Here is a 41,914-nt window from a genome sequence, read left to right on the forward strand (position 1 = left end):
GCAGGGGGTGTTGGGGATGTTGGGGGTGTTGGGGGTGTTGTGCAGTTGGGAATTTCACCTCGATGTTGAGTTAGCTCCGGCACTTGATTTAATTCTTTGGTTTGAGGCGCCTTTGGTGATGTTGAAGTAATTACAGCACTGTATGCAGGTTCGGAAGTTCCGTAGCGCTGGTCAGTTGCGATAGCACTAAGATAAGTTCCTGGTTGCAAGTTTTTTGATGTTGCTTCTAATGTTGTCTCAAAGTTTCCTTTACTATTCGTTTTAATGCTCGTTATGGCTTGACTTAAGGCGCCGTCTTCTCCAACGCGATAAATTTGAACTTCTGAACCTGGGTCCGCTGTTCCTGCGATACTAACTTTATTATTGATGAGCAAGAATTCTTTGGATATAAACTCAGGAGCGTTTATTGCAGCGTTTCCTGTATCTAAACGACGGTTGGAAGAAGTCCTAACTGGGTTTTTCCCATCTCCACGCTGAAAGTCTGAAACATCTGTATTAGCTCTGGTATTTAAATCAATGCTGAGTCCTTCCAAGTCAGCGAAGCGGTTATTTTGGATTACATTACGAACTGCGGCGCCGTTGAGGAATGAACCACCGTTCGGAAAAGCTGTAACAACAACACCTGGGCCAGCTTGGTTAGTAATTTCGTTATTGGTAACTTTATTGTCGCTTCCCATCAAGTAAACTGCCGCGCGTCGCAAACGGCGCCCATTATATTTGATTTTGTTGTTGGAAATTTGAACGCTTCCAGATGGTTTGAACAGAAAAGCACCACTACCATCGTTCGCGCATATCAAGTTTTCTGTAATTTTCGAGTCATCGATAGAACCTTCCAAGCGTATAGCATCGGGCATTCCCGCTAAACCGTTACCAACGATAATATTGGATTTTATCTGTGTAGCTTTTGCGGTCGCTCCGGTAATTATCGCGCTACCGTCATGATACGAAATTCGGTTACGCTGAATCGTGGCGCCGACTGCATTAAATACCGACACACCAAACGCGCTTGTCGTGGCAGGTATTTTTTCATTATTGTCTATGCCCAACCAGTTATTTTCAATGACAACATCTTTAGGCTTTATATTCCCACCTGGTATTTCAGAAATAAAAATATCTGCTGGAGGAATACTAGCAGTGCGTTGATGCTCACTCGTAAATCCGTATATACTCAAACCGCGTATTGTGATTCTATCTGCTGCCACCGTAAATCCACGTACAATATTACGTGTTGATTCTGATGTAATTGAAACAATAGGAACTGGTATATGAATTTCCGCAGTCGCCGACTTATTCGCGTTGTACCCTTGTTGAGTGGTGCCATCAATTATTAAACCTGGCGCCGTCAATGGTGGCAAAATATCTTGTAGAGCAATAGTCGTTTGTTGTGAAGGTAGATTGAAATCAATTCTGGGTGTATTACTTTGTGAAACTTGCGCTTTTTCGGTTGGAGATAGCTTTTCAATGGGTAAGGCGCCGTTGACAATTTGAATAGCTTCGCGTAGTGTCACCGTATCATCTGGTTGTACGGCGCCATCTTTATTACTGTTGACTACTACCCTTACTGATGTGGGTTTCTGTGCTGTCGCGACATTCCCCAAAGTAGAAAGCACCAAGCATGAACACAACGATACAGCACAATACTTGTTTTTACTTGGTTGCAGAAAAAAACGAAAAAGAATAACTTTAGGTATAATTAAATTCATGTTATTTTTGACACTTCTTTTTTATGTGTTCTTTTTTTTACTAATATTCTCCGGATAAATTTGTCAGTTACTATACCCGACAATTTTTGTCGGATATGTTTGACGGGTATTTTTACTCGTGATAACATCGAACAAAATCGATGCAAGAACAGGGAGAAGCTTTCATGACACAGGTATCAACAGCACAGGTAGCATCCACAGCTAAGGCGTTGAAGTGTAAAGAGTGTGGCGCCGAGTATGAGTTGAAAGCGCAACACGTATGCGAATTGTGCTTTGGACCTTTGGAAGTCAAGTACGACTTTAGTAATTTGCGCTTTACTGTAACTCGTGAAAGTATTCAAGCTGGTCCAAATTCGATTTGGCGTTATCGTCAGTTCTTACCCGTTGCGACAGATAACTATATAGATGTTGGTACAGGGATGACTCCGCTAGTTCGTTCACAACGTTTAGCGCGGCGCCTTGGTTTAAAGAAACTTTATATTAAAAATGACGCTGTAAATATGCCCACCCTCAGCTTCAAAGATAGGGTGGTATCGGTAGCACTGTCACGTGCGCGCGAATTAGGCTTTACAACGGTATCTTGTGCAAGCACTGGAAATTTGGCAAACTCTACAGCAGCAATAGCAGCACATGCAGGTTTAGATTGTTGTGTATTTATTCCTTCTGATTTGGAAGCAGGTAAAGTTCTGGGTAGCTTGATATATAGCCCAACTTTAATGGCTGTTCACGGTAACTACGACCAAGTTAACCGTTTGTGTTCGGAAGTGGCGAATACACATGGTTGGGGTTTTGTCAATATTAACTTGCGTCCTTATTATTCTGAAGGTTCAAAGACACTTGGCTATGAAGTCGCTGAACAATTAGGATGGGAATTACCTGACCATATTGTGGCGCCGCTTGCAAGTGGTTCGTTGTTTACAAAAATTTACAAAGGTTTCAAAGAGTTTGTAGAAGTCGGTTTGGTAGAAGATAAGAATGTAAGATTTAGTGGCGCCCAAGCAGAAGGATGTTCACCAATAGCAGAAGCATTCAGAGAAAAACGCGATTTTATTAAACCAGTCAAACCAAATACAATTGCAAAATCGCTTGCAATAGGCAACCCTGCGGATGGTGTATACGCCGTTGATATTGCGAACAAAACAAATGGTAATATTGAATCTGTCACCGACGCGGAAATCATCGAAGGTATCAAGTTATTAGCTGAAACCGAAGGTATATTTACCGAAACTGCTGGAGGTACAACCGTTGCAGTGCTGAAGAAATTAGTCGAAGCAGGTAAAATTGATCCAGAGGAAACAACAGTTGTTTACATTACTGGTAACGGTTTGAAGACCCAAGAAGCAGTTCAAGACTATATCGGCGAACCCTTCACAATCGAAGCGAAACTTGATAGCTTTGAACAAGCACTAGAACGCTCACGTACTTTAGACCGTCTCGAATGGCAACAAGTACTCGTCTAGTTAAAAGTAATGAGTGCTGAGTTCTGAGTAGTAATTTATTACTTAGCACTCAGCACTCAGCACTCAGCACTCCTTATTTTTTAGATTTTGATTTTTATGACAGTAAAAGTATTAGTTCCTACCCCACTTCAGAAATTTACCAATAACCAAGCTGTTCTGGAGTGTGGAGGTAACAGTGTTGGCGAACTTTTGGAATCACTCGAACAAGCTTGTCCTGGTATAAAAGAACGTTTATGTGATGAGAAAGGACAACCTCGTAGGTTCTTAAATTTCTACGTAAATAGTGAAGATATTCGCTTTTTAGATGGTGTTTCAACTCCACTAAAAGATGGCGATGAAGTTAGTATTGTGCCTGCGGTAGCTGGTGGTTGAACATCACAAAATAAAATTCATTGTTATTATTTTGTCTTGTGGGATGGGCATCCTTGCCCGTCCACTTCATCGACTTGTTAGCCTGCGTTGCCACCCACCGACAGCCCCCTACAACTCATCGATCGTCACTAACCCACCTTCCGTAAACTCTAAAATACAAGCGTGATGTCCTGCTATTACCTTAAACCTCGCAAAAGGTTCAAGGGGGAACTTGGTTAGATTACCGTTTGCGTCATCCAAGTCCAGAAGAAGTATTTTTACTAGTAGAAATATCACAATCGACTTTGGCAAAAGACTTAGAAACAAAAAAGCCTGTTTATGCAGCAGCAGGTATTCCTGAGTACTGGGTTTTAGATTTAGTCAACTCGCTGTTAATTATATTTCGCAATCCTCAAGCGTCGAACTATCTGTCGCAACAGGAACTTAATACTGGGGATATATCACCTTTAATGTTCCCAGATATCAAAATTTCTGTCACAGAACTTTTTCAAAAAATATCACTATAGCACTGTCAGCATTGTGATAAATTTTATAGCTGAGTTTTAAGATAATTCTTAAAATCTTCACCTGCTTCCTGAATTTCAGGGTCTGAGTGTTTTAATGCCTTTGCCACAAGTCTTTAGGTCAGTTGATGGTCAATAATAAAATAAAGCTCTAATAATCTTCTATATTCTTCATCTGTACCATCTTTTAATATAGGCTCTGCATAATTTTCAATATTATCTAAAAGCCATTGTTGTTCAAATGAAAGAATAGCAGAGCGCACTAATTCAATATCAGAATGACCAACACTTGCTAATTGGATTAATTCATCAAATAAGCTGTGCCTTTCTTTATTAGTTAAATACTCTAAAATTTTTAGCGCTGTAGCCCTTTCTAAGGGATTTTGCAAGGCTGTCCTAATTAAATCTACTCTATTATTACAGTTTAAGAAAGTTTTTCGAGTTTCTGTGTAAGCTTTCTCTTTATCAAGCAATGGATACCAAATTTCTGTATCTGGTTGGTAAGATTTTGTTTCAAGCATAGCTTTATTAGTTATCCTATTTCTTTTTTGCCTACGTAAATCCAGCCACAATCTAAAAATTTTTCTACAAATTCTGCAAATGTGGAAGCTCCCGTTGGAGGTTGAGTTGGTTTTACCAAATTATTATCTACAGCAATATCTATACCGGGTCGAGGTGAACGGGGAGATGTTCTGTTACCAAATGCATAGAGAGTTATGGGTAAAATGATTGGTTCTACTAGGTCAGACGAATTTACTATACTATGGTCTGAATTTTCCACACTTATAAGTCGGCTTAATTACGTACTATCTCAGCTTAGGAATTTTAACATTTATGAGCGCTATGTACACTCTTTCGCTTTTAAGCGGTGCCACTATGTACTTGGAGAGTCTAATTCCATCGATAGATTTAAATCAATCGGCTTGTTGATTGTAATCAATCGGTTTCGCTGTGCTATGTCAAAATATAAGGGATGATGACCAAACAGGTGAGCTAGCTCTTGTCTTCGTAAGAGAATCGCTCGAATCTTCTATATATAAGGATTAACTGCGAGCTATGGCAGAAGAAAATAACCAAAACCAAACAGAGGACAAGGTTCCCGGTACTGACTCACCCGAAACTACTAATATCCCTACAGCGAATGCTCCCGACCCTGAAGCTGTGAGTGGAGATAACCCAAACGCAGCAAAACCTCCTGCTGCTAAAAAAGCTGCTGCTGCGAAAACAGAAGATGGTGAAGCTCCAGCAGGTGAGAAAAAACCTGCTGCTAAAAAGGAAAAAGCTCCGGCAGTTGAAGATAAGCCATTTTTGGAATTTATGGAGCAACATTATGTTCCAGCATTACAGAAAGCTATTGCAACTGAGGGAGTACGTGATTTATCACTCAAGTTTGCCAAGCAACCAATTCCGCTCAAGGGTGTACAGTTAGGTGAGTGTTGGCAAGTTGCAGGTAGCTGGCAAAATGGTTACCGTCAGTTCAATTTATATTTCCCTGAAGAAAATATTCAAGGTAAGAAGGCTTTTTCTTGCAACGAAGGTAAGGCGCCGAGTACTCTTGAATCATTTTTAATCGATGAGCGCAAAGTCACCCTTGATATGTTGGTATCAAGATTGGTTTACCGCTTGAATGGACAAAAGTGGTTAGGTAGAAATTAAAAATGTAGAGACGCGACATGTCGCGTCTCTACATCTTTTTTTTAGGCGATTTCATGAAAATGGTAGGTAACGGCGCCTGTATGATCGTCGTTATCAACTCTGACATAACCAGATTTGAGCATTTCTTTTAACGCTGCTTCGATTTGTGCAAACCCTAGTCCAGTAGCTTTTACTGCTTGGGTGACGGTAAGTTTTCCTGCATTTTTCTCCGCTGCATCAACTAGTTTCATCATTAACTGTTCTTGTGGTGAACGGTAAACTTGGGATGCTACAACCGACTGATTCATCGGTACTCCATAAGGTGATAAACCAGCTTTCAGACGCATTTGCATTTCTCGCTCTTCTACCATATCTGGCATTAAGAACAAATCAACTACTTGTCCAACTCCAAATAGTCCTCCGGTAATTAACCACAAAACACCGCTACCTATTTTGCCGTTGTAGAGTCTGTGAAGTCCACCAAAACCTAGTAACATTCCCGCAGCAAAAACATAAGACATGAATAAACGGTCTTTCGATTTTTCCTGTAGATTTTCTGCGTTCATATTTTTTATCCTTCAATAAGTAATTCTGTTAGTTTTTGCTTATAATGCTACGATAACGGTTGTTAATTAGTTATAAAATATACCGAATATTCAGTACGATAGATGGCGCCTTTTGTCTAAATAATGGTTTCGATAAGTTTAGGATATGTAAGGACTGAAGTCCTTGGTACGAGTTAATGTGAGATACTCATATTATAACGATGCCCGCATTGCACTTGGTTTTACTTCACCCTAACGACTCACCCGGTCGGGTGATTTTTGGTGTTTGGTTTTTTGACCAGCAGTAAGTAACTACAAAGTTTTCGCGCACGATTCCTAATTAAAACAAAGTTTTGTTGCAACTCTTAATGTTTATCCCCTCCTAGTTTGCACCCAAGGCTTGGTAGACTAAGTTTTATACTTGTATATCATTACATAGAGCGTTTTTCGCACTGCTGGAAAGCACGACTCCCGTTTTCTGGTGCCTCAAAAATATAAAACTTTCATGCAGAGCAATTTTAAACATGGTAGATTCCCTCAAAAAACCAGGTATTGAAGAAATGCGTGCGGGGACTAAGGTTCCAGCGAAGGAGACCCTCCTGACTCCCCGATTTTACACCACCGACTTTGATGAAATGGCGCGAATGGATCTCTCGGTCAACGAAGATGAACTACGAGCCATTGTGGAAGAGTTTCGCGTTGACTACAACCGCCATCACTTTGTTCGGGATGCTCAATTTGAACAATCCTGGGACCACATTGATGGAGAAACTCGTAAGTTGTTCGTTGAATTTTTGGAGCGTTCTTGTACCGCTGAGTTCTCTGGCTTTTTACTGTACAAAGAACTTGGTCGTCGTTTAAAAGATAAGAGTCCTTTACTCGCTGAGGGCTTTAATTTAATGTCGCGCGATGAAGCACGTCACGCTGGCTTTTTGAATAAAGCGCTGTCTGACTTCAATTTGTCGCTCGATTTGGGTTTCTTGACAAAAAGCCGCAGTTATACATTCTTTAAACCCAAATTCATCTTCTACGCTACCTATTTATCAGAGAAGATAGGATACTGGCGTTACATCACAATTTACCGTAACCTCGAAAAGAATCCAAACCATCAGATTTATCCAATTTTCCGCTGGTTTGAAAATTGGTGCCAAGACGAAAACCGTCACGGTGACTTCTTTGATGCAGTAATGCGCGCGCAACCTCAAACGCTCAATGATTGGAAAGCGCGTTTATGGTGTCGCTTCTTCTTACTATCGGTATTTGCGACGATGTATCTTAATGATATTCAGCGCAGTGGATTTTACGAAGCACTTGGTTTAAACACTCGTGAGTTTGAATACGAAGTCATCGACAAAACCAACAAAACCGCAGGACGTGTATTCCCCGTCATGTTGAATACAGACCATCCTGACTTTTACAAACGCTTAGAAGTTTGTGTCAAAAACAACGAAAAACTCACAGAAATAGCCAACTCCAGCACACCCAAACCATTACAATTCTTGCAAAAATTGCCTTACTACGTTTCTAGTGGTTGGCAAATCTTGAAATTGTATCTAATTAAACCAATCGATGCAGCATCGAATCACGGTGTAGCCCGTTAAAAATCCTGAATTCGCTATAAATTAGAGTGGCGCCATTCTCCAGACGCGCCACTCTTTTAATGTATATAAATAAACAATGTTAAAAAAAATATTCGTATTAAAGATTGTATTAAGGACTTTAGTCCTTCTCCTTTCATGCATATGTATAACCCAAAAACCAACTCTAAGCCAAACCCCCTCAACAAAAGTCCAAGACCTAGACTTAAGTCCAGAAATTAACAGTCCAGTATTACAAAGGTGGCGCCGTAAAATACCCAACGTACTAGAAGAAATAAAAAACGACCCAAGTTTCAGTTCTCGACTACGTTTTGGCTACACACATCCCGAAGCACCAGGAATAAACATAGGCACCGAAGACATTTTCATCGGTAAAAGTAAATTTACACTTGGCGGCGAATATTACACGACATTCAATGGTAAACGCTCAGGGTATGGTGCTTGGGTAAATTATTATCTACGTCCTTTGGGTAGCTATATAAACGTGGCGCCCGTTTTCGGTTATCGTCACTTGGAAGGTGAAGGATATTCTACGGACGGAGTAAATATAGGCGCCAAATTATTACTAGTATTATCGCGCGGTGGTGGTGGAGATATTTCCTTAACTCAAAGTTGGGTGGCGCCAGCTTCAAACGAAGAAATTGGATTAACAAAATTATCTGTTGGCTATGCAGTCACACGCAAGCTGAGAATTTCGACAGACATTGAACAACAAAACGCGCGCTCCCGTAAAGATAGCCGCGTTGGTGTAATCTTAGAATATATGTTGGGACTTTAATTGTAAATTATTAGCTATTAACTGGGAATAATAAACTCGAATCGTAATAAATTCCTGGTATAATGAATTCCGTCCAGAAATTAAAATTAGTAAAGTGTATGGAGCATTACCACCGATTAAGTGTTTTTTAGGACAGTTGAATCAAGTATTCATGAATATTTTAGCAAATGCGATTGATGCGATTGACGAAGAATCACAGAAATACTCGTTTGATGAAAGTGTTGCTAAACCTAAACTAATTACAATTAAAACAGAACGACAAGAGAAAAATATTACTGTGATTATCAAAGATAATGCTTTAGGAATGTCCACAGAAGTACAATCTAAGATTTTTGGCCACTCTTTTACAACAAAAGCTGTTGGTAAGGGTACAGGGTTAGGTTTAGCTATCGCGCGTCAAATTGTTGAGGAAACTCATGGTGGTAAATTGAGTTGTAATTCGACATTGGGGAAAGAAACCGAATTTATAATTGAGTTACCCCTTGCGGATTGCTAAATAATTAGTGATTTTAAAAATCTCTAAACCATAGTGATACTTTTTGACTTTGAAAACTCCGTTTCGCAAGACTCGGTAAAAATCATAGTTATCACTCAATAGCTCAAAGAAGTCAAGCATAAATATTCTAGTAGACAAACATGTTTGACCAAATTCAAATTGTATGCATTTTATACCATTGTTCGCTAACATTCTCTCGCTACCTTGAAGCACATCAATTTCGTGTCCTTCAACGTCGATTTTCAAAAAATCTATGACTGAAATACCTTTTTCAGCGCAGAATGAATCTAGGGTTTTAATTGCAATTTCATTTTGGTATACGTTTCCTGCATTTTGAATCAGAATATTTGGTGTCAAAGATGCAATTGCCTCACCTTCACTAGAAAAATAAATATTACCATTTTTATTTTCTTTGCCTAAAGCAAAGCCTAAAATCATAACATTGTTTTGATGCAAAAATTTATTTATTAAAGCATCATAACATTTTTTTTGTGGTTCAAAGCAAAATATCTCAGCTTTAGTACCCAATAATGCAATAGCATTGTTTGTAAACTCACCTTTACTGGCGCCAACGTCAAATAAGCAATAATTATCTTGAATATTGTTTTGAAGATGAAATTTTGTAAAATACCATTTAAGAGCCTGCTGTTCGCCACTATCTTTGATATCATAACCACCATCAACGTTCATGCCAGCGTGACAAAGCTTTAACGTTTTTTCCCAAAAAGGTTGTAGCCAAGGTCTTGATATCAGCCATCTTAAAGTTTGTTCCATATTTACACCTATTGAAATATGAGACTATTCCAACATCGCGAATAAATTGCTACATTAAATATCTAGGGCTATGCTAACCGCAACCGCCCAAACTAGCAACATCTACCACTTTTGGTTAATAGCGTAACGTCGTAATGAATGGACTTTTCACAAAACTACGTACAGCGTTTGTCAAAGATAAGCATAGTGCTATTACGGTTGACTCAAAGCCGAAAGATTTAGCAGTGCAAAGCAACCCTAAAAGTAAGTTACCTGTGGTAGTAGCTGCAAGTTTGGGAGTGACTGCTTTACTTGTAGGCGCCCGTCATGTACAGTGGTTGCAACCGTTGGAGTTAGCAGCATACGACCAAATGCTCCGCTCACGTCCAGTAAAACCGATTGATGACCGCTTGCTAATAGTGAAGGTGACGGAAGAAGATATACCAAGCAATGATGAACGGCTACCAGCAACAACATTAAATCAACTGCTGACAAAGTTAGAGTCTTATCAACCGCGCGTTATTAGTCTAAACCTTTATCGTCCTTCGGAGGAAGTAGGCGCCTCAGTTGTGGATAAAAAAAAGCTAATAGGCGCCTGTAAGTTCAGCAGCTATAAAGTCTCTGAAATTCCACCATCGTTAGGGCTTTTGCCAGATAATATCGGTTTTAATGACCTGATACCTGATTTGAGTGACCGTACAGTACGCCGTGCGTTGCTATTCGGTGACTCACATGATCACAAGTGCAGTACAAAATATTCATTTGCGGCGTTAGCTTCATTAACTTATTTAAACGAACAAGGCATTAAGTTTACTTTTGACAAAAATGGTAATTGGATTTTAGGTAATAAAGTTATACCTCGCATACATTCCAACCCAGGTAGCTATGAAAAAGTGGATACAAACGGGTATCAAATTTTGCTTAACTACCGTCACCCTGATTATCTCGCGCGGCAAGTTAAACTAACATCCGTTCTTAATAATCAAGTCAATCCCGACTGGATAAAAGACAAGTTAGTTATTATTGGCAATACAGGTGTGACTCTTGATAGAGGACTTTCAACACCTTATAGTGCTTTGCCCAATCAAACACCAGGCACACCAGGAGTGTTGATTCAAGCACAAGTAATAAGTAATATTCTCAGTACAGTATTAGATAATAAGCCCTTAATTTGGTATTGGTCAGATTATGCTGAAATTGCATGGGTGTGGCTTTGGGCACTAGTAGGTGGAATAGTTGGTTGGCGTTTTCGTAACCCACTGATGTTTTTAGTTGCAGGTGGAACAAGTTTAGGCGCCTTGTCATTAATATGTTATGTATTATTTTTGCAGGCAGGATGGATACCAATAGTACCACCCGCAATTGGATTAATAATAACTGGTTTCGGTATGATGGCATATTCAGCTTATCGTACCGAAATAGAAACAAGAATCATTATTGTTCAAGTCGAAAAACAACAGGAAGCAATAGCTCAACTAAGTGCGCTGCTCAAAGAACCAACTCGTATTTCAAACACCCAGTTAAATGCTGATGTTGTAGCTGATGTTCCACCTCAACGTAATGCCGGTGATTTTCTTTTGAGTGGACGATATCAAATTACGCGCGTCCTAGGGTCTGGTGGTTTTGGGTCTACATATGTCGCCAAAGATACTCAGCGTCCAGGGAATCCAAGTTGTGTAGTCAAACAATTAATGCCCGCGCGTCGGGATACTCGTTTTATGGAAGTCGCGCGTAGGTTATTTGATGCAGAAGCTGAGATTTTACAAATATTAGGCAAACATATACAAATTCCTGATTTACTCGCATATTTTGAAGAGAATAACGAATTTTACTTGGTTGAGGAGTATGTTAAAGGGCAAACGCTTGGTAAAGAATTATCAACGCGCGCTATTCCTGATGAAGAATATGTAATTTCTATGCTCAAAAGCGTCTTACAAGTTCTCAAATTTGTTCACGAACACCGCGTTATTCACCGTGATATTAAACCCGACAACATTATTCGTAACTCTCAAGATGGTAATTTAGTATTAATAGACTTTGGCGCCGTCAAGAAAATGCAGCCACCTAGTAATGAAACGGAACTAGCTACTGTAGCAATTGGCACACGTGGATATGCGGCGCCGGAACAGTTAGCAGGACACCCCCGCTTGGGCAGTGATATTTACGCTTTGGGAATGATTGGTATTCAAGCTTTAACTGGTATACCACCGCAAGCTTTGGATATTAACCCCGATACCGGAAATGTTGAGTGGCGCCATTTAGTCACAGTCAGCGATAAGTTAGGGGATATATTAGATAAAATGGTTTGCTATCACTTCAATGAACGATACCAAACTGCATCCGAAGTATTAGACAATTTAACGTAGGTTGGTGTACGCTCCGCGAACCCAACATCAATAAATTTTATACATCATTACGATTACTTGTAGCATAGGCGTCCTCGTCTGTGCAGTAATGATGTAGTCTTATTTACCACAGAGACACAGAGTACACAGAGATGCATAAAGATGCATAGTAATTTTATCAATGATGCGCGGAATGTTATATATCATCTTCATCAATCAAGAGTAGCGTCATTAAATCGGCTTCAACAAGACCTGTTAATTCAAAGTCAGACATAGTTTTAATTTTTTCAATAGACACTTTTTCATAATAGTATTTAAATATAGTTTGAATTGCTTTATTTTTATTTATGCAATTATATCTAATATCTTTTTGAATCAGATGCTCTATTATATCCAATATACGGTCTAAAAGTACATATGCTTCGTCACAAAGATCAGTCATAAGACAAGTGTACGTAGGTTTCGCGTAAAAGTAGGTGCCGCTTAGTAAAAAATCTTAGAATATATTATGTATTAAATTAACTTTTATCACTAAGGGCGTATTGATATATTGAGATATTATCACGATTGGAGCCGGTGCGTGACGCTACAATTGTTATTATTACGCTCTCAATTTTTGGTAGCGTCACGCACCCTACGTTTTGTTTGTGCCATTTACGTAAGTCGTTATATTTTGTAAATAAACACATTACCAGTAAAGTTATGCCAACTAATATAATTCTTTTAATCGCTGCCTTAATTGTTGCACTTATTGTCTTTAGAGCTTTACTTAATGTTACAAAAACATTCATCAGTACAGCTATAACTGTTTTTGTCCTTATAGTCATATTATCAGTTTTTGGTTTTACTCCCCAAGACTTAATGCAAGAGGTTAAGAACTTACCTCAAATTATTGAGCGTTCAATAACAGAGCTAAGAAAGCTGTTTGGGTTTTAACAAAACGCCTTTTTTATCAACTGTAGGCGCCTTTTGGCAAAAATCCTAGGAGTCGTTTTAATCTGTCCGAAGCTTGTTCATAGCAATGACTAGGCATTTGATAATTCATGCATGATTCATATTTGTGTCCGACTAATCGTTTTGCATATGTAACCTGTGTGATGTAGCGGGAAATGTTGGAGGAATTTCTAGAACCGCGATGCCATAACTGATTATTAAAACAAACTGCTGTACCCATTGCTCCTAAACAGCTATGAATTTTATCTTCGTACTGTGAAATATCACCATCACAGAATTTACCAAATAAATGTGAACCTGGAATTACTTGTGTTGGTCCATTTTCTACTGAGAGTACGTCAGTTAAGTAATAATTGACTGTAAATGCGAGAACATTGAGGCGAATATTTGTTAAAGGTTTGCCGTCAAGGGATAAGACGTGGGGTGTATCGTCTTGGTGCCATGTATTTTTACTTAACCCGTCTGTGTTTTTTGGGACTATAAATGAGTTATTATGGATAACGTGAACAGCATTGGCGTTCGGAAGTCCATCATGTATAGAGTAACCTGCTCCATTGGCGCCACCTATTAAATGCTCTGCAAAGGTAACAATTGGTTCGAGTGCAAACAGATTTAAATTGTGTTGCGAATGCTCAAACATCCGCTTTTTCATGATTCCTCTTGATGGGTTATACTTTTCTCCTTCAGTAATTTTAATAATTTCATCTAAGTCGTTTTTTAGATGTTGACATAGTTCAGGCGCCAACACATTATGAATAACTAAAAATCCATTCGCGTGAAAAGACTCTATCCATTGATTTAATTGTTCTGTGGTTGGTTCTTTGCCAGCTAAGTATTCAGGCATACTACTTTATTACAAACTTTTAACTATTAATCTTACTATTATTGCCATTTGCTTAAATTGCCTATCCTATGTTTTTATAAATTAAACAAACTGTGAAAGCCATTCCTGCATCTCACGAGGTTGTTGCCAATTAAACATTCCTGCTATAAAATCATCCAGTTGCTGCTTGTTTAGCTTGGACAATTGACTAGCTATCTGTGGCATCAGAACAGATGCTCCAAACTTAACTCTAATCATAGTAATTGCTGATTCAACATTGCCTTCTAGCTTGCCTTCTAGCTTGCCTTCTAGCTTGCCTTCTAGCTTGCCTTCTAACCTAGCCTTGTTCATTTGCTCTTCATACCAAACATCAATTTGTTCCATTGTTTTCATAAAATCTTGATCCTCTGGAGTTAAGCTATCAGTAGGTATGTCTCGTAAGTAAATACAATATTTTATACATGCACTTATTATATCATTTTTCTCTCTGCGAGTCGGCGATAGCTGCTTGATTGATTCAAAAGCACTAGTAGCAGAATCTTTGTCTCCCAACATTTTCAACCACATCGTTTCTGAGCTATCACCCAATTGCTTGATAACCACAATTCCCATCCGAAAAATTGGAGCGATTCGATATACACCTACACCGAATTCAGTCGCAGGTTGGGCGCCACATAAATTCAATAGTTTTTCACTACAATTAACCGTGAGAATCCACGTAAATGGATTTTGATTGTTAATTTGTTGTTTTACTTCTTTCTTACTTTGTTGAGAACTTGTTACTTCCGGTTTGGTTTTGGCGTTCTCTAGCAGTTCTTTCTGCTTGCTATCCCAATACAGATTTTTGCGAGTAATCGATTTATTAATGTCCGTCTCTTCCAAATACGAACTGTAGTGTTCGACAATCACAGTTGGATGTTCTTGCATTAACTGGTCAAATAAACCTAAATTCTCAGAAAGCCACTCCGCGTTTTGTAGCTCTCCTATAAACATCAAATCTATTTCGAGGTCTTCATCATTGCGGACTTGGATATTTTGCAGAGTATCCCCTTTGGTTTTATATAATGATTGGATATAAAACTTGAAGAAGCGGTCGTGTTTGTACTGAGCCATTTAAATTTATTTAGCCCTTAACGTAGCTCTTATATCGTAACACAAATTTTTACTTTCCATGAGCTTAGTTCATTTTTAGAGATAGTATTATAACCACAATTAAACTTTCCTCACATCAGTAATCAATGTAATTTTGAGTTTCGTTATTGATTAGTCAATACTTTTTGCCAAAGAACTGCTGTTCGCGTTAGTGTACTCCCGCTCAGGCGCCCAACACCGTCCTCATACAGCTTGATGGAGTGAAGTGTCAACTGCTTTGATTCAAATCGTAACGATAAAAAACATTGTGTTGGTCCAAAATAAAGTTGTTTGTCTTTTAATGAATCTGCAAAGACTGTTGCAACTAAAATAGGAAGAAATTCTTCAATAATTGAGTTATCTAGCTTTAACTGGCCTTTCTGACGATATAGAAAATCGTCTTTACTATCAAAAATTAGCTCAACATCAATATACCGTTTATAAGATGTTAAACAATATGTCATGTCTGGTACAACTTCCAGACCTCCGTTAATATTTGTAAGCGTTCCTATCCAGTTTTTATAACGTTCAATAGCTTCTAACACGCATCGCTTATCTGTATCAGGTAGTTTCTGATTATCGAGCAGTGCAACTAGTTTATCCCCATGTGGTGTAGGCAAATCAAAGATATTTTTTTTTGCTCATACAAATTATCTAACAGCTACGTGATTTTTCAGCATTATAGTAAGGTGATGGCTCTACTTTTTCGGCTTTTACAATAGCATCTCGAATATCAGTTTTTACATCATCATCCGCTAGTGTATAGGCAGCTTCTAATGATTTAAGCGCAACTATTCTTGCTATTTCTAAATTTTGATTACAATATTTTTCTTGATGCTTTTTAAAATGTAAAATATCTTCTTTTATTATTTGCCTATAACGATTTAAAAATTTTCTTTCTTGACGTATATATAAATCAAGCCCAAATGCATGATGAGCTATTTCTGTAAGTATTTCACCATTGTAAAAAGATGTTCCTCTAACATTAGATTCTCTACCAACAATATATATTATCCTGCTATCATCACTACATATACGCAAAATTTCTTGTAAATTAGCAGCCATATCTAAGCAGTATTGAATAACTGTTAAAAATCTATTGTTTCTATGCTTACGGTTGGCGCCAAACTCCGATTTAGCAATCTCCAAAAGGTTCCAACCTAGTGCTTCCATAGATGCTCGATATTGTTGATGATAGTTAAATACATTAATGTAAGGAGGGGATGTAATAACAAGATTTACTTTAGCTTTTGTTAACGGAGCGCTTCTGGAATCAGCATTATAAACACTTATTCTTTTCTCTGTATAAGGTAAATTGTTAACAAAAGCGTTGATTGTATTAGCAACGGTAAAAACTTTAAAGCTTGTTAATTCTGTGTTACTAAAGTCTAATAATATAATCAAAATTTCATGTAAAAGCTTAGTCAAATCTTCCTTGCTATTGACTGCGAGTTTCACTAGTTTTTCTTTAATATCGTTCGGCGCCAAATCCTTCTGTACATTTATATTATAAAACAACGGCATTGTGTCGTCAGGAATTTTACTTCTTAGTTGTTCAAGAAAATTATTAGTATAAATATCACGCTCTCTTTGAGACATGTTGGTAAATGTGTAAATACTAGCAAGCCTTAAAGCTGCTGGATTAATTTCTGTTCCATGAGCTTCTATACCAAATCTTGCCGCTTCATACAAAACAGTTCCACTACCGAGAAATGGGTCAAAAATAATACTGTTATTGTCAGCATATTTCTTGATAAGCGTCTCAATGAATTGTGGGGAAAATTGCCCTTTCCAGGGTAGAGGATTGCTACGCTGTTTGTCTTGAATGTCAAGAAGCTTCTGAGGAATTTCTTGTGTGTTGATGGGGGTGTCACTAAAAATTTTAGATGATAATACCATATAATTAAAGTAATAAATTGCTTCTGACAGTTATTTTAAGAATATACTTTATTAAATTATGAAAGAAATTGATATCAGCGAAATTGAAAGATTACTGGTAAACTACGATAAAACAGAGCAACCAGTAATTATAATTCGTAACGGTCAGCCTGTAGCAGCTTTGTTTACAGTTGAAGATGTTGATATTGAAAGCTTTAACTTAACCACAAATCCAATGTTTAAAAATATTATTAATAAACCTCAAAAAAATCAAAAGTAAGAAGGTCGAATTTTCCTAGAGGATATTTAGATTAGTTATAGGCGCCTCTAGGTAAAAAATCCATAAATAATTTTTCTAATTAGCTTTCGCTTAACCCTAATCTACGGCGCATCTCTGTACTAGAAATAGTACCCTCTGTACGACGCGCTCTTGAACGCTCAATCATCTCAATAAACTTTGGGTTGGTGCTAAGTGAAATAGTTTCCAAATCAACATTCTCTAAGTTAACTAATGCCGCAATTGGTTCGCCATTGTTGGTAATAATGAGAGGCTCCCCTGAAAGACCCTCAGTGTAGTCAGCCAAAGAAGCGTTTGCCTCTGTAATGTCAACAATCTTCATAAATCGTAAATCTCTCCTGCAATGCGAACTTGATTACGTTCCTTGACCCCAACCGCGTTGATATATACAACTAGTTGAGGCTCCTCTTCTACATCATAATAGACACGCAAGTTATCAATACGGGAGTGAGCAAGGAGCAAGAGAGTTAGGACGCATCGGCTTTCGATTCTTCGTTTCAACTGTAGGCTGATACGCAAGTTGCTGCTCAACAGTATCCAATACAATTGCTTGTTGTCGAGCAGTTAAATACAGCAAGTGGGTTTCTGATTCAGGTGAATACTCTATGCGGTAAGCCACTTTGGAGTGCGGAACGTTAAATAACAACTTAATAAGTTTACCCTGTACGCAAGTGTAGGATTTACATAGGCTGCCAAGTTTTACAGAATGTGAGCGAGCAGAGCTTTCTTATAAAAAACAGTATCTAGTAAGTGATAAAGACTATGTTGCCATTGGGTACGTTAATAATATCCTTTATAAAAATATATTAAATGTCTCAATTCAACTTAGAGGGCAACAAACCACAAGCATGGTTACTTTGTGACTTTGGAGAACAGCGGAATTATGCAGGTAACACAGGCTACAATGACGAAACTTCAAAACTATATCAGTACAATAACGATGTACCAAATTCTTGTCAAATCGCTAAAGGCGACCTGGTTTTACTACGCAACAAAACCCAACTTTTAGGTATTGCAAGAATTGAGATAATTCAAGATAGTGAAGGGAAAAAAGAACTATTGTATTGTCCGAAATGTCGTAAAACAAAGCTTTATATAAGAAAAACAAAAAAGTTTAAGTTTCGTTGCTATAGTTGTAAGCATGAGTTTAACACACCTCTGAAAAAAACTGTACCGTGTAAAATATTTACAGCAAATTTTGGTAATAGCTTTGTGCCAGCAGAAGGAGCAGTTGGTGTTAAGGCACTACAAAAAGCTTGCTTAAATTTTACCAAGCAGCTATCAATCCAATTAATTGACTTGGAACAAATTGAAACAACTTTACTCAAAAATGCACCTGCCGTCTTAAAGCTTCTTAATCAAAATAGTCACCTTGAATATCTTCAAAGAGATGATGCTGATAAAAATAAAAATGATGATAATTCAAATACTATTGTTTATTGCCCAACAGAAAGTGATCGTCGCCAACTGATAATGCAGCAAATTAGAGAACGTCGTGGACAATCTGAATTTAGGCAAGCATTACGTTCACGCTATGGCGACAGATGTATGATTACTGGTTGTGAAATAATTGACATTTTGGAAGCCGCTCACATTTCACCATATCGCGGAGAGGAAGATAATCATCCAGAAAACGGTTTGCTTCTGCGTGCTGATTTACATACTTTGTTTGATCTTGATCTTCTGGGTATTTGTCCAAAAGACTTAAAGTTGTTCTTCCATCCTAAAGTTAAGATTGCTGGTTATAAAGAATGGCATTGTAAAAAACTTCTATGTTCTACCAGCTTAAAGCCAAGTAAGTTAGCACTGCAAAAAAGATGGGTTAAGTTTTATAAACGGTACCATTCTGAGTTATAAATGCGTAATTTTATTTGGCTTGAAAAAAAGGGCAGGCAAGATGCCTACCCTACGGAATACGAATGTTGGAAAATTAGCCTAGTACTTTTTTAGCTGTTGCGAGTACGTTGTCAACGGTGAAACCGAATTTTTCCATACAAACAGGACCAGGCGCCGATGCACCGAATGTGTCGATGCTAACGGTGGCGCCTTCTGTACCGATGTATTTGTGCCAACCGAAGCTAACACCAGCTTCTACGGATACACGCTTTGTAACAGCTTTGGGAAAAACGGATTCTTTATAAGCTTCGTCTTGAGTTTCAAATAATTCCCAAGAAGGGAAGGAAACTACACGAACTTTCTTGTCTTCAGCAGTAAGTTTTTCTGCTGCACTAACACAAAGGCTTACTTCGGAACCTGTACCAATTAAAATAATATCGGGTGTTCCTTCGCTGTCTACAATCGTGTAGGCGCCTTTTGTTACTCCTTCAATCGATGTACCAGCTAAGTTGGGTACGTTTTGACGAGTGAAAGCTAATAATGTAGGTTCGTTAGCTTTTGATTTTTCAATTGCTACTTTATAGGCGCCAGAGGTTTCGTTACCGTCAGCAGGACGAATTACTGTGAGTTTAGGAATTGCGCGTAATGAAGCAATTGTTTCAACTGGTTGGTGTGTTGGTCCGTCTTCACCTTGTCCTATTGAGTCGTGTGTCATTACCCATAAAGACCCAGCTTCGGATAAAGCAGATAAACGGATAGCCGCGCGCATGTAGTCGGTGAAAATTAAGAAGGTCGCACCGTAAGGTATTAAGCCTGAACCATGTAGTGCTATACCATTTACAATGGCGCCCATACCATGTTCACGTACACCATAGTGAATGTTTGGGTTTTCGTAATGTCCCTTCTGGAAGTCGCCTTTACCCTTAATTTCCGTTAAGTTGGAGTGGGTTAAGTCAGCCGAACCACCAATTAACTCAGGTAGTACTGTTGCTAGTTTGTTAAGACAAGTTTCGGAATGTTTACGAGTTGCAACACCTTTATCTTCGGGAGTGTAAGTAGGTAATACTTTTTCCCAACCATCAGGAAGTTTGCCGCTAATATAACGTTCAAATTCAGTAGCTTCAGAAGCGTACTTAGCTTTATAGTCACTTAAAGCTTTGTTCCATTCGCTTTCGGCTTTGGCGCCACGCTCAATAGCTTTTTGCATATGGTCGAGAGCATCTTGAGGGATCACAAAAGGCTCGTGTTCCCATCCCAAGTTTTGACGGGTAAGTGCTACTTCATCACCACCTAATGCGGCGCCGTGAACACCAGCAGTGTTTTGCTTGTTGGGTGAACCATAACCAATGGTGGTTGTCACCTTAATCATCGAAGGCTTATCGGTGACAGATTTTGCTTCTTCAATTGCGCGAGCAATTGCTTCTAAATCTGTATTACCATTTTCGACATGTAGTACATGCCAACCGTATGCTTCAAAACGCTTAGAAACGTCTTCAGTGAATGCTACATCTGTAGAACCATCAATAGAGATGTGGTTGTCGTCGTACAGAGCTATCAGTTTGCCTAATCCCAAGTGTCCTGCAAAAGAACACGCTTCACCAGAAACCCCTTCCATGTTGCAACCATCACCTAGTATTACGTAGGTATAGTGGTCAACAATTTTGGCATCAGGTTTGTTGAACTTCGCTGCTAGGTGAGCTTCTGCTATTGCTAAACCAACCGCGTTAGCAATACCTTGTCCTAATGGCCCGGTAGTAACTTCTACACCGGCTGTTTCAAAGTTTTCTGGGTGTCCAGGGGTGCGTGACCCCCATTGACGAAACTGCTTGATATCTTCTATCGTCACGCTATCAAAACCACTTAGGTATAGCAGTGCGTACTGCAACATACACCCGTGACCTGCTGACAATACGAAACGGTCGCGGTTAAACCACTTAGGATTTTTGGGATTAACCCGCAAGAATTTATCCCAGAGTACAAATGCCATTGGAGCGGCGCCCATTGGCAGTCCTGGGTGTCCAGACTTTGCTTTTTCTACGGCATCTACTGCCAAAAAGCGAATCGAGTTAATACAAATTTCTTCGAGGGTCTTGGTGGGGGTTTGGGTTGCAACAGCCATAATACGATTGTTCTTAACGACGGGTTAGCACTCTCTGAGTTCACATTGCCTAAAGAAATTTTAAATTTTTTTAAGCAATTTATTTCATCATCCCGGAAGCGAATTATTAGGGGATGTACTTCTTAAAGACTAGCGCGACATTGTGACCACCGAAGCCGAATGAGTTGGATAATGCTACGTCAACTTTGAGTTTTCGGCTTACGTTTGGTACGTAATCTAAGTCACATGCGGGGTCTGGGGTTTTATGGTTTATTGTGGGTGGAACCTGGTCGTTGGCTATAGAGAGTACAGTTGCTACTGCTTCGATACCACCGGAGGCGCCTAAAAGGTGTCCGGTCATCGATTTTGTGGAACTAACTGCGATTTTTGAAGTATGTTCTCCAAATACAGTTTTAATGGCAGTGCTTTCTGCTGAATCATTTGCTGGGGTACTTGTACCGTGAGCGTTGATGTAACTAACTAAGCTCTGGTCTGTTCCTGCGTCCTTAAGAGCCAGTCGCATTGCTCGAGCGGCGCCTTCATGACCGGGTGGTGGGGATGTATAGTGGAATGCATCGCAAGTCATGCCATAACCCACAATTTCCGCATAAATACGGGCACCTCGGCTTAAAGCGTGTTGCAATTCTTCCAATACTAAAATGCCCGAACCTTCGCCCATTACAAATCCATCACGACCCAAATCAAAAGGACGTGAAGCTGTTTGGGGGTCATCATTACGAAGCGAAAGCGCCTTGCAAGCAGCAAAACCCGCTATCGATAAAGGGGTAATCGCAGCTTCCGCACCACCGCAAATCATCGCTTGGGCATATCCATTTTGCACCAACCTAAACGCATCACCAATGGCGTTTGAGCCTGCTGCACAAGCTGTTACCGGACAGGAATTCGGACCTTTGGCGCCTATTTGAATCGCGGTTAAACCCGATGCCATATTGGCAATCATCATTGGCACCATGAAAGGACTACAGCGGTCTGGACCTCGGTTGAGGTAAATAGTTTGCTGTTCTTCCATGACTTTCAAGCCACCAATACCCGAACCAATCATGACACCGATTTGTTCAGCGTTCAGGTCATTGATAACTAATTGCGCGTCTAGAAGTGCTTGTTTTGCTGCCGAAACTCCGAATTGGGAAAATCTATCCATCCGCTTGGCTTCTTTGCGATCCATGAAGTTTTGTGGATCAAAGTCTTTGACTTCGCCAGCTATACGGCAATCATGGCGAGTGGCGTCAAATAGGGTAATATTACCAATACCATTACGTCCACTTATCAGTCCAGACCAGTATTCGGATGGATTATTACCAATTGGTGTAATTGCGCCAACACCAGTTACAACAACACGTTTACGTTTAAAATCTTCTGTCATGACAATAGTTCAGGTAGCTCTAATTAAGTGCTGAGTGCTAAGTGAGTCGTGCTGAGTGTTAAGTGAGTCGTGCTAAGTGAGTCGTGCTGAGTGGGATATTAAATCTAATAACTCCTAACTCCTAACTCCTAACTCCCAACTCCTAACTTTCCACTCAGCACTCAGCACTTTTCACTGTATTTACGCAGATGCGGCAACTTTGTTATTGATGTAGTCCACTGCTTCTTGAACGGTGGTAATCTTTTCGGCGGCTTCGTCGGGAATTTCAATATCAAACTCTTCTTCCAAAGCCATTACTAGTTCAACAGTATCGAGGGAATCTGCACCTAGGTCGTTGGCAAAATTGGATTGGGGGTTAATTGTGTTGGCTTCTACACTCAGTTGGTCAGCTACAATTTTCTTGACCTTTTCAAAAGTTTCCGTTTGGCTCATCGTTAAATTCCTCAACCAGTTGCTATAATCCGCTAGTCGTAAACAATTGCTTTGAAAGCATATTACATCTTATCGGAAAGCGCGAGCGCGCGCACATGCGTTTCCTCGGCGTTCCGTTGTTTATTTTATATCTCTATCTTTTCACTCACGGAATAAAAGATTAGATACACAAATCCCAGCATATAACATCCGATGTGCCGTTTGTGATGACTACCGGAGTTTTAGGCTCAACAGTAATGTTACAATACGGTGCCCAAATCGATATACTCGTGGGAGTGATAAAACAGTATTAATCAAGGCTTTGGAATTTACGCGAGTTAACTACTATGGTATCTCAAAGATTAAAGTACGCTTATTATCCGGGTTGTGTCGCTCAGGGTGCTTGTGGTGAACTCCATCTATCTACTACTGCTCTTGCGCGCGCGCTTGACATCGAGCTAGTGGAACTTAAAAAAGCTTCATGTTGTGGTTCTGGCACTTTCAAAGAAGACTCGCAATTACTCGAAGATACTGTGAACGCGCGCAATATAACTCTCGCCGAAGAATTAAATTTGCCCTTACTAACCCATTGCAGTACATGCCAAGGTGTGATAGGGCATGTTGATCAACGTTTAAAAGAATGTCAGCAAAGCAATCCAAACTATATTGATAAAGTTAATGGCTTATTGCAAAAAGAAGGCTGTTTGCCATATCGCGGTAGCACCGAAGTCAAACATCTTCTATATGCTTTGGTTGCTGACTACGGTTTGGAAGAAATTCAAAACCGTGTGACTCGTAAATTAAGCGGGTTAAAGTGCGCTGCATTTTACGGTTGTTACTTGCTGCGCGCTCAAAAAAACAGTTACGATAACCCCTTCCGACCCGAAGCGATGGAAAATGTGTTTCGAGCAGTTGGGGCAACACCAATATATTATCGAGGTCGTACACAATGTTGTGGTTGGCCGCTTTCTAGTTACGCCACCACTGAATCATTTAAAATGGCAGGTACTCATATTCAAGATGCCATAGAATCAGGCGCCGACTGTATAGTCACACCCTGCCCTTTGTGTCACCTCAACCTAGACTCACGTCAACCTGAAGTCGAAAAAGTTATCGGTCAAAAACTAGGTTTACCAATATTACACTTACCCCAATTAATAGCTTTAGCACTAGATATTAGTCCAAAAGAACTAGGTCTAGAACGACACATCGTATCAACAAAACCTGTACTAGAGAAATTGGGCACCTTAGTAGCATAAATTTTGATCCCCCCTGCCTCTCTTAATAAGGGGGGTTGAATCATTTAATGATTAAAATAAAGTCATTCTATTATCAAAATCAATTCAAATATTTTCCCCCTTATCAAGGGGGGGATTAAAATTGAGCGCTTTTAACTTTCTTGTCGTCGGTCTTCTAAGGGTGGATGCCAACCACCTTTTATCCAAAGACGACAGACTGTGAATCTCTATATTTTGTCTTCGACAACAGACAGCAATACTTTGTGTACAAGCGTAAGCAAGTAATATTATGGATAGCTGCTTGGTTAACTCTGCCGTAAGCAGGCTTTGACATTAGAGATGATTCGAGGTTTACATAATCAATTGGGTATTCATGCTGAGGTTTTAATTTAGCCTTATAATGTAGCAAACGTATAGTGCTTCTCCTGTTAACAATCAAACTACTGCCCAAAGTTGAAAATTATGTCAGATGATTTTTCTGAACATGACAACCCTGATATTAACCCAGAAGATGGATACCCAATAAGCAGAGAATTATTCGATGATTTCTGTGACTTTGGCGCCGAAGGTAAGTTGGAATTAATTGACAATAAGTTAATAGTTGGTAATAGTATAGTTGGAAGTCGGTTGTTATTACGGCAGATTCTTCAAGGTTGGGGTGCAGGTGCTGCTGTTGCGTTGGCACCGTTAGAAAAGTGGGTTGAAGCGCTTGCTGCTGCTTATGGTTTAGGAAATTATCAACCGACAAGCAATATTATTGAAAGTGTAGATTATTTAGAATCGGTAATGCAACGTGAATCATACGAACCTGAAAATTTAATTGCAGGGTATAGAGGTGACGACGAAAACAGGCATAATGGTGTCCGTACTGAACTTTCAACTGCGTTGTGGCGAGTAGCTGAACTTGTTGATGGTAATAGCTTTAGTAGAGATTTTGTAATGCGTTTGGGTAATAATGGATTTACGCCAGATGTGATGTTTTTTACTAATAAGAGTAATCGTAATCAACTATACTCGTGGTATTTATCAGGGGCAGCAGAACTGGTTATAGAAATTGTGCGTCCTGGTCACGAATATGCTGACCGTGTTATCAAGCGTGATTTTTATGCTGCTGCGGGTGTGTTGGAATATTGGATACTTGATGCAAAAACACAACAAACAGAATTTTTCAATTTGAATGACGGTGTTTACCAAGCGCGCGGAGTTGATGCCGATAATTGCTATCATCCAAGCTGTATTCGCGGTTTGGTTTTCCATCCCGAACAACTTTGGTGCGAAGATAATTGGTATGGTAGTAGTTTAGACCAAAAGTTATTTACTTTGGAAGTTCCCGAACAACCTTATCAAAGAATTCCAGGTATCAAAGATGTTTTAGGTTGGGGTCGTTTGGCGTTTGCCCCAGATTTACAGCTTACACCAACACTAATTAGTTTTGAGGAGTATATTTGTTGGGCGCCACCAGCAAAGTTTGAATTTTGGGATGGTAGACCTCAAATTGGTGGGGAAATTGGTATTCGCAATATAATTGGAATGCTGTTAATGACGTTTGGTTTAACTAGCAGTATAAGAGTATTATCGCCAAAAGCTTGGATAAGTGCAATTAAACAGCGTTATTTGCTTGAGCAACAGGACTCAGAGCGTAAAGCGCAGTGGTGGGAACTAGCACATCAAGCTGCAAAGTTATTACGTAGTGACTTTAATATAGAACGAATCGCGGTAATTGGTGATTTGACTAGTTCAAAACCTTTAAATTATTGGTCGAATATAATCTTGTTTGTTTGGGATATACCAAAAGGTCAAGATTATAAAATTTACGAAGCACTGTCTAATTTGAGCAAACAACCAGAAATTAGGGTTATGGACGAAGGTGAGTATCTAACAGTCGATGATGAAAACGCTATTACGCGCGGATTTGTGGATATATAATAAAATGAGATGCGAACTACAATATTTGTGAACAGCACTGTTGAAAAATATAGTTCACAGCTGCAAATAACTTATTTAAATCCTGAATTGCATACAAATATTTGTTTCTAGTAAATAAATCAGAGTTTAACTTCCCGAACTGCCATATTTTACCATTGAAAACAATCCCAAAAACATCTGAATTATAATTACTCTTAATTCGCTGCACTGCTATCATTTCAGCTAAACACTGACTCCAACCTTCTTCAAATTTGTCTTGTTTGGCTTCAGCAGTTAAAAAATAAGGTTTATCAAATACAATAGTACTCAATGAATTTCTGTTCGTCACTATATAATCTGGAACACCTGATAAATCTTCATCGTAAGTCAGTGTTTCATGACTCCAAAGCGTTAATTTTTGTCGATAAGGTTTCCAAACTTCTTTCGATTAATTTGAGTGATACTTTGCTCAACCTGACCCTTTAATATGATTGAGGATAATTCATTGTCCAGCAAAGAAATTCTATCGGAACTAGTTTTTTGTAGCTCATTACGACAAAAAGTAGATGTATTAAAGGATTTAGTTGTCGCGGCAATAGAAAGGCAAGGGTTAACTAGCAGTAACGCAAACGCGCATACCACAGGTAATTTATGCATAAAATCAACGTTTCGTAGTAAGCTATTTATACAGTAATTAAGATGAGCTAACGGTATAGGAAAAAGTTCCTATATGTTCGTTAAAATAATAAATTTATCCCCCCTTCCACGCGCTTTCAAGGGGGTATCTATTTTAGAAAAATGTTTTAACCGAGTAGTATTGGGTTAGACCCTACATTTGCAGGATATTGCGAGATTCTCCTTTGTTTTCCGTAATTTAACAGACGACATATGTATGAAAAGATAGTTAGACTCGTATTGATGAGTAAAAGTAATTTTGACACTAAATATTATGCTTCATGGAAAAAATAGCAAACTAAGATTAGACTTTTTGACTACTTTAAAAGGAACCGTTACTTTAGCGCTTAATCCAGGTAGAGCAGATGCTACGCCAGATATTGAAGATGGCATGATTAAGCTAAAAGCAACTCAGATGGCAATTGATTATGTTAAAACAATACCTGGGGTTAAGGAAATTGTTCAAGAGCGATATCTTGCTCCTGCACCAAATTTAGTAAGCCTTGCAAAGCTTCCTTCAGGGTCTTTGGGAAAATGTTTTGCTGAATATATAGAGCAAACTGGCTTTGATCCAAATTACTATCGTGCATTACCAGTAATTGATGATACAAGTTATATACTGACTCGTTTACGCCAAACTCACGATATTTGGCATTTAGTTACAGGACTGGGTAGTAGCGTTAATGCTGAACTTGGCTTACAAGCATTTTGTCTTGCTCAGATTCGCATTCCGCTACCTATCTTACTGATTGCTGGGGGTTTACTACGCACCTTATTTACTCAACCAGAAGAGTTGGGGCTTCTTTTAGAGCAAATTGCAATTGGCTATCGGATGGGTGCTAAAGCTAAACCCTTCTTAGCACAAAAATGGGAAGAAAACTGGGATAAACCTTTAGCTCAATTGAGAGAAGAACTAAATGTTGTAGTTGTAGATGAATATATTCCTTAAAGGGTGATATCAATATAATGCTCCCTACCGTTCTGTAATTATTCGCAACCCCGAATGTGTTAATTTAGTTAGGTCAAAGAAAATAGTGAAAATCATAAAAATTTAGCGTTTTATGAATCGGCGTGATTTTATAACTTTATTTGGTGTTGGTGGAATAGCCTCTTCTCTTCCGCTTGCGCTTGCAGCTTGCAATTCAGATAAATCGACCAAGACTACATCAAAAGACTGGCAAAATGTTGGTAAAGTTGCGGAACTGGATAAAACTGGTCAGTTACTGAATGAAAACTCTCCTGTAGGTTCAGTTTTGGTTGTAGGCACATCAAAATCAAAAAATCTCGTTGCCGTCAATCCTAGCTGCACTCATAAAGGTTGTAAAGTCGATTGGAAGGCAACAGAAAATAAATTTTTGTGTCCTTGTCATAAATCGACATTTGCGGCAGATGGTAAGGCGTTAACTGGGCCTGCTACAGAACCCTTGACAACCTATGCGATTAAAATTGAGGGAGATGGTATTTTGGTAAAAGCAGTGTAGGAAGAGGTTGTAATGCTTAAAACTTAATATTGGAAGTTGTCCGCAGCGGCGCCGTTCAATTTGAAGCGGACATCGACCTGAGCTTGGGCACAAACAAATGTAACTCCTCGATTTGCACTAAAACACGGAATTGGAACGTAATTATAAAGCCGGATGCATTCCGATTGTTATTTTGTAAGGCCTATTCGTTTTGCTGATGGCGAAAAAAAATATTAGCTTTTCAGGAATTGCGAAGACACACGCTGAAGAAAATAGTATCAAATTCAACCACACTCTTCGTAATAAATATGCAAGTTAATTCTAAATCTTTGCGCCGTCTAGTTCTATCTGTAGCTGGTGTCTGTTCGCTTTCACTACCTTTTGCACAAACTGCTCAAGCAAAAGAAGTACGTAACTATTGTAGCAAGTATGACAGCGTATTCGTTGCTGCTGAGACAAAGAATTTTTGGGTTAGTATCTGCGGTAGTGATTCACCACTTAGTTATGTCGGTGTAGATAAAAAGACTGGTAAAACAATACGCCTACCTCTCTCGGTAGATGGTACTAAAAACAGAGGAAGATATTTTGAAGCTGTTAATGGCGAATACACATATGGTGTCTCCAAAACCAATAGGAACTTGACTGTTAAGAGAAATGGTGGTGTAATTCTACGCGAAGCAATAGTTAGAGGCTTATAACTCATATAATTCGCGTTTGAATTAGCTAGTGCAACAAGGCAAAAGTTAAAAGTTAAAAGGCAAAAGAAAGAAAACTTGATTTCATAAACTTTTCAGGCTTTTTTAACTGGATAGTTATTTTAGCCGTGCTGCACTAGTAACCGCTCATAAAGATATTTATTTAATTAATTATCGGTGCCTTCTGTTTGCAGGCGCCTTCTGAACAGTTATTATAGGCTTTAAATGATTGAATTTCCTATATCATCAGATTGTTTAATAATCTAAGTTGTTACATAGGCGACCTAAGTTGTTGGTACAATTACCTTGAGAGTGAAATTAACGAGAAATTGGTAAATAAAAGTGAATCTTCCTTTGATTACCCGCGCTCAAGAATATAACGAGAAAATAGCGATTCTTGTTCAGAACGGCGCCAACGCTACAACAGTTGGAGCATTTACCTATGGAGATTTGCTGCACACCTCCACCTCAATAGCAACATGTCTTCTAATGGATGCAGAAGATTTACAAGAGCAACGAGTTGCTTATATAATCCCACCTGGTTTTGAGTATGTAGCTACTCAGTGGGGGATTTGGCGCGCTGGTGGAATAGCTGTACCACTTTGTATTTCCCACCCGCGACCTGAGTTAGAGTATGTGATTAAAAATTCAGGAGCATCGATTATTGTTGCCCATCCAAATTTTGAAGCTATACTACGCCCAATCGCTACTGAACAAAATTTGCGATTTATCCTCACCTCAGAAACGCTTCCAGATCATATTGTTCGCCTCCCAAATATAGATATTAATAGACGCGCGCTAATTCTCTACACAAGCGGTACAACAGGTAAACCGAAGGGTGTAGTTACTACCCATCAAAATATCCAAGCTCAAGTCACTAGCTTAATCACCGCTTGGGAATGGAATAAGAGCGACCGCATTTTGCATGTACTGCCATTGCATCATATTCACGGGATTGTTAACGTACTCACTTGTGCTTTATGGGCTGGGGCGGAGTGCCATATGTTGAGCTTCTTTGATGCCCAAACCGTTTGGAACCGAATTTGTGACGGTGACTTAACCCTATTTATGGCAGTACCAACTATTTATGTGAAGTTAATTGCTGCTTGGGAAAAAGAATCGCACGAACGCCAAAAAATTATGTCAGCAGGCTGTGCCAAAATGCGCTTGATGGTTTCTGGTTCAGCAGCTTTACCAGTTCAAGTTTTAGAAAAGTGGCAAACCATCAGCAGCCATTTTCTACTTGAACGCTATGGGATGACAGAAATTGGTATGGCGCTATCAAACCCTTTACACGGTCAGCGCTACTCAGGATATGTGGGTCAGCCTTTGCCGCAAGTGGAAGTTAGATTAGTGGATGAAACTGGATTATCACCACTAGGGGCGCCGGGAGAAATCCAAGTTAAAAGCCCTGGAGTGTTTCTGGAATATTGGCAAAACCCCCAAGCAACTTCTAAAGCGTTTCAAGATGGCTGGTTTTGTACTGGAGATCTTGCTGTAGTCCTTGATGGAAACTATCGTATTCTGGGAAGAATGAGCGTAGATATCATCAAAACTGGAGGTTATAAAGTTTCAGCTTTAGAAATTGAGGAAGCGCTGCGCTCTCATCCAGATATTCAGGAATGTGCAGTAGTGGGAGTTGCTGATCCAGAGTGGGGCGAGCGAGTTTGTGCCGCTATCGTATTGCAACCGCAACGCCAGTTGACACTAGAATCTTTGAGAAGTTGGGCAAAAGAGCAATTGGCTGTTTATAAGATACCAAGCCGAATTCTCATAGTTGAAGAATTACCGCGCAATGCTATGGGGAAAGTGATTAAGCCAACGGTGGTTGAGCTTTTTAAGTCATAAGTTTTAAGAGTATGAACCACAAAGGCACAAAGGACACAAAGGAAGAATTTTTTTAATGCTTCTATAAGTTGGCGCCTATTTATAATTATGATATCAGTAAGAAAGCTTTAAGCTGTATCAAAAAGCGACTAACCAGACATATTTGTTTTGTAAAAAAGCGTTAATAAATGCGAATAATACTGAACTAATAATAATTAGAGTAGCAATATTTACATTTATGGTGTCAGGTTAAATGTCCAACCATTGTGAGGGATTATGTATTTTATTGCTCTCTCCGTGTACTCTGTGTCTCTGTGGTAAAAAATATATGTCACTGCACAGGCGCTTTGGCCCGTGCTACAGTTTTAAACCTTTGGGGGATTTGGCGGACACCAAAAAAGGTTTTTGCTGGATATGCCAAGAGATTCGAGAATTCCGCGCATCACCTCTGTGCAGTACATCCAGTGTCCTAAGTCATCATACATAAGGTCAGGATTAAACTCGACATTATAGTGCAGCACATTAGGGAGGTTTGAAAACTCATCAGAAGCTTGGGGAGAAAGAATTAGAAGTTGAAATGGTTTGCCCTGACATTGTTTTTCTAGCTTGTTGACCAAATCAATCACACCACCTCTAGAAGCAATACCTGTGCGGACGAAAAGCGCTTTGTCGCAATTCTGGATTGTGTACCAAAATCTTTGTGACCGCGCGGTATACCTAACGCGCATCCGTTCATGGACGGGGGACATATCGCTTGTTGGGTCATCTGTGTCCTCAACTTCATGGGCAAAGGACAGACCCCCCCATTTACTGTGGTAGATTCTACCTGCATCTGGGTTGTAATGCAGGAAGCTTGGATTCCACATATCATAAAAACGGTTTTCGATGATATCCGCGACATCTGCAATATTAGTAGTGCGCGTCAAATCAAATGGAAAGGCAGGACCATCATACTCCATCTTATAAAGCATCATCCGGACGGCACAGCGATCCCCTAACGGCACAATTGCCACACGGCTAATGTCTGATAATTTACATTTGTATTGGAATAACACGGCAGACAGGGGTGGGAGTTTAACCCGACTTTCAAGTCCATAGCTGCCAATCATCATGGTGCGGAAAGGAATATCGGGATACAGGGGGTCTTCATATACACCTGCTGGCATGGCTTTTAGTGCTAGACGCACCTCTTTCCACATCGGATGAATGTTGTATTCGTGGTCTGATTCGTTAATCACCCACAGATGACGCGCGTCGTCATACAGAACCCCTAGATGTCCATCATAGAACAAAACTTGTGAGTTTTTCGGCGCAAAGAGGTTGAAGGCAGCACTGTATTCCAGGTCAGCACCAGGAGGAATTTCTAGCTCCTTGGAGATGGCGCCATTTTCCTGTACAGCAAAAAAGGGGAGTGTTCCTTTCTGAGGATTTTTTGCAATGTAGATGCCTGGGATCAATCCTGCTTTTCTTCGCAGTACAGTTTGCAGTTCTTGCCAATAGGGAGCAATGGTATATGTATATTTTGATGGATTGCTGATCCGCAAACGCTTCTCTTCGATACAGGCGCCGACATAAAAGCCTGCATTGTCACGATAAATCGGGATTTCATTCGGTTCCCGGAAGCGTTGCAATTCTCTTGCTAATTCGTCTTTGTCAATTTGGAACAGGTTCAGGTCGATTGCCTGATACATGAGATTATGACCAATTGTGTTGGGGTGAGATGGGTCGAAGGATATCCCAAGACGCCAACGTCCCTGCCCATCGTCCACTGCTGCTAACCAATCGAGTATTGGAACACCCCATGTCAACATCCGGTTGTGTGTGTCCTTTAGCAGAAAGTAATGCTCAGGGGAATAGGCGCCATTAGGATAGACTCCGCCTAAAATCGGTCTTGCTCCTAGTGCGCGCGTCATTTTTACTAGAGTTTGCAAGCCACTTTCAAATCGCCGCTGTATAGCCCGTCGTTCGTGAGGGGGACAGTAAGCTAATCCTTCGTTACCCAGAGACAAGGCAATAATGACGATATCTGGTTGTTCTTTTGTAACAACTTCTGCAAATCGGTCGATAGTTCGGGTGACATTTGCCCCCACCTCTGATACATTTACCACCCTATGCCCATATTTCTGCTGCAAAGTCTCTTCTAATAACTTGACCCAACCTTTCAACAACCATGCCTTATGACCATCAGCAACAGAACTACCAATAACCACAATTTTTAGCCCAAGAAACCCTTCTTCCAAAGGCTTCGTAACAGGTTCCTCAATATATCCGAATGGATAAGGCTGCAAATAACCAAACACACCATCATCCACAACAGTAGTACTTTGCTCCTGCTCTTTGAGCGGCAACCAACGGTTTGAACCTAGAGCTTCCCATTGCCCACGCCCTTTTGCATCGAGACGTACATACTTATATTCCACTTTCTTAGAGGCGCCTAGAACCTTTGATGGCTGAATGTCGATTTTTCTGTCTGTCCACCATTTTGGATAATGTTCGCCACTTGTACGCAGGTGAACACATTTAGCAATGTCCCACAATCCCAATTCTGGAGTAGAACCGACTATAGCAATAGATTCACCAGTTTGCGTGTAAGCACTAACCTGGAATTTATACATAGGTTGAATCCTCACATCCGCTTTCACGGTATTATTATGTAACACTTTTATTTGATCTGACTAATAAACTTAAGTATAATTACGCTTAAATGTTTTCAGACAAACTCCTAGGCAGAAGCTCATGAGACCTTGCTTTTAGCAAGGGTAAGGTGGCATAAGCCAGCCTAAGTTAATCAATGATTGGTATAACTTGTTTATTCGATTTTATCTTATAAAGATTTAAAAGTAGCTTAGATTCTATTTTTAAATCTAATTTTAAAAAAATCTTAATGATGATTACCAAATCTTAATTTGGTTGAAGAAATTAAAAATACCGCGCTGTTTTTAATATATCAAAAGTCTTGATTATTTGGCACTGAATTATGCTGTTTATGCATTCAAATAACTTAAAAATACTATTAATATGTGCCACTGACTGGTAGTTTGCGCTTCGGGTTTGAGGCACCAATAGTCATAATAAGTTATTCAAAGAGGCGCCTTTACTAACAATTTAAATATTTAGAATCAGTGCTATATCCACAAGTGCGAAGTATAGTACGAGCTTTATCTCGTGGTCTGTGTAACGATAAACAAGGAGCAATTAAAGATTCGCAATCCGCAATAAAATTATATAGACAGCAAGGAAGAACAAAGGACGCTAGCGAAGCATTGAGCTTGTATAATCTATTACAAAAATGATGTTTTGCTATGGTGATCTTTATTAGCTTTGGCGCCGTATAAGAGTTAGAGCAATGCTAGTACATAAATATTGCAGTCAGCGATTAATCTACCACCCGAAATCTTTGAAGGTTGACAAGGGGGAATAATATAGCTATATTTGAATTGTTCAATTTTTGAAGTTTATAATAAGAACACCATCTAGGCAACATCATTGTGGACAAGGCAGACGAATTAACGAGATATATTGCTACTTTCGCTGACCTTTTTGAGGTCGCCCAGCAGAGTTCTGGAGAAGCGCTCAATCTCAATAAACCGGAATGCCGCGTCATCAGTGTCGTCGGTCAATTCCAGCCCCTCATGATGCGAGAGATTGCTGAACGGGCAAAACTTAGTATAACTAACACTACTGGAATTGTCGATGCCTTAGTCAAACGAGCTTATATAGAGCGCGTTCGTTCTGAAGAAGACCGCAGAATTGTCAGAATTTGTCTCACTCCTGAAGGAGAGAAAATTTATGAGGTGGAAATTGAGAATTATAGAAAGGTAAGTCGTGCGATTCTAAGGAGCCTGAACGAAAAAGAGCAGCAAGAGATGCTGCGGATGATGCAAAAAGCAGCAACATCCCTCAATCAGCAGAGAGCAAACCTACTTACGAACTTGTAAAGCAATCTTTTTTTGACCGTAAAGTTCAAAAACTGAATTTTTCAATTACTGAATCTTATATGTTTAACACAAGAAGACCGATGAACTATGCTGGAAAAACAGCTTTGATTACTGGGGCATCGAACGGCATTGGAGAAGCATTTGCTCACGAATTAGCAAACCGAGGCTTGAGCCTTGTAATCGTTGCACGTTCTGAAGATAGATTACAGGCATTGGCATCGCTGCTTCGTCAGCAATACAACATTAACGTTGAGGTCATTGCAGCCGATCTAAGCCTTGAAGGAGAGGGATGGCGTGTCTATGAGGAAACGCAAAGTCGGCAGTTAAGTGTGGATATGTTGATCAATAATGCTGGGTTCAGTACTCATGGGCTGTTTGAATCAATTGAACCAGCCAGAGACCATCAGCAAGTCATGCTCAACGTTGGCGCTGTGGTTGATTTAACTCATGCCTTTGTTCCAGCAATGTTGACAAAATCCGAAGGCATCATTATTAATATTGGTTCAACCACAAGCTTCTATCCGCTACCTCGGCAAGCGGTTTACGCAGCCACGAAAGCGTTTGTGCTTTCTTTCAGTGAAGCGTTATGGGTTGAGTACCGCCAACGAGGAATTAAAGTGCTAGCTCTGTGTCCTGGTGCGACCGATACGGGTTTCTTTGATGCAATGGGACGTGATGTCGTTGCTGGAAAACATTCACCGCAAAAAGTGGTTCGCGTTGGGTTGTCAGCGTTGGAGCGCGATCTACATTTTGTGATTCCAGGATTCAAAAATTCCTTGGAGTCAAACATCTTGCCACGCTTCTTACCGCGTGCAGCTTTAGCAACAATCGTTGGGAGAGTGAGTCAACGTGCTTTTAAGTAGATTGTAAGTGGAGTAAGTTATTAGGGTTACACTCTACCATTCATAAATTTTTTGTACGCACGCGAGAATATAAAAAACTAAAACTCCTGCCATACAAGCATTCAGCTATACTTAGCTTTGTAGGTTAAATGTAAACGGACAAATCGCTGTGCAATCTTTTGACTTTACTACTCTCACTGCGGTTTGTAACGAACTGCGCGCGACTTGGATACCCTCGCGCGTTGAACAAGTTTACCAGCGTGACCGCAATACTATTTCTATTGCTTTACGTACTTTAAAGGGACGTGGGTGGCTGGAGGTTTCTTGGCATCCTCAAGCCGCGCGTTTGCATATCGGTTCGGCGCCTCCAAGAGTTCCTGATACTTTTACTTTTAGTCAACAGTTAGTTAGTCAGCTAAATGGTTTGGCGCTTGTTAAAGTTGAAACTATTGCCGCTTGGGAACGAGTTGTTGATTTACAGTTTGCTCGGCGCCCAGGTGAAGATGCTGTATATCATATATATATAGAAATCATGGGTAAGTACAGTAATGTCGTGCTTACCACTGCCAAAAATGAGATTATCACTACTGCACATCAAGTAAATCAACAACAGTCAAGTGTTCGTACTGTCCTGACTGGGCAAATGTATGAGGCACCACCTCGTATGACGAATACTGCCCCAAGTTTGAGCGAGTCGTTTGAACGCTGGCATGAACAAGTAAGTTTAGTACCGGGCGCTTTGAAAAAACAGTTGCTCAAAACTTATCGCGGTCTTTCACCAATGTTAATACAGTTGATGTTACTTGCTGCGAATCTAGATTTGGAAGCAACTACCGATAAGTTAAATAACGATGAGTGGCAAAGATTATTTCAACGCTGGCAAGAATGGTTACACAAACTCGAAACAAACCAGTTTGAACCTTTTTTTTCAGAGTCTGGTTACACTGTCTTAGGTTGGGGTGGTATTAAGCAAGCTAGTAGTACTCAAGAACTTATCAACGATTACTATACAACTCAGCTTAACCAATTAGCGTTTTCGCAGTTGCGACATCAGTTAACTCAAAAGCTCAATAATATATTAGAGAAGTTACGGCAAAAGGAAAACACGTTTAAACAAAGATTGGCACAAAGCGAACGCGCGGACGAATATCGGCAAAAAGCTGATTTACTTATGGCCTATCTACACGAGTGGGCGCCTGGTATGGATAAAATAACTTTGGCTGATTTTGAAAGCGGTACACCTGTTACTATTGCTCTCGAATCTGATAAAAATGCTGTTCTCAACGCTCAAGCACTTTACAAACAGCACCAGAAACTCAAGCGTGCGCGTGGTGCGGTAGAACCATTATTAGCAGATGTATCCGCTGAAGTTGAATACTTAGAACAAGTCGAAGCTGCCATTTCCCAAGTCGAAACCTACCAAACTGCTGAAGACTTACAAACTCTCGAAGAAATTCGCGATGAACTTGTTTCCCAAAAATACCTCGAAGATACAGGCTACCGTAATCGCAGCAGTAATGATAAAGTCCAAGATATTAATTTTAGACGTTTTCGCACTCCCAACGGACTGGAAATATTTATCGGTCGTAACAATAATCAAAATGACCAGTTAACCTTCCGAGTTGCTGGTGATTACGATTTATGGTTCCACACTCAAGAAATTCCAGGTAGTCACGTGCTTTTACGTCTCCAAGCTGGTAATGTTCCTGACGAAGTTGATTTACAGCACACCGCTAACCTCGCAGCTTACTATAGCCGCGCGCGTCAAAGCGAACAAGTGCCTGTTGTCTACACCCAACCCAGATACGTCTACAAACCGAAAGGTGCCAAACCTGGAATTGCGATTTATAAAAATGAGCGCATCCTTTGGGGACAACCGCAAAAAGTAGAGATGCGAGTCGAGACTAGACTATAAAAACAGCACAATTTAAGCTTTGCTGACTTTTTTGTTAAAAGTCAACTAAAAATCTGTGTTGGCTGTTACAATATTTAATTGAAAAACATCCTGTTGTGTTTTGGGAACTTGCAACCGGATTTACTCTTTTGAGAAGATGACTAAACTAATTTATGACCGGTTGTGGTAGACTGGTCATTTTTTTATTGAATATAGTCATCATCTTATCACAAATACTACTGAAATTTTGATTAGCTTTTTATAAACTTATAATACATTAAAGTAATATTGCTTACGTGGAAATATTGAGATTTATTGCAAAATGTTAAGCCGTGTAAAAAAATATTAAATCAAGATTGTGGGTCAGATTGTGGGTCAGGCATCCCTGCCTGACCATGCTACTAAAAGCTGAACGTGGTACGCAGGGCACCTATAACAGTACCATCGTTGTTTTCATTATGGTCGGGCGCCGTTAACCAAATAACACCAGGAGTAATTGTAATATTGTCGGAGACTTTATATTGATAGAAGGCTTCGACGTGGTATGAGGTGTCTTGGTCTTTGGATAATCCATCAATGCTTGAACTTGTTACTTTTGGTTCCATACCGAAGATAATGCCAGCTAAGTTTCCTTTTTTACCAAGGTCAGGGAAACCTAAAGTAACTGCCCAGTTCCAAACTTCTGCTCGACCACGGTCAGGAAAACCATCTGTAGTAGTCATGTTACGGCTATCACTATAACCAGCCCAACCACCTAATACAAATTTATCACTAAGACCAATTGATGCTTCTAAACCGTAAGAATTCGTTTGGAATGGTACATCTGAAAGAACTGTAGCATCGATAGGAGAGGGTACATTCAATACTGCTCGATTGCTACCTGTAACAAACGGTTGTCTATAAGCATTGATGTAAGTCAAACCAAATTTTATCCGCTCGGTTGGCTTCACTGTTAATTGTGCTAACGCAGCATAAGAACCATCTCCTAAACCATTTTTGGGTGTTGGGTCGTTGCTTGAACCAGCTAAATACCCTAATGAAAGCGTTAACTTATCGCCAAAGTCATGATTTATTGCTGCACCCGCACCGTTCACCTGTAAGTATATTGAGTTGCGGGTTCCAAAGCTAGATAAAGCACCAAAGGCGCCATCACCATCAAATATATTAACCATGTCGGTGATGTCATCTGCTGCTCCTGCGTTTGCGAGAATCTTGACTTGGGTTGATTTTCCTAATTGAAAGCCATACCACAACGCATCAATGACAACACTATTATCTTCTCCACCAGCAAAGAAAAAGTTACCTTCTGGAGTACCTTCATCTGAATTAAGAATCGTATTCCTAATATTATTTGCCTGAAGTCGAGTAAATAATGTATCTGTACCCGAAAAGCTCGTGACAAATTCCAGGCGAGTCCGAGTCGCAAGAGTTGTATTATTGTCTGTCGGACGAACACCGTTAACTCTATCTCCACTTAAAACATCACTAAGAACAGCTACTACTTGTCCTTGTAGTTTAGTTGTAGTCGAAAATTGATTTGCCTCTAATTCTGCTGTCTTTGCCTCTACCGCATCAACCCGTCCTCGCAGCGTTGTCAGTTCTGCTCTGAACTCTTCTTGCAGTCTCTGTAATGTATTTAAATCTTCTTTCTTTACCAAATCTGCCGTAGCAGTCGCAATAAGTTCGTTAACTCGATCCAAACAAGCATTCAAACCTGCTGCAAATTCATACCGTGTCATCGCTCTATTCCCACGATATGTTCCGTTTGGATACCCCGCTATACATCCATAACGCTCTACTAACGACTGTAATGCTTGAAACGCCCAGTCTGTCGGCTGTACGTCCGATAACTGTGATACTGATGTCACTTGCGACATTATTTGTTGAGTACCACTTCCAGTAACCACTACTGGCGCCTTAAAGAGTGAAGTTTCTTGTTGCTGTTTTGTTTCTTCAGCAAACACCGCTGAATTCATCGCTAGAACTGCACCGATGATAGCAGGGCTAGCTGCTCTAAACCACATTCTTCTCACGTCTACTCCTCACACAAACTGATAATTAATCTTAATACTATACTTAAGTATTACTAGTCAATTAAAAAATATTCTCATATGCATTATCAAGTCTTAACCGATAATCACCTACTTTTTTAATCAAAAATCCATATTTCTTAACTAAGCAATTTGTAAACCGCATCAATGCAATGCATTTGTTACTAATGATGATTGACTTTAACGCCCATCGTTAGTTAGAATAGAATGGCATAACGATAATCATTATCAATTTAATTATCTATGTTGTCAAGGACTTGGCGACAAGGGAGTTCATGGTTTATGAAAAGCAAGGCGCCGAGAAAATTGAACAATTTAGGTAACAAGTTATCACTGTCAGCACTATTGCTGCTCTTAATTACAGCAGGTTGCACGACATCAACTAATAACCAAACTACAACAGAAGCGTCACCGCAAGCAACTGAGGCAAAGTCAACAAAAGAAGCACAACCAGGAAAACCTAAAATCAAGGTAGTGGCTACATTTCTCCCGATGTACTGGTTTACAACAGCAGTAGCGGGTAATGCAGCAGATGTAGAAATATTAGTACCACCTGGGACAGAAGTTCATGAATACCAGGCAACACCAGAAAATGTTAAGGCAATTGCCACTGCAAACGTTTTGGTAAAAAATGGGTTGGGGTTAGAAGAATTTCTTGATGACACGGTGAAGAATGCTCAAAATGCCAAGTTGCTCCCAGTTGACGCGAGTAAGGGAATAAAGCCATTAAATGAAATATCCCCCGTTGTAAAAGCAGTACCAGGAAAAGAACACGACCATGACCATGCAGCACTTAACCCACATGTTTGGTTAGACCCAGTGTTAGCAAAACAGCAAGTAACGAATATTCGTGATGGGTTAATTGCTGCTGACCCTGTAAATAAAGCGACATACGAAGCAAACGCGGCAAACTATATCAAACAACTCGATGGCTTGAATAACGAGTTTCAGCAAGGTTTACAAAAGACTCCTAGCTGTACCTTTATAACTTTCCATGATGCCTATCCGTATTTAGCACAACGATATAATCTTAAACAAGTGGCAGTAGTGGAAATACCAGAAGACCAGCTGGCGCCGTCTGATGTACAAAAAGTAGTTAATACAGTGAAAAAATATAAAGTTAAAACATTATTTAATGAACCAGGAACAGATAATAAACTGCTCACAAGTTTATCTAAAGATTTAAATTTAACATTGCGTGAAATAGATTCATTAGAAACAGGAGAAAAAGACCCGCAGCGTTACTTCCAAGCAATGAGATCAAACTTGCAAACCTTGAAATCCGCTTGCCAGTAATTTATGTATAAACACATGTAAAGCATCCAAAAATCTTTGAAGGAGCGAATAATCTTGTAGGGTGTGTAACGCATTCAACAATCTTTCAACAGAGAGAATAATCTTGTGGCGTTACGCACCAGAATTTTTAGCCAAAATTTTTAGAAATATTTATCATAATTTATCATGAAATCATTAGTGGATATAATTCATATCCATCTGTGTCTTTATAGCTGTTCTGTGTCTCACTATCCAATCATTAAAATGACAAATACTATTCCGAGTAATATTCCCATTCTCAAAGTACAAGGTCTAACAGTATACCAAGGGAAATACCTAGCCCTTCGTGATATTTCATTTGAATTGAAACCAGGAACGAATGCAGCAATAGTTGGACCAAACGGTGCAGGTAAAAGTACATTAGTACAAGCAATTTTAGATTTAATTCCTCATAGCAGTGGGAGTGTTCAGATTTTTGGGCGCCCAATTACACGTTTAGGGAACATGAGGCGCCAAATTGGATATATGCCACAAAATTTTATCTTCGACCGTAGCTTTCCAATTTCTGTATCTGAGTTAGTTGGTTTAGGATGGACAACTTCACAGCAAAGTTCTGGACTATTTTCTCGGTGGAAGAAAAATACAGAAAAAAATACTGCTATTGAAAACGCTTTAACGCGAACGTCGGCACTACATTTACGTAACCAAGCGATAGGGACGTTGAGTGGAGGACAGTTTAAACGGGTTCTGCTTGCTTATTGCTTAGTGGCACCAAGGAAACTATTAATTTTAGATGAAGCGTTTGCTGGAATTGATGCACAGGGTACGGCTGAATTCCATACCTTACTAAATCAAATTAAACTTGAAGAGGGTTGGACTATTTTACAAGTTTCTCACGACATCGATATGGTCAACCAAAATTGTGACTGTGTTATTTGCCTGAACCAAACGGTTGTTTGTAGCGGTATACCTGAAGTCGCACTCTCACAAGAAAACCTTCTTGCTACCTATGGTTCCTCTTTCAGTCGCTATCGACACCAGCATTAATGAAGTGCTGAGTGCTGAGTGCTGAGTGCTGGGTGCTGAGTGCTGGGTGCTGAGTGCTGAGTGCTG

General features: G+C 39.7%; 40 protein-coding genes. 22 read left to right on the forward strand and 18 right to left on the reverse strand.

The features are described from left to right. Window positions 1-1,703 (reverse strand): right-handed parallel beta-helix repeat-containing protein (locus tag AC2JBO_RS15835; protein WP_496954609.1); only part of this gene is annotated, 1,703 nt, incomplete at its 3' end. Window positions 1,704-1,867: 164 nt separating this feature from the next. Between AC2JBO_RS15835 and thrC the strand changes: the two genes are divergently transcribed. The 3 genes from thrC to AC2JBO_RS15850 all read left to right on the forward strand — a co-directional run bounded on the left by thrC (window position 1,868) and on the right by AC2JBO_RS15850 (window position 4,041). Then, complete coding sequence (gene thrC, locus AC2JBO_RS15840) at window positions 1,868-3,163, forward strand: threonine synthase (RefSeq protein ID WP_496954610.1); 1,296 nt, start codon at window positions 1,868-1,870, stop codon at window positions 3,161-3,163. A gap of 96 nt (window positions 3,164-3,259) precedes the next feature. Further along, the gene (locus AC2JBO_RS15845; protein WP_019494432.1) at window positions 3,260-3,535 is read left to right on the forward strand and encodes a MoaD/ThiS family protein; all 276 of its coding nucleotides are present in this window, start codon (window positions 3,260-3,262) and stop codon (window positions 3,533-3,535) included. A gap of 227 nt (window positions 3,536-3,762) precedes the next feature. Beyond that, the gene (locus AC2JBO_RS15850) at window positions 3,763-4,041 is read left to right on the forward strand and encodes a Uma2 family endonuclease (protein WP_496954611.1); all 279 of its coding nucleotides are present in this window, start codon (window positions 3,763-3,765) and stop codon (window positions 4,039-4,041) included. Between the two features lie 113 nt (window positions 4,042-4,154). Here AC2JBO_RS15850 and AC2JBO_RS15855 read toward each other — a convergent pair whose 3' ends face one another. Then, window positions 4,155-4,559 carry a hypothetical protein gene (locus tag AC2JBO_RS15855; RefSeq protein WP_496954612.1) on the reverse strand — a complete coding sequence of 135 codons (405 nt, stop codon included), beginning with the start codon at window positions 4,557-4,559 and terminating at the stop codon, window positions 4,155-4,157. Between the two features lie 11 nt (window positions 4,560-4,570). Continuing rightward, the gene (locus AC2JBO_RS15860) at window positions 4,571-4,819 is read right to left on the reverse strand and encodes a hypothetical protein (protein WP_496954613.1); all 249 of its coding nucleotides are present in this window, start codon (window positions 4,817-4,819) and stop codon (window positions 4,571-4,573) included. A 275-nt stretch (window positions 4,820-5,094) separates the two neighbouring features. Here AC2JBO_RS15860 and AC2JBO_RS15865 point away from each other — a divergent pair, with 275 nt between their 5' ends. Beyond that, complete coding sequence (locus tag AC2JBO_RS15865) at window positions 5,095-5,694, forward strand: DUF2996 domain-containing protein (protein WP_496954614.1); 600 nt, start codon at window positions 5,095-5,097, stop codon at window positions 5,692-5,694. A gap of 41 nt (window positions 5,695-5,735) precedes the next feature. On the opposite strand, the gene AC2JBO_RS15870 is transcribed toward AC2JBO_RS15865, so the two are convergent. Then, window positions 5,736-6,239, reverse strand: coding sequence for a TM2 domain-containing protein (locus AC2JBO_RS15870; protein WP_496954615.1), 504 nt, complete (start codon window positions 6,237-6,239; stop codon window positions 5,736-5,738). 503 nt (window positions 6,240-6,742) lie between these two features. On the opposite strand from AC2JBO_RS15870, the gene acsF reads away from it, so the two are divergent. The 3 genes from acsF (at window position 6,743) to AC2JBO_RS15885 (ending at window position 9,090) form a co-directional block, all read left to right on the forward strand. Then, entirely contained in the window at window positions 6,743-7,819 is a 1,077-nt protein-coding gene (gene acsF / locus AC2JBO_RS15875) for a magnesium-protoporphyrin IX monomethyl ester (oxidative) cyclase (RefSeq protein ID WP_496954616.1), read from the forward strand. Window positions 7,820-7,895: 76 nt separating this feature from the next. Next, a complete protein-coding gene (locus tag AC2JBO_RS15880) occupies window positions 7,896-8,594 on the forward strand; it encodes a hypothetical protein (protein WP_496954617.1) in 699 nt (232 codons plus the stop codon). Window positions 8,595-8,688: 94 nt separating this feature from the next. Next, entirely contained in the window at window positions 8,689-9,090 is a 402-nt protein-coding gene (locus tag AC2JBO_RS15885; RefSeq protein ID WP_496954618.1) for a sensor histidine kinase, read from the forward strand. On the opposite strand, the gene AC2JBO_RS15890 is transcribed toward AC2JBO_RS15885, so the two are convergent. After that, window positions 9,070-9,864, reverse strand: a complete 795-nt coding sequence (locus tag AC2JBO_RS15890) for an FkbM family methyltransferase (protein ID WP_496954619.1) — start codon at window positions 9,862-9,864, stop codon at window positions 9,070-9,072. The two genes, AC2JBO_RS15885 and AC2JBO_RS15890, sit on opposite strands and share 21 nt — an antisense overlap. Before the next feature lie 134 nt (window positions 9,865-9,998). Here AC2JBO_RS15890 and AC2JBO_RS15895 point away from each other — a divergent pair, with 134 nt between their 5' ends. Then, the gene (locus AC2JBO_RS15895; protein WP_496954620.1) at window positions 9,999-12,209 is read left to right on the forward strand and encodes a CHASE2 domain-containing protein; all 2,211 of its coding nucleotides are present in this window, start codon (window positions 9,999-10,001) and stop codon (window positions 12,207-12,209) included. 175 nt (window positions 12,210-12,384) lie between these two features. On the opposite strand, the gene AC2JBO_RS15900 is transcribed toward AC2JBO_RS15895, so the two are convergent. Further along, window positions 12,385-12,630, reverse strand: a complete 246-nt coding sequence (locus tag AC2JBO_RS15900; protein WP_496954621.1) for a hypothetical protein — start codon at window positions 12,628-12,630, stop codon at window positions 12,385-12,387. Between the two features lie 260 nt (window positions 12,631-12,890). Between AC2JBO_RS15900 and AC2JBO_RS15905 the strand changes: the two genes are divergently transcribed. After that, the gene (locus AC2JBO_RS15905; protein WP_496954622.1) at window positions 12,891-13,124 is read left to right on the forward strand and encodes a hypothetical protein; all 234 of its coding nucleotides are present in this window, start codon (window positions 12,891-12,893) and stop codon (window positions 13,122-13,124) included. A 16-nt stretch (window positions 13,125-13,140) separates the two neighbouring features. Here AC2JBO_RS15905 and AC2JBO_RS15910 read toward each other — a convergent pair whose 3' ends face one another. The 4 genes from AC2JBO_RS15910 to AC2JBO_RS15925 form a co-directional block, all read right to left on the reverse strand. Next, window positions 13,141-13,986: a phytanoyl-CoA dioxygenase family protein gene (locus AC2JBO_RS15910; protein ID WP_496954623.1), complete on the reverse strand. Its 846-nt coding sequence runs from the start codon at window positions 13,984-13,986 to the stop codon at window positions 13,141-13,143. A gap of 81 nt (window positions 13,987-14,067) precedes the next feature. Further along, window positions 14,068-15,078, reverse strand: coding sequence for a hypothetical protein (locus tag AC2JBO_RS15915; RefSeq protein WP_496954624.1), 1,011 nt, complete (start codon window positions 15,076-15,078; stop codon window positions 14,068-14,070). 143 nt (window positions 15,079-15,221) lie between these two features. Continuing rightward, window positions 15,222-15,716: a Bpu10I family restriction endonuclease gene (locus tag AC2JBO_RS15920; RefSeq protein WP_496954625.1), complete on the reverse strand. Its 495-nt coding sequence runs from the start codon at window positions 15,714-15,716 to the stop codon at window positions 15,222-15,224. A 34-nt stretch (window positions 15,717-15,750) separates the two neighbouring features. Further along, the gene (locus AC2JBO_RS15925) at window positions 15,751-16,995 is read right to left on the reverse strand and encodes a DNA methyltransferase (RefSeq protein WP_496954626.1); all 1,245 of its coding nucleotides are present in this window, start codon (window positions 16,993-16,995) and stop codon (window positions 15,751-15,753) included. A 58-nt stretch (window positions 16,996-17,053) separates the two neighbouring features. Here AC2JBO_RS15925 and AC2JBO_RS15930 point away from each other — a divergent pair, with 58 nt between their 5' ends. After that, complete coding sequence (locus AC2JBO_RS15930) at window positions 17,054-17,254, forward strand: hypothetical protein (RefSeq protein WP_496954627.1); 201 nt, start codon at window positions 17,054-17,056, stop codon at window positions 17,252-17,254. A 79-nt stretch (window positions 17,255-17,333) separates the two neighbouring features. Here AC2JBO_RS15930 and AC2JBO_RS15935 read toward each other — a convergent pair whose 3' ends face one another. Both AC2JBO_RS15935 and AC2JBO_RS15940 read right to left on the reverse strand, forming a co-directional pair. Next, on the reverse strand, window positions 17,334-17,594 hold the full coding sequence (locus AC2JBO_RS15935; protein WP_496954628.1) for a type II toxin-antitoxin system Phd/YefM family antitoxin: 261 nt from the start codon (window positions 17,592-17,594) through the stop codon (window positions 17,334-17,336). Window positions 17,595-17,708: 114 nt separating this feature from the next. After that, window positions 17,709-17,891, reverse strand: coding sequence for a hypothetical protein (locus tag AC2JBO_RS15940; RefSeq protein WP_496954629.1), 183 nt, complete (start codon window positions 17,889-17,891; stop codon window positions 17,709-17,711). 191 nt (window positions 17,892-18,082) lie between these two features. Between AC2JBO_RS15940 and AC2JBO_RS15945 the strand changes: the two genes are divergently transcribed. After that, window positions 18,083-19,129 carry an HNH endonuclease gene (locus AC2JBO_RS15945; protein ID WP_496954630.1) on the forward strand — a complete coding sequence of 349 codons (1,047 nt, stop codon included), beginning with the start codon at window positions 18,083-18,085 and terminating at the stop codon, window positions 19,127-19,129. A 73-nt stretch (window positions 19,130-19,202) separates the two neighbouring features. On the opposite strand, the gene tkt is transcribed toward AC2JBO_RS15945, so the two are convergent. The 3 genes from tkt to acpP all read right to left on the reverse strand — a co-directional run bounded on the left by tkt (window position 19,203) and on the right by acpP (window position 23,022). Next, window positions 19,203-21,227: a transketolase gene (gene tkt, locus AC2JBO_RS15950; protein ID WP_496954631.1), complete on the reverse strand. Its 2,025-nt coding sequence runs from the start codon at window positions 21,225-21,227 to the stop codon at window positions 19,203-19,205. A 106-nt stretch (window positions 21,228-21,333) separates the two neighbouring features. Further along, the gene (gene fabF / locus AC2JBO_RS15955) at window positions 21,334-22,590 is read right to left on the reverse strand and encodes a beta-ketoacyl-ACP synthase II (RefSeq protein ID WP_496954632.1); all 1,257 of its coding nucleotides are present in this window, start codon (window positions 22,588-22,590) and stop codon (window positions 21,334-21,336) included. 180 nt (window positions 22,591-22,770) lie between these two features. Continuing rightward, window positions 22,771-23,022: an acyl carrier protein gene (gene acpP, locus AC2JBO_RS15960; RefSeq protein ID WP_496954633.1), complete on the reverse strand. Its 252-nt coding sequence runs from the start codon at window positions 23,020-23,022 to the stop codon at window positions 22,771-22,773. Window positions 23,023-23,348: 326 nt separating this feature from the next. On the opposite strand from acpP, the gene AC2JBO_RS15965 reads away from it, so the two are divergent. Continuing rightward, window positions 23,349-24,260 carry a CoB--CoM heterodisulfide reductase iron-sulfur subunit B family protein gene (locus AC2JBO_RS15965; protein ID WP_496954634.1) on the forward strand — a complete coding sequence of 304 codons (912 nt, stop codon included), beginning with the start codon at window positions 23,349-23,351 and terminating at the stop codon, window positions 24,258-24,260. Window positions 24,261-24,701: 441 nt separating this feature from the next. After that, window positions 24,702-26,165, forward strand: coding sequence for a Uma2 family endonuclease (locus tag AC2JBO_RS15970; RefSeq protein ID WP_496954635.1), 1,464 nt, complete (start codon window positions 24,702-24,704; stop codon window positions 26,163-26,165). Window positions 26,166-26,181: 16 nt separating this feature from the next. Here the strand turns inward: AC2JBO_RS15970 and AC2JBO_RS15975 are convergent, their stop codons facing one another. Then, window positions 26,182-26,475 carry a hypothetical protein gene (locus AC2JBO_RS15975; protein WP_496954636.1) on the reverse strand — a complete coding sequence of 98 codons (294 nt, stop codon included), beginning with the start codon at window positions 26,473-26,475 and terminating at the stop codon, window positions 26,182-26,184. Between the two features lie 603 nt (window positions 26,476-27,078). On the opposite strand from AC2JBO_RS15975, the gene AC2JBO_RS15980 reads away from it, so the two are divergent. From AC2JBO_RS15980 to AC2JBO_RS15995, 4 genes are all read left to right on the forward strand, one after another. Next, on the forward strand, window positions 27,079-27,768 hold the full coding sequence (locus AC2JBO_RS15980; RefSeq protein WP_496954637.1) for a Coq4 family protein: 690 nt from the start codon (window positions 27,079-27,081) through the stop codon (window positions 27,766-27,768). 112 nt (window positions 27,769-27,880) lie between these two features. Further along, the gene (locus tag AC2JBO_RS15985; protein WP_496954638.1) at window positions 27,881-28,300 is read left to right on the forward strand and encodes a QcrA and Rieske domain-containing protein; all 420 of its coding nucleotides are present in this window, start codon (window positions 27,881-27,883) and stop codon (window positions 28,298-28,300) included. Window positions 28,301-28,587: 287 nt separating this feature from the next. After that, window positions 28,588-28,977, forward strand: coding sequence for a hypothetical protein (locus AC2JBO_RS15990; protein WP_496954639.1), 390 nt, complete (start codon window positions 28,588-28,590; stop codon window positions 28,975-28,977). A 339-nt stretch (window positions 28,978-29,316) separates the two neighbouring features. Beyond that, entirely contained in the window at window positions 29,317-30,822 is a 1,506-nt protein-coding gene (locus AC2JBO_RS15995; protein ID WP_496954640.1) for an acyl-CoA synthetase, read from the forward strand. A gap of 344 nt (window positions 30,823-31,166) precedes the next feature. On the opposite strand, the gene AC2JBO_RS16000 is transcribed toward AC2JBO_RS15995, so the two are convergent. Then, window positions 31,167-33,416, reverse strand: coding sequence for a DUF1796 family putative cysteine peptidase (locus tag AC2JBO_RS16000; RefSeq protein ID WP_496954641.1), 2,250 nt, complete (start codon window positions 33,414-33,416; stop codon window positions 31,167-31,169). An 873-nt stretch (window positions 33,417-34,289) separates the two neighbouring features. Between AC2JBO_RS16000 and AC2JBO_RS16005 the strand changes: the two genes are divergently transcribed. The 3 genes from AC2JBO_RS16005 (at window position 34,290) to AC2JBO_RS16015 (ending at window position 37,496) form a co-directional block, all read left to right on the forward strand. Further along, window positions 34,290-34,739 carry a MarR family winged helix-turn-helix transcriptional regulator gene (locus AC2JBO_RS16005; protein WP_496954642.1) on the forward strand — a complete coding sequence of 150 codons (450 nt, stop codon included), beginning with the start codon at window positions 34,290-34,292 and terminating at the stop codon, window positions 34,737-34,739. Between the two features lie 80 nt (window positions 34,740-34,819). Continuing rightward, window positions 34,820-35,602, forward strand: coding sequence for an SDR family NAD(P)-dependent oxidoreductase (locus tag AC2JBO_RS16010; protein ID WP_496954643.1), 783 nt, complete (start codon window positions 34,820-34,822; stop codon window positions 35,600-35,602). Window positions 35,603-35,750: 148 nt separating this feature from the next. Beyond that, window positions 35,751-37,496 (forward strand): Rqc2 family fibronectin-binding protein, encoded by a 1,746-nt coding sequence (locus AC2JBO_RS16015; protein ID WP_496954644.1) that lies wholly within the window; start codon window positions 35,751-35,753, stop codon window positions 37,494-37,496. Window positions 37,497-37,876: 380 nt separating this feature from the next. Here the strand turns inward: AC2JBO_RS16015 and AC2JBO_RS16020 are convergent, their stop codons facing one another. Beyond that, complete coding sequence (locus AC2JBO_RS16020; RefSeq protein ID WP_496954645.1) at window positions 37,877-39,508, reverse strand: iron uptake porin; 1,632 nt, start codon at window positions 39,506-39,508, stop codon at window positions 37,877-37,879. Between the two features lie 300 nt (window positions 39,509-39,808). Between AC2JBO_RS16020 and AC2JBO_RS16025 the strand changes: the two genes are divergently transcribed. Both AC2JBO_RS16025 and AC2JBO_RS16030 read left to right on the forward strand, forming a co-directional pair. After that, window positions 39,809-40,822, forward strand: coding sequence for a metal ABC transporter substrate-binding protein (locus tag AC2JBO_RS16025; protein ID WP_496954646.1), 1,014 nt, complete (start codon window positions 39,809-39,811; stop codon window positions 40,820-40,822). Window positions 40,823-41,065: 243 nt separating this feature from the next. Continuing rightward, window positions 41,066-41,848, forward strand: coding sequence for a metal ABC transporter ATP-binding protein (locus tag AC2JBO_RS16030; protein ID WP_496954647.1), 783 nt, complete (start codon window positions 41,066-41,068; stop codon window positions 41,846-41,848). Window positions 41,849-41,914 lie beyond the last annotated feature (66 nt).

It is taken from the genome of Calothrix sp. CBUCES-K 9914, assembly GCF_059640475.1.

Bases quoted from the DNA above. Each gene is read 5' to 3' on its own strand.
- thrC (WP_496954610.1), top strand. From the start codon at position 1,868: ATGACACAGGTATCAACAGCACAGGTAGCATCCACAGCTAAGGCGTTG.
- AC2JBO_RS15845 (WP_019494432.1), top strand. From the start codon at position 3,260: ATGACAGTAAAAGTATTAGTTCCTACCCCACTTCAGAAATTTACCAAT.
- AC2JBO_RS15855 (WP_496954612.1), bottom strand. From the start codon at position 4,559: ATGCTTGAAACAAAATCTTACCAACCAGATACAGAAATTTGGTATCCA.
- AC2JBO_RS15865 (WP_496954614.1), top strand. From the start codon at position 5,095: ATGGCAGAAGAAAATAACCAAAACCAAACAGAGGACAAGGTTCCCGGT.
- AC2JBO_RS15870 (WP_496954615.1), bottom strand. From the start codon at position 6,239: ATGAACGCAGAAAATCTACAGGAAAAATCGAAAGACCGTTTATTCATG.
- acsF (WP_496954616.1), top strand. From the start codon at position 6,743: ATGGTAGATTCCCTCAAAAAACCAGGTATTGAAGAAATGCGTGCGGGG.
- AC2JBO_RS15880 (WP_496954617.1), top strand. From the start codon at position 7,896: ATGTTAAAAAAAATATTCGTATTAAAGATTGTATTAAGGACTTTAGTC.
- AC2JBO_RS15890 (WP_496954619.1), bottom strand. From the start codon at position 9,864: ATGGAACAAACTTTAAGATGGCTGATATCAAGACCTTGGCTACAACCT.
- AC2JBO_RS15895 (WP_496954620.1), top strand. From the start codon at position 9,999: ATGAATGGACTTTTCACAAAACTACGTACAGCGTTTGTCAAAGATAAG.
- AC2JBO_RS15900 (WP_496954621.1), bottom strand. From the start codon at position 12,630: ATGACTGATCTTTGTGACGAAGCATATGTACTTTTAGACCGTATATTG.
- AC2JBO_RS15905 (WP_496954622.1), top strand. From the start codon at position 12,891: ATGCCAACTAATATAATTCTTTTAATCGCTGCCTTAATTGTTGCACTT.
- AC2JBO_RS15910 (WP_496954623.1), bottom strand. From the start codon at position 13,986: ATGCCTGAATACTTAGCTGGCAAAGAACCAACCACAGAACAATTAAAT.
- AC2JBO_RS15915 (WP_496954624.1), bottom strand. From the start codon at position 15,078: ATGGCTCAGTACAAACACGACCGCTTCTTCAAGTTTTATATCCAATCA.
- AC2JBO_RS15925 (WP_496954626.1), bottom strand. From the start codon at position 16,995: ATGGTATTATCATCTAAAATTTTTAGTGACACCCCCATCAACACACAA.
- AC2JBO_RS15930 (WP_496954627.1), top strand. From the start codon at position 17,054: ATGAAAGAAATTGATATCAGCGAAATTGAAAGATTACTGGTAAACTAC.
- AC2JBO_RS15935 (WP_496954628.1), bottom strand. From the start codon at position 17,594: ATGAAGATTGTTGACATTACAGAGGCAAACGCTTCTTTGGCTGACTAC.
- AC2JBO_RS15945 (WP_496954630.1), top strand. From the start codon at position 18,083: ATGTCTCAATTCAACTTAGAGGGCAACAAACCACAAGCATGGTTACTT.
- tkt (WP_496954631.1), bottom strand. From the start codon at position 21,227: ATGGCTGTTGCAACCCAAACCCCCACCAAGACCCTCGAAGAAATTTGT.
- fabF (WP_496954632.1), bottom strand. From the start codon at position 22,590: ATGACAGAAGATTTTAAACGTAAACGTGTTGTTGTAACTGGTGTTGGC.
- acpP (WP_496954633.1), bottom strand. From the start codon at position 23,022: ATGAGCCAAACGGAAACTTTTGAAAAGGTCAAGAAAATTGTAGCTGAC.
- AC2JBO_RS15965 (WP_496954634.1), top strand. From the start codon at position 23,349: ATGGTATCTCAAAGATTAAAGTACGCTTATTATCCGGGTTGTGTCGCT.
- AC2JBO_RS15970 (WP_496954635.1), top strand. From the start codon at position 24,702: ATGTCAGATGATTTTTCTGAACATGACAACCCTGATATTAACCCAGAA.
- AC2JBO_RS15985 (WP_496954638.1), top strand. From the start codon at position 27,881: ATGAATCGGCGTGATTTTATAACTTTATTTGGTGTTGGTGGAATAGCC.
- AC2JBO_RS15990 (WP_496954639.1), top strand. From the start codon at position 28,588: ATGCAAGTTAATTCTAAATCTTTGCGCCGTCTAGTTCTATCTGTAGCT.
- AC2JBO_RS16000 (WP_496954641.1), bottom strand. From the start codon at position 33,416: ATGTATAAATTCCAGGTTAGTGCTTACACGCAAACTGGTGAATCTATT.
- AC2JBO_RS16010 (WP_496954643.1), top strand. From the start codon at position 34,820: ATGAACTATGCTGGAAAAACAGCTTTGATTACTGGGGCATCGAACGGC.
- AC2JBO_RS16025 (WP_496954646.1), top strand. From the start codon at position 39,809: ATGAAAAGCAAGGCGCCGAGAAAATTGAACAATTTAGGTAACAAGTTA.
- AC2JBO_RS16030 (WP_496954647.1), top strand. From the start codon at position 41,066: ATGACAAATACTATTCCGAGTAATATTCCCATTCTCAAAGTACAAGGT.